Here is a 56,797-nt window from a genome sequence, read left to right as displayed (position 1 = left end):
GCGCTGCGGAGGACCGGAGCTCCGCGAGCTCCTGGGTGGCCTCCGCCTGGTCGAAGACCATGATCGACACCAGCTGGCGCATGTTCTCCGGCGACGGGTCGACGTAGGCCCGGAAGAGGACCTTCAGCCCCTCGGTCGGCCCGCCGGCGGGGCTGAAGACGTTCGTGCCCGGGACCGGAGCGCCCATGGACACGAGGTGGCTGACCCGCTCCGGGTGGCGCAGCGCCGTGGCGATGGAGGTCATGCCGCCCATCGAGTTGCCGACCAGCGCGGCCTTCTCGATGCCCAGCTCGTCCATGAAGCCGATGAGCGCCGCGACGTGGTCGTAGCCGGTCTCCTCGGTCTGGGTGTCGCTCTCCCCCCAGCCGGGCATGTCGACGGCGTAGACGTGGAAGGTCTCCGACAGCGGCGCGATGTTGGGCCGGAAGTTGCTCCAGCCCGTCGCCCCGGGGCCGCTGCCGTGCAGGAGGATCACCGGGTCCCCCTCGCCCGCCTCGTAGTAGTGGATCCGGTGGGGCTTGGTCTGCACGAAGCGGCTGGCGCTCTCCGCCGTGAGGTCGGGTGCGGTCATCGAGCTCTCCTCCTGTGACGTACGGCTCGGTGGTCCCCGCCGACGCTAGGGACGCTCCGGGCCTCGCCCCAGCCGCGGTTCCGAGGCCTGGAACCGGGCTCCGCGAACGGGACCGTGCACGTCGGGGCGACGGGCACGGCCCCTCTCCCCCCGGCATGGCGGGGCGAGAGGGGCCGTGTTCGTGGTCGCGAGGCGCGGCCCGGGTCAGGCCGGGGCGGCGGCCTGCTGGGTGGCGTCGGCCCCGGTGACCGGGTCGTCCTCGAGGGAGCGGCCACGCGTCTCGCGCAGTGCGAGCACCGACAGCGTGGCGATCACCGCGATCAGCGCGAGCATGATCGACAGGCCGGTGCTGCCGTAGGAGGCGAACAGCGGAGCCGCGACGATCGGCGGGATGCCGCCGCCCACCACGCTGCCGAGGTTGAACGACACACCTGTCCCGGTGCTGCGGTACGACGTCCGGAAGATCTCCGGGAGGAGGGCCGTCGCCGCACCGGTGGCCATGCCGACGAGGAACAGGGTCACCGACATGCCCAGGGCGACCAGGACCACGTTCGAGGTGTTCATGAGGGGGAACATGACGAACGCCCACGGGACTGCCGTGCCGTTGGCGACGAGCAGGACGTGGCGCCGCCCGACGCGGTCGGACCACCGTGCGCCGACGACGCCGCCGGCGATGCAGACCACGACGGCGATCAGGTTGATGGTCAGCATCGTGGTGCGGGGCAGGCCCAGTGCCGTCGTGCCGTAGTTGGTGAGGTACACCGCGCCGATGTAGAAGAAGGACAACCACACCAGGACCGAGCCCGACGCCAGGAAGACCTCGCGCCACTGGTTGCGGAACACCTCCACGACCGGTGCCCGGTTCTGCTTGGCGAGCTCGGCCTTGGCCATGGCCGCCTTGAAGACGGGGGTCTCCGCGATGCCCATGCGGATCCAGAGACCGACGACCACGAGAACGGCGCTGAGCAGGAAGGGCACCCGCCATCCCCACGACACGAAGGCGTCGTCCGACATCGCCAGGCCGGTGATCAGGAAGATGACGGTCGCCAGGAGCAGGCCGACCATCGTCCCGAGTGCCGGGGACAGCGCGTAGAGCCCGCGCTTGCCCTTGGGGGCGTACTCGCTGACGAAGAGGGCCGCGCTCGACCACTCACCGCCGACGGCGAGGCCCTGCAGGAAGCGCAGGGCGATCAGCGCGATGGGGGCCAGCACGCCGATCGAGTCCCCGGAGGGCAGGAGGCCGATGAGCACGGTGGCCACACCCATGATGAGCAGGGTGGCGACCAGGGTGGTCTTGCGCCCCACCCGGTCCCCGATGTGGCCGAACACGACACCGCCGATGGGACGGGCGATGAACGCCACCGCGAACGTGGCGAAGGACGCCGTCGTCGCCGCGGCCGCCCCCAGCGCCGGGAAGAAGACCGTCGGGAACACCAGGGCGGCGGCGGTTCCGTAGATGAAGAAGTCGTAGTACTCGATCGTCGTCCCCAGGAAGCCCGCGGCGATGACGCGGCGGTTGCTTCTGGGCTGGGCAGGTGACGCGTTCGCCGACGGCGCGGTCATGGCACTACCTCTCGAGAGCTCGGGGCACGGGACGTACCGGTGTGCGCGCGGACGCTATGTGTCGCGCAGGCCACACCCGGGGCCCCGGTTCTGCTCCTCGGAACGCGCCCGGTCACGGTTTGGGGAACGACACGGGCGTGGGCGGACGCACCACCCCGCCGCCCGGAGCGGTCCGCTGGACGGGACGGATCGCCGAACGCCCCTTGTGGCCCGAACCGCAGCTCACCGACCGCACCTTCGCCGGGTACCTCGCGGTCAACGCGCTGCAGGGCAGCGTGCTGTTCACCTACGTCTCGATGAGCTCGTTCGTGCTGCAGGAGGAGCACGGCCTGGGTGCGCAGGGCTTCTCGGTGGTGTTCGCGGACAACGCCGTGGGGCTGGTGCTGGGCGGCCAGGTCAACGGCGCGCTGGGCATGCGCCTGGGCCCGGCCCGGCTGCTGGTGGCGTCGGTGCTGCTCGTCGTCACCGCGTCGGCCGCGCTGCTCGCCGGCGCGCTCAGCGGGGAGCTGGTGGCGGTCGCGGAGCTGACCGCGAGCGCGGCGTAGCACCGGTCGGGGCCGGCCCACCTCCCCGGCCGGCGCACCGGCCGGGGAGGAGCCTGCCGGGTCAGGGGATGAGGATCGCCCGGCCCCGGACCTTGCCGGCGTCCAGGTCGCGGAGCGCGTCCACGGCCCGGTCGAGCGGGTACTGCTGGGTGTGCAGGGTGACCTTGCCGGCCTGCGCGAGGACCATCAGCTCGGCCAGGTCGGTGTAGGTGCCGACGATGTTGCCGACGATGTTCTTCTCGCCGGCGACGAAGTCCAGCGTCGGGATGCGGAGCTCGCCGCCGTACCCGATGACGTAGTACGAGCCGGCCGGGCCGGTCATGTGCCAGCCGTCCATCTCCGCACCCTGCTCGGCGACGAAGTCGAAGACGACCTCCGCCCCTCCGCCGGTCAGGTCCTGGACCGCCTGCACCTGGTTGCCGTCGGCGACCACGGTCTCGTCCGCGCCGATCTGCCGGGCGAGCTCCAGGGCATCGGGGTTGCGGTCGACGACGATGATCCGGGTACCCGACAGTGCGGCCAGGCACTGGACGCCGATGTGGCCGAGACCGCCGGCGCCCTGCACGACCGCCGTCGTGCCCGGGTGCAGGAGCGGCAGGGCCTTGCGCACGGCGTGGTAGGCGGTGATGCCGGCATCCGCGAGGGCGGCGACGTCGGCGGGGTTGGTCGACGGTTCGAGCTTCACGCAGGCGCGGGCGGTGGTGCGCAGGTACTCGGCCATGCCGCCGTCGTTGTTCGACAGCCCGGGGAAGAAGGCGTTCTGGCACTGCATGTCGCGGCCGGCGCGACAGGCCGTGCACAGGCCGCAGCTGGGCTGGGGGTGCAGGATCACGGTGTCACCGACGGCGACGTTGGTGACCCCCTCCCCGACCTGGTGCACCCACCCGGCGTTCTCGTGCCCGATCACGTAGGGCAGGTCCGGGTTCTGCAGCTCGGCCCACTGGCCCTCGAGGATGTGCAGGTCGGTCCGGCAGACCCCGGCGCCGCCGACCTTCACGATGACGTCGAGGGGCCCTTGGAGCCGGGGTTCGGGGATGTCGTCGATCGAGGGGTCGGCGTGGTACTCGTGCACGCGGACGGCTTTCACGGGTGGGTTCCCTTCGAGACGGTGAGCGGGAGCAGGGGGCGGTCCTCGGGGCGGGGCACCTGGTCGGCCTCCGCACCGGGATAGCGGGTGGCGAGCAGCCCGCGGCAGAAGTGCGCGTTGCCGTCGACGGAGATGCGCACCGAGCGGGCCCGGCGCAGCAGCATCGGCGCCTGTACGGGCTCCGGGGGGCTCCCGTCGTCACGGACGAGCACGCGGGCGGCGCCGTCCACCGGCAACCCGAGTGCGACCCGGCGGCGTAGCAGCGCCGTGGTGGTCGGGGTGCCGGCCGGGAGGTCGGCGAGCGTGATCCCGGCGGTGTCGGCCTCGGTCAGCGACGGGTCGGCGCGCAGCAGCGCGGTCAGCGCCCGCTCCATCGCCGCGGTGTGCGCCTTGCGGGTGAAGGTGGCCCGCAGCTCGTCGAGGGACTCCTCCGCCTCGTGCGCGAAGGTGGTGCGGTAGTCGGCGCCCGCGGCCAGGCCGCGGTTGATGAGGTCGGAGTCGTGGTGGTCGTCGAGGGCCACCACGACCCGGTCCACCCCGGGGACGGCAGCCACCGCCACCCTCGCGTCGGACGCCATCAGCCAGGCGAAGTTGGGCGCGCAGAACGAGGTCGGCAGGCGCAGGTGCACCTCGACGGTGCCACCGTCCACGGCCACCGAGCGGACGAAACCGAGATCGGTGATCGGCTCGTCCAGCTCGGGGTCGACGACCGCGCCGAGCGCGGAGCGCACTTCGGCGGCGAGGTCGGGCAGGACGGCGGTCACCGACCGCTCCCCCCGGCCACGGCCAGGTCCGCGGCCTCGGGCTGGCGCGGGCCGGTGGCGGTCTCGCCGGCCTCCGGCAGCCGCAGCTCCGCCGGCACCGGCAGGTCGTAGAGGCGCGCGGCGTTGAGGCCGAGCACCTTCTTCTTCTGCGCGGTGGTGAGCGGGGCGTACTCGGTCAGGTCCTCGGGGATCTGGAAGTCCACGAACCGCTCGACCAGCCACTTCGGCGTCCAGAGGGCGTAGTCGCTGGAGAACAGGATGCGGTCCTCGCCGATCCAGTAGAGGAGCTCACCGATGATCTGCGCGAAGTAACGCGGCCGGGTGTGGATGAACGGCATCGCGACGGCCAGCCCCGCGTACACGTTGGGCTCCTGCGTGGCGATCCAGCAGAAGTCCTCCAGCCTCGGGAGACCGCAGTGCTCCACGACGAAGGTCAGGTCGGGGAAGTCGGTGGCCGCGTGGTCGACGTCGGCCACGTCGAAGGCGTCGCGGTCCAGCGGCCGGATCGTCGGACCCTTGTGCACGTGGATGTTGGTGATCCCCAGTTCCTGGCAGACCTCGAAGTAGCGGTAGGCCATGGGGTCGTCGAGCTTCCAGCCGCGGGACTCCCCGTGCCAGTCGGCGGTGTAGAGCTTCACGCCCTTGAGGCCGAAGCGTTCGGCGTCGGCGCGCAGCTGGTCCAGGCCGTTCTCCCCGTCGCGGGAGTCCCAGTAGTGGTTGTAGGTCAGCTTGTCCGGGTGGGCCTGGGTGAGGGCCCAGGCCTCGTCGGTCTGGCCGAAGCCCCGGTGGTAGAACTCGGCCAGCCGGGCCGGCTGGAAGATGGCGTGGTCGACGATCCCGTCGACGAAGACGTCGCGCATCAGCCGCTCGCCGCCCTGGTACAGGTACTCCTCGTACCCCCAGGTCTCGGACTCCGGGCTGAGGTTGCGGTGGTAGTCGTAGAAGCAGTCGATGAACTGCTTGCCATGGACGTTGCGCTGGTTCTCCGGGCGGCCGTCCCACAGGGCGATGTGGGCGTCCACCACGTGGTACTTCTCGCCGTCCTTGGTGTACATCTGCGCCTCCGCGGGCTGCTCTGTGACGCCGGTCACGATCGTGGGGCAGACGCTAGGCAGGTCCGGACGGCGGCGTAAGCGGGTCGCTGTCTCACTTTGGAACGCCCCCAGGACGACGTCCTGCGGGGTTACATTCGTGTGGCGCGGGCCACAGCCACCGGCCCGTCCCGCCCAGGAGGTGCCCCGTGGACGTGCACCGGGCCACCCCCGAGCCGCTCGCCGCCACCCCCCTCGCCGACCCGGTGCTGGCCGCCCGGCCGGCGCCGTCGCGGCTGCGGGCGTCGTGGCGCCGCAGCCAGGACTACGGCGTCACCCCCGACGAGGTCGTCCCGGTCTTCACCGGCTCCCTGGACACCGGGTCGCTGCTGTACGAGTGCGCGCACCGGGTGCTCACCGAGCTGCAGGCCACGATCCCGAACGAGCCGGTCAGCCTCATGGTCGCCGACGCCGACGGCCTGGTGCTCGCCCGGCTGTGCAGTGACGCGGGCATCCTCCGGTCGCTCGACCGGGTCCACCTCGCGCCGGGGTTCTCCTACGCCGAGCGCAACGCCGGCACCAACGGGCTGGGGCTGTCCCTCGCCGACCGCGCCCCCTCGCTGGTCCGGGCCGCTGATCACTGGTGCGCCGAGCTGCGCGGGTTCACCTGCGCCGCGGTGCCCGTCCTGGACCCGGTCAGCGGCGACCTCGCCGGCAGCATCAACCTGACCACCTGGTCGGACTCCTCGTCCGAGCTACTGCTCGGCCTGGCCCAGGCGGCGGCGAGCGCCACGAGCGCGCTGATGCTGGTCCGCGCCGGCGGGCGGACGGTGCGCCCGGCCCCGCGGGGCGAGGTCGTCCACGTCGTCGGTGGCCACCTCACTCCGGGGATCGGCGACCCGTGCGTCTCGCTGGGGTGGCGCGGCGCGCTGTCCGACGCCGCCGCGGCAGCCGACCGCGTCACGGCGGTCGTGGGCGAGCCCGGTGCGGGCAAGGCCGCACTGGCCGCCCTCGTGCGCCGCCGGGTCGCCCCCCGCCAGCGGGTCCTGCACGCCAGGGCGCCCGAAGCCGGGGACGTCACGGCCTGGCTGGAACTGTGGACGCCGGAGCTGCGCGCCCCGGACACCCTCGTCATCGTCTCCGGCCTGCCACACCTGCCGGCCTGGGCCGCCGAGGAGCTGGCACAGACCCTGGGCGCGGTGCGCCGAACCGGCCGGCCGCAGCCGTTCGTGCTCACCGCGCCGGACTTCACCGCGGTGCCCGGTCAGCTGGCCACCCTGGTCGACACCGTCGTCGAGGTGCCCGCGCTGCGGCACCGCACCGACGACGTGCTGCCGCTCGCCTCCTGGTTCGCCGAGCAGGAACGGCACCGGGCGGTCGGGTTCACCGCCCGCGCGGCCCGCGCGCTGACCGCCTGCGCCTGGCCGGGGAACGTGCGCCAGCTGCGGCGTGTGGTCCGGGACGCGGCGGCCCGCGCCGACCTCGTCGACGTCCACCACCTGCCGCCGGAGGTGCTCGACGGCGGCGGCCATCCGCTCACCCGGCTGGAACGACTCGAGCGCGACGAGATCGTCCGCTGCCTGACCGAACCCGGGACGACGATCAGCCGCGCCGCCGAGGAGCTCGGCATCGGCCGGGCCACGCTCTACCGGAAGATGGCCCGGTACCGGATCACCGTGCCGCGCTGACCCGTCCTCCCCCACGCGGAACCCGGCTGGGCCGACCCCGCGCACGGTTGGCACGGTGTGCCCGGGGCGCGGGCCACCGCGACCCGACGTCGACCGGGAGGAACGGGCATGGGCCACGGCATGGGGCACGACCAGGCACGCGCGGCGGCGGACGCCGCCCTCGCCCACGCGGCGGGACTGGGTGTCCGGGTGAGCGTGGCGGTGGTCGACGCCGCGGGGATGGAGGTCGTCGTCTCCCGCGCGGACGGCACCCCCGGCTTCACCGCGGGCATCGCCCGGACCAAGGCGGCGACGGCGGCGGCCTTCCAGCGCCCCTCCGGTGAGCTGCGGGAGGTCGACGAGCGGCGTCCGGAGGTGTTGAGGGTGGCCGGCGAGCAGCTCGGGTTCCGGCCGACGACGCTCGGCGGCGGGCTGCCGGTGCTGCGGGACGGCGCCGTCGTCGGCGGCGTCGGCGTGAGCGGGGCCACCCCGGAGGAGGACACCGCCTGCGCCGAGGCCGCCCTCGAGGTGCTCGGCCGGGCCTGACCGGCCCCGTCAGGGAACGCTCACCACGACCTTGCCGACGCCGTCCCCGTCGAGCAGGCGGCGGATCGCGGCGGCGGTGTCGGCCAGCGGGTAGGTGCGGTCGAGGACGGGGGTGACCTGGCCGGCCTCGACGAGCCCGGCGAGGGCACGCAGGTCGGCGGCGTTCTCCGACGCGACGAAGGTGCCCAGCTGGTGGGCGACGAACGGCGAGAGCGCCTGCGCCCGCAGCTGGCGGTCGGTGCCACCGAGCCACCGGCCCCCGTTCTCGCCGCCGACGATGACCAGCCGGCCCCGCGAGGTGAGCACCCGGCGCAGGCCGGTCAGCCGGCGGTTGCCGCCGATGTCGAGGACGACGTCGTAGCGGTGGCCGCCGGCGGTCACGTCCTGCTCGGCGTGGTCGAGGACGTCGTCGGCGCCGAGGGTCCGGACCGCTGCGAGCTTGTCCGTGCGGCAGGTCGCGGTGACCTCGGCGCCGGCGGCCTTCGCGAGCTGGACGGCGAAGGTGCCGACCCCACCCGAGGCGCCGATGACGAGCACCCGCTCGCCGGCCTGCACACGCCCGTGGTCGCGGACGGCCTGCAGGGCCGTGAGCCCGGAGACGGGGGTGGCGGCGGCCTCGGCGGGCGAGAGCCGGGCCGGCGCCGGCGCGAGCTTCCCGGGCCGGGCCAGCGCGTACTCGGCGAACGTGCCCCGGCCGACGCCGAAGACCTCGTCGCCGGGGGCGAACTCGTCCACCCCGGCGCCGACGGCGACCACCGTCCCCGCGAGGTTGCGGCCCGGGTTGGGCCCCGTCGGCCGCCGCAGGCCGAAGCCGGCCAAACGGACGGGGTAGGGCAGCCCGGCCATGACGTGCCAGGTGCCGCGGTCCACGCTGGTCGCCGACACGCGGACCAGCACCTCGCCGTCCCCGGCCACCGGCCGGGGCAGCTGCGCCACCCGCAGCACCCGCTCCGGCTCGGGGCCGTAGCGCTCCTGCAGCACGGCCGTCATGGCCGCTCCCCCGGCGACCGGCGTGGCCGGCTCCTCGACTCGCTCGTCCTGCACGGCGTCCTCCGTCGTCTCGTTGGCTTACGGCGTAAGATTGGACTTACGCCGTAAGCTCGTCAAGCCCCCACCCGCCACGTCCGCCCGGAGTGCGCCGATGAGCCCGCCATCCCCCGGCTCCCACGGAGCCCGCCCTCCGCTGAGCCGGGAGCGGGTGCTCGCCGCGGCCGTTCCCCTCGCCGACGCCGGCGGGGTGGAGGGGCTGAGCATGCGGCGACTCGGCGAGGCGCTCGGGGTGGAGGCGATGTCGCTCTACCACCACGTCGCCAACAAGGACGACCTGCTCGACGGCATGATCGACGTCGTCTTCGCCGAGATCGAGCTGCCCACGGGCGACGACTGGCGGACGGCGATGCGCCGCCGGGCCGTCTCCGCCCGTGCGGCGCTGTCCCGGCACCGCTGGGCGATCGGGCTGATGGAGTCGCGGACCTCCCCCGGTCCGGCCACGCTGCGCCAGCACGACGCCGTCCTCGGATGCCTTCGGGGCGCTGGATTCTCCGTCGCGCTGGCCGGGCACGCGTTCTCCGCGATCGACAGCTACGTCTACGGGTTCGCGCTGCAGGAGCGGGGTCTGCCGTTCGACACCCCCGAGCAGACCACCGAGCTGGCGCAGGTGATGCTGGCGGCGTTCCCCGTGGACACCTACCCGCACCTGTTCGAGTTCACGACCAGCCACGTGATGCAGCCGGGCTACGACTACGGCGCGGAGTTCGAGTTGGGCCTCGACCTGCTGCTCGACGCGCTGGAGCGGGCCCGGTCGGCCCAGGCCGGCTGAGCCGCGCGGGTCAGCGGTGGGGGAACGTCTCCCGCACCGCCCCCATGTCCAGCTCCCGGACGGTGGCGATCAGCAGCTCCACGGAGTCGGCGGGCAGCGCGCCGGGCTCGGCGAACACGGGCACCCCGTCCCGGAAGACCATCAGCGTCGGGACCGCGCGGACCCCGACGGCCGCCGCGAGCCCCCGCTCGGCCTCGGCGTCGACGGTGGCGAACACCAGGTCCGGGTGCCGCTCGGCGGCCGCCTCGAAGACCGGCGCGAACCCCCGGCTCGGGCCGTACCAGGAGGCCCGGAAGTCGACGAGCACGATGCCGGCGGCCGCCACCGTGTCGGCGAAGTCCCCCGCCGAGAGACGGACGGTGCTCATGCTGCGCTCCCCTCCCACGGGGGTCCGGCACACCTGCCCAGGATGGTGCCTCACGACCGGTGCCGGGCCCACGCCGGCGCGGGCCCGGCACCCAGGCGCCAGCGCGCCGCCTCCTCCGACGGGCTGCGCGGCCCCAGCAGGAGCTGCAGCACCCGCAGCTGCGCCCGCGTCACGGGCAGCCGGACGACCCCGCGACCCCGGCCCGGCACCCCGGCCGCTGCGGCGAGGACCGGGGACACCAGCGAGCCCGCGGCGTCGGCCAGCCCGCGGTAGAACACCTGCTCGGCCGGGCCGAGCCCGGGCGGCGCGGTCAGGAAGGCACGCACGTCACCGGGGACGGGCTCGAGCACCGACCGGTAGCCGGCCAGTGCCTCGCCCAGCTCCGCCGCGCTGGCGGGCAGGTCGTCGGCCCCGAGTGCGCGGGCACTGCGTGCCCACTCCGCCACGTAGCGGTCGGGCCAGCGGCGGCCGAAGCGCGCGGGCGCCGGGCGGCCCACGGCCTGCTGCGCGGCCAGGAAGGCGTCGGTGAACGCGAGGTGCACCCAGCGCAGCAGCTGCGGGTCGCCGGCGGAGTAAGGGCGGCCGGCCGCGTCGGTGCCGCGGACCCGGGTGTGCATGCGCCGCACCCGCGCCGCCTCCCGCCCGGCCAGCTCCGCCGACCCGAACGTCGTCACCACCAGCCAGCGTGCCGTCCCGGCCAGCCGGCCCCAGGGGTCGGCCAGGTAGGTGGAGTGCCGCTGCACCCCGGCCAGCGCCAGCGGGTGCGCGGCCTGGCCGAGCAGCGCGGCGACCCCGCCGACCAGCGTGGAGAGGTCGCCGTGCACCCACCACACGACACCGTCCGGCTCGAACCAGCCCGGCCCGCTGCCCACCGTCCCGATCTCCCGCACCCAGTCCGGCGCGCCCTCCGGGTCGCCGGACACGCGGGCACGGAACCGGGACCGCACGGCCTCCGGCAGGGCGGTCACGGCGGGCACGCCCCCACGGTCCCAGCCCGGCCGCGGCCCCGCTGCGCGGAGCGGCCGCGTCAGGCTCCGGCACCGCCGGGGGGCGGGCCGGCCGGGCCACCGCCGGAGCCACCGGGCGGCTGCCCATCGGGGCCGCCGCCGGTCGGTGTCGTGGCGGTGTCGACGCCGGCGGGTAAGCAGGGTGCCGACGTCGAAGCCGAGCCCCTGGTCGACGACCTCCTCACCGGGTCGCGGCAGGAGGCGCCCCTGGTACCTCGTCGCGTGGTCGTCCTGCTGGTGCTGCACTATCCGTCCTCCGTCGCCCGGTCGGCTGTCGGGAGGACGCTGGGGACGTCGTCGGGGTGCGGACTGGGCGTGGGCTGGGACCGGCCTGTGCGCGCCGGCGGCTCAGCCCGCCGGCCCGGCTCCCGCCGCGGCCGGCAGGTCGTGCCCCATCCGCTCCCGCTTGGTACGCAGGTAGCGGACGTTGTGCGGGGTCTCGACCACCGGCAGCACCACCCGGCCGACGAGGGTGAGTCCGTGGCCGGCCAGCCCGCCGTACTTCGCCGGGTTGTTGGTGATCAGTCGGATGCGGTGGGCGCCGAGGTCGGCGAGCACCTGGGCGCCGACGCCGTAGTCGCGGGCGTCGGCGGGCAGGCCCTGGGCGGTGTTCGCGTCGACGGTGTCCAGCCCCTGGTCCTGCAGCGCGTAGGCCCGGATCTTGTGGGCGAGCCCGATCCCCCGGCCCTCCTGGCCGCGCAGGTAGACGACGGCGCCGCAGCCCTCCTCGGAGATCGCGGCGAGGGCCTGCTCCAGCTGGCCGCCGCAGTCACACCGCAGCGAGCCGAGGATGTCGCCGGTCAGGCACTCGGAGTGCACCCGTACCAGCACCCCCCGCTCGGTCTGCCCGGCCGCGGCGACGTCGCCCATCACGAGGGCCAGGTGCTCGGTGCCGTCGAGGCGGTTGCGGTAGGCCAGGGCCCGGAAGGTGCCGAACTCGCTGGGCAGCTGGGCCGCCGCCACCAGCTCGACCAGCTCCTCGGTCTGGCTGCGGTACCGGACGAGGTCCGCGATGGCCAGGACCGGCAGGGAGTGCTCGGCGGCGAAGGCGACGAGGGAGGCGCCCCGGCGCATCGACCCGTCGCTGTCGACGATCTCGCCGATCACCCCGACGCCGGAGAAGCCGGCCATGGTCGTGAGGTCGACGGCGGCCTCGGTGTGCCCCGCGCGGGTCAGCACACCCCCGGCGCGGGCCCGCAGGGGGAAGACGTGCCCGGGGCGGCGCAGGTCCTCGGCGGACAGCGCCGGGTCGGTGAGGGCGCGGACGGTCGCCGCGCGGTCGGCGGCCGAGACGCCGGTGCCGGTCGTGACGGAGTCCACCGACACCGTGAAGGCCGTGCCGCGGTCGTCGGTGTTGTCGGCGACCATCTGCGGCAGGCGCAGCCGCCCGGCCCGCTCGGCGGTCATCGGCGCGCAGATGATGCCGGTGGTGTGCCGGACCAGGAAGGCCATGTGCTCCTCGGTGACCGCCTCGGCGGCCATCACCAGGTCGCCCTCGTCCTCCCGGTCGGGGTCGTCGACGACGACGACCATCCCCCCGGCAGCCAGGGCCGCGACCGCCTGCTGCACGGCCTGCGCCGGTGTCCGGCGGGCTCCGCCGGAGGTCGGCCCCGAGGGGGCGCTCACGACGGGGCCCCCGTCGGGACCGCGGACGGGGTCCGGTCGCGCAGGTCGTCGTCACGCCACTCGGTGGCCGGCGGGGCGGCGCCCTCGGAGCGCTGGGCCTCCAGCGTGCGCAGGTCGACCCGGCGGATCTTCCCGGAGATCGTCTTGGGCAGCTCGGCGAACTCGATCCGGCGGACCCGCTGGAACGGGGCCAGCCGCTCGCGGGCGTGCGCGAGGATCGACCGCGCGGTCTCCTCGTCCGGCGACCAGCCCTCGGCCAGCACCACGAACGCCTTCGGCACCGCCAGCCGCACCGGGTCGGGTGCCGGCACCACGGCCGCCTCGGCGACCGCCGGGTGCTCGATGAGGACGCTCTCCAGCTCGAACGGGCTGATCTTGTAGTCGCTGCTCTTGAAGACGTCGTCCATGCGGCCGATGTAGGTGATGTGCCCCGCGGAGTCCCGCCGGGCGACGTCCCCGGTGTGGTAGTAGCCGCCGGCCATCGCCTCCGCGTGGCGCTGCGCGTCGTCGGTGTAGCCGGTCATCAGCCCGACCGGTCGCGCCGAGAGGTCCAGGCAGATCTCCCCCTCGTCGGCCGGCTCGCCGGTGAGGGGGTCGACGAGCACCGCGGGGACGCCGGGCAGCGGCCGGCCCATCGAGCCGGGGACGACGTCCTGCCCGGGGGTGTTGGCGATCTGGACCGAGGTCTCGGTCTGCCCGAAGCCGTCGCGGATGGTGAGGCCCCACTGCTCGCGGACCTGCTCGATCACCTCGGGGTTGAGCGGCTCGCCGGCGGCCACCACCTCCCGCAGGTCGCCCGGCCCGCCGGACAGGTCGGCCTGGATGAGCATCCGCCAGACCGTCGGCGGAGCGCAGAAGGAGGTGACCCCGCAGCGCCGGATGTGGCCCAGCAGTGCCGCGGCGTCGAAGCGGCGGTAGTTGTGGACGAAGACCGTGGCCTCGGCGATCCACGGGGCGAACACGTTGCTCCACGCGTGCTTGGCCCAGCCGGGCGAGCTGATGTTGAGGTGCACGTCGCCGGGCTGCAGCCCGATCCAGTACATCGTCGACAGGTGCCCCACCGGGTAGCTGACCTGGCTGTGCTCGACGAGCTTGGGCCGGCTGGTGGTGCCGGAGGTGAAGTACACGAGCAGCGGGTCCTCAGGAAGGGTGACCGCCGTCCGCACGGTGCCCGGCATGGACGCGACGTCGGTGTAGGGGCGCCAGCCGTCCACCGGCCCGCCGACGACGAGCTTCCCCAGCTCGGCGGTCAGCGGCGTGAACTTGGCGGTGTCGGCCGCGTTGGCGATCACGTAGCGGGCCCGCCCGCGCTCGATGCGGTCGGCCAGGTCCGCCGTCTGCAGGGCCGTGGTGGTCGGCATGATCACCGCGCCGAGCTTGGCGATGGCCAGCACGGCGTCCCACAGCTCCACCTGGTTGCCGAGCATGAGCAGCACGCGGTCCCCGCGGCCGACACCGTCGGCGGCGAGGAGGTCGGCCAGCCGGTCGGAGCGGGCCGCCATCTCGTCGAAGCTGTAGACGGCCTCGCTGCCGTCCTCCTCGACGATCCACAGCGCCGGCGCCGGGTTGCCGCGGGCACGGGCGTCGAACCAGTCGATCGCCCAGGTGAAGGGTCCGGGGAAGGCGGGCCACTCGAACTCCGCCACCGCGCGGGCGTGGTCGGTGCGGTGGCGGAGCAGGAGGTCCCGCGCACGCAGGTAGGTCTCGGTCGCAGTGGTGGGCATGACGCTCTCCTCGGGGCGCTCGGCGGGTTCGGACCGGAGGGCAGGGGCAGGCCGGCGGGCGGCGGGCGGCGGGGGTGCCGGCGCAGCAGGCCGGCACCCCCGCCCCCGCGGGAGCGGCCGTCAGACGGCGGCGGGCTCCGCCTCGTAGGCGATCGGCTCCATCGTCGGAAACTCGTGCACCGCCGGGAGCACCTCGCGGGCGAAGAGTGCGGTGCTCTTCTCGGCGACGTCCTGCGGCATGTTGCCGAAGCGCATGACGAGCATGAACTCCTCGGGGTGGAACTCGTCGGCGATCGCCCGCAGCTTCGTGATGCACTGCTCCGGCGTGCCCCAGACGTGGTTGTCCAGGTAGGTCTGCGCCATGCCGGCCGCGGCGACCTCCTTCGACGGGACGGCGTTGGCCATCTGCGCGTAGTGCTCGTAGCCCTTGGTCGTCGCGAAGTGGTTGCTGAACAGCTCGTAGTTGCGGACGGCGCTGTCGGCGTACTGGGGCACGTACTGGCGGGCACCGGCCTCCGCCTCGGCTTCGGTCTCGGCGCAGAAGACGTTCATGTGGATGCGCGGGCGCACCGGCGGCAGGCCCACCTCGGCGCGGGCGCGGCTGAACTCGGTGAGGTCGGTGTGGTAGTCCGCCCACGGCTTCTGCGGGATGATCAGCGGCTTGAGGCCGAAGCGGGCGCCGATCGGCGCCGACGCCGGCGACCCCCAGGAGAAGTGCATCGCGTCCAGCAGCTGCTGCGGGTCGCGCGGGCGGGGCCGCATCGACACGTCCTCGAACTGGTAGTGCTCGCCCTTGAAGCTGAACCGCTCCTCGGTCAGCGCCTTCTGGATGACCTGGATGCTCTCGGCGAAGCGCTCCTTGGACTCGTTCATGTCGAAGCCGAGCTGGCGGAACTCACGCCGGCCGGCGCCCCGCCCGACCCCGATGTACGGCGTCCGGCCGCGCAGGACGTACTGCAGCATCGTCATGTCCTCGGCCACCCGCAGCGGGTGGTGCCAGGGCAGGACCACGATCATCGTGCCGACGTCGATCTTGCTGGTGGCACCCGCGAAGTAGCTCAGCAGCTGGATCGGGTTGGTGATCATCGTGTACGGGCTGACGTGGTGCTCGACGGTCCACAGCGAGTCGAAGCCGAGGTCCTCCAGCTTCAGCGCCGACTCGATCTCCTGGTCGAAGCGCTTGATGTCCTCCTGCGGGTCCAGCGGGGTCGTCGACTCCCCGTTCTCGACCGCCTCGAAGCGGTCCCAGTCCTGGTAGCCCTGGATGAAGAGCGTGATGCCACAGCGCATGTCCGTGCCTCCTGGCGATCGGTGCGGAGTGAGTGACCACTGCCGACGCGGCAGTGAGGTGGGCCACAGTGGCAGGGTGACCTGGCTCACGTCAACTGACTCGACAGCGGTCCAGTGACTCGTTGACCGCCCACGCCCGGAACCCCTACCGTGACCCGCCTCACACCCGTCAGGTGGGTCGGCCGGGGTCCGGCGGACGTCGCCTCAGCACGCACCAGAGGAGAGCTCCATGACCGCAGAGGTGTCGGTGAACGGGCACGTCGCCCCCGGCTTCGAGGGCGTCCGGCAGGCGTTCGAGGACAACTTCCGGGTGCGCGGGGACGTCGGCGCCTCGGTGGCGGTCTACGTCGACGGAGCCCCCGTGGTGGACCTGTGGGGTGGGGTCGCCGACCCCACCACCGGCCGGGCCTGGGGGCCGGACACCACCACGCTCGTCTACTCGGCCACCAAGGGCGCGACGGCGATCCTGGTGCACGCGCTGGCCGAGGCCGGCGCGCTGGACCTCGACGCCCCGGTGGCCACGTACTGGCCGGAGTTCGCCGAGGGCGGCAAGGCGGCGGTGACGGTGCGCATGCTGCTCAGCCACCAGGCGGGCCTGCCGGTCCCGACCGCGGAGCTCACCCGGGAGGACCTCTTCGCCGGCTCTCCCGTCGCCGCGGCCCTGGCCGCGCAGGAGCCGCTGTGGGAGCCGGGCACCGCGCACGGCTACCACGCACTGACCTACGGCTGGCTGCTCGGCGAGCTGGTCCGGCGCGTCACCGGCCGGTCCCTGGGCGCGGAGTTCGCCGAGCGGGTCGCCGCGCCGCTGAAGCTGGACCTGTGGATCGGCGTCCCCCAGGACGCCGACGTCGACTACGCCCCCCTGCTCGACGGCGTCCCCGACCCCGCGGCCCTCGACGCGATCGAGGACCCCACGGTCAAGGCGGCGATCATGCAGATCGTCGGGGCGATGATGGACCCGACCTCGCTGTTCGCCCGCGTCCTGTCGACCAACGGCGCGCTGCCCACCCCGCACGCCGAGACCTGGAACGACCCCCGCGCGCGGCACATGGAACAGCCCGCGGCCAACGGCGTCACCAACGCCCGCTCGCTGGCCCGCATGTACGCGGCCACCGTCAACGACGTCGACGGCGTCCGGCTGCTGTCCGAGGCCACCGTCGAGGCCGCCCGCGCCGAACAGGTCTTCGGGCCCGACCGGGTCTTGATGAGCCCCAGCCGGTTCGGCAGCGGCTTCATGCTCGACCACGCCGGGATGCCGCTGCTGAGCCCGGCCTCGTTCGGCCACCAGGGCGCCGGCGGGGCGCTCGGCTTCGCCGACGTCGAGCACCGGGTGGGCTTCGGCTACGCGCAGAACCAGCTCGGCGCCTCGCTGGTGGGTGAGCCGCGCACCGCCGCCCTCATCGACGCGCTCCGGGCCAGCCTGGGGTGAGCTCCGCTCCGGGGTCCCGAGGCCACTCCACCCCGGGACCCCCGGCGGCGGAGCGGACGGCGCCGTTCCGTCCCTACACTCAGCCGGTGTCCGAGGGAGCCGCCGCAGCACGGGGGCGGGCGTCGCGTCCCAGCATCCGCGAGGCACAGAAGGCCTCGACCTTCGAGGTGCTGCTCCAGGCGGCCGCGGAGCTGTTCGTCGAGCGCGGGTACGCCGCCACCACGATCGAGCAGATCGCCTCCCGGGCCGGCGCCAGCCGCGCCACCTTCTACCTGCACTTCGACGGCAAGTGGCAGGCGGCCGCGGCGCTGGCCGAGCGCCGGCTGATGCCGGAGACGATCGAGTACTACCAGCGCCTCGACGCCCTCGGCGTCCCCACCCGCGAGCAGCTGCGCGCCTGGCTCGACGACGCCCTGGGCTTCTACGAGCGGCACCGCGACGACGTCGTCGTCAACCGCCAGGCCGTCGGGCTCGAGCCGGAGCTCGCCGCGCTCACCCCGCAGTTCCTGGGCCGGTGCGCGGACGCGATGTCCGGCTACCTGGCGCGGTGGGGCGAGGACCACCGCGAGGAGGCCCGGCTGCGGCTGAGCCTGCTGATCATCCAGCTGACCGACTTCGTCACCGACTGGGTGATCGGGTACTGGCAGACCGACCGGCAGGTCGTGCTCGACGTCCTGCTCGACCTGTGGACCGCCGGCCTGGGCCTGCACCGGGAGCCGGGGACCCCCGGCGCCTGATCCGGCGTCGCCGGCGGCTCAGGCGCCGGCGAGCTGGGCCACCAGCGTGTCCAGGGTGGCCCGGGCCCCCCGCTCGTGCAGCGACGTCAGCGCTTCGAGGTACGGGGTGGTGAACCGCTCGTCGTCCACCAGGTCCCCGAACAGCTCGCGGTCGGCGATGAAGGCCAGGGGGTCCTGCCGCTGGCGGCGGGCGGAGGCGGCGAGGGTGTCCCGCCGGCGGTCGGCGACCTCGATCGGCTGCCCGTCCTCGTCCACGCCCTCGGAGTACCGCGCCCAGCCGGCGACCACCGCGGCCGACCGGCGCACCTCCCCGCCGGCGGCGAGGTTGTCCCGGACCACGGGCAGCAGCCACTTGGGCAGCCGCTCGGAGCCGTCGAAGGCCAGCCGCGCCAGGGTGTCGCGGATGTGCGGGTTGGAGAAGCGGTCGATCAGGCTCCTGCGGTACTCGTCGAGGTCGATCCCGGGGACCGGCCGGAGGGTCGGTGTCGCCTCCTCCTCCATGTAGCCGAGCAGGAACCGACGGAACAGCGGGTCCTGCGCCGCGTCGTGGACCAGCCGGTAGCCGGCCAGGCGGCCGAGGTAGGCCAGCCCCTGGTGGCCGGCGTTGAGCAGCCGCAGCTTCATCCGCTCGTAGGGGTCGACGTCCTCGACGACCTGGACCCCGGCGTCCTCCAGGGGCGGGCGGCCGAGGCCGAACCGGTCCTCGACGACCCACTGGGTGAACGGCTCGCAGACCACCGGCCAGGCGTCCTCGACGCCGAAGCGGCGGGCGGTCTCGGCACGGTCGTCGTCGGTGGTCGCCGGGGTGATCCGGTCGACCATCGAGTTCGGGAACGGCACCTCGCGGTCCACCCACGCGCCCAGGTCCGGGTCCCGCAGGGCGGCGAAGGCGGCGAAGCTGTGGCGGGCGACGTCGCCGTTGTGCTGGATGTTGTCGCAGGACACCACGGTGAACGGGGGCAGCCCGCGCTCGCGCCGGCGGACCAGCGCCTCGACCACCAGCCCGAAGGACGTCGCGGGCGCCGCACCCAGCTGCAGGTCGTGCACGACGCCGGGGTCGCCCGCGTCGAACTCCCCCGTCACCGGGTCGGTGTTGTAACCGCCCTCGGTGACCGTCAGGGACACGATCCGCGTGGTCTCGGCCGCCATCTTCTCGACCACCGCGTCGGGGTCGTCCGGCGCCAGCAGGTACTCGACGACCGACCCCACCACCCGGGCGTCGAGGCTGCCGTCGGCGTGCTTGACGACCAGCGTGTACAGCCCGTCCTGGGCCGCCATCACCTCGGCCATGCGGCGGTCCGACGGCAGGACGCCGACACCGCAGATGGCCCACTCCTCCGCCCCGCCCCGTTCCAGGAGGCGGTCGAGGTACATGGCCTGGTGCGACCGGTGGAACGCGCCGACGCCCAGGTGCACGATGCCGGTCCGCAGCCGGGACCGGTCGTAGGTCGGCACGGAGACCGTGCCCGCGAGCGACGGCAGTGACGTGGCGTTGAGCGGCGGCATGGGGATCCCTCCGGGAGCCGGACGCGGTCAGGTGGGCAGCCGCAGGCCGGTCGACGGCGAGAACAGGTGCTCCTTGCCCGGCTGGATGCGCAGGTGCACCTGTTCCCCCTTCGCCGGGGGATGGGCGGGGTCGACCCGCGCCACGATGTTGTCGCCGAGGGGGCCCGAGGGCTCACGCAGCTCCGGCAGCGTCCCGTGCAGGAACGCGTCGGAGCCGAGTTCCTCGACCACCCCGACGTCCACGGGGAAGGCGCCGGCGTCCTGCGCCGTCACGACGTCGAGGGCCTCGGGCCGGAAGCCGACCACGACGTGGTCGGCCCCCTCCGCCGAGAGCGCGCTCAGCGCCGTGGTGGTCAGCGGCAGGCGCGCCCGCCCGAGCACCGCGTGCCCGTCCTCGATGCGGAACTCGGCGATGTTCATGCCCGGGGAGCCGATGAAGCCGGCGACGAAGACGTTGGCCGGCTCCTGGTAGAGCCGCAGCGGGGTGTCGCACTGCTCGAGGATCCCGGCACGCAGCACCGCGACCCGGTCCCCCATCGTCATGGCCTCGACCTGGTCGTGGGTGACGTAGACCGTCGTCGTCCCCAGCCGGCGCTGCAGCGCCGCGATCTGGGTGCGGGTCTGCACGCGCAGCTTGGCGTCGAGGTTCGACAGCGGCTCGTCCATGCAGAACACCTGCGGGGAGCGCACGATGGCCCGGCCCATGGCCACGCGCTGGCGCTGGCCGCCGGAGAGGGCCTTGGGCTTGCGGTCCAGGAAGTCGCCGAGGTCCAGGATCTTCGCCGCCTCGCGGACCCGCTGGGCGATCTCGTCCTTGCCGACGCCGGCGATCTTCAGGGCGAAGCCCATGTTGTCCCCGACCGTCATGTGCGGGTAGAGCGCGTAGCTCTGGAACACCATGGCGATGTCGCGGTCCTTGGACTTCAGGTTGGTGACGTCCCGGTCCCCGATGCGGATGCTCCCCCGGTCGACGTCCTCCAGCCCGGCGAGCATCCGCAGGCTGGTGGACTTGCCGCAGCCGGACGGGCCGACCAGGACGAGGAACTCGCCGTCGGCGATCTGCAGGTCGAGGGAGTCGACCGCGGGCTTCTCGGAGCCGGGGTAGATGCGGCTCGCCTTGTCGTACGTGACGGAGGCCATGGGTCCTCTCCTCGCGGGGTTCAGTGGGACGTCAGGACTGGGGGTGGACGACGACCTTCACCGACTGCGGGTCGCGTCGGCCGGCCGTCAGCGCCTCCTCCGCCCGGTCCAGGCCGTAGGTGCCGGTGACGAGGCGGTCCAGGTCGATGCGTCCGGCCGCGACCAGGGCGATCGCCGTCGGCCAGGTGCCGGCGTACCGGAAGGTGCCGGTCACCTGGAGCTCACGTTCCTGGACCACCGACAACGGCAGCGGCAGCTCGTCGCCACCCATGCCGACGAGCACGGCCCGCCCGGCCCGGTCGAGGGCCCGGATGCCCTCTCCGGTCGCCGCGGGGTGGCCCGAGCACTCCAGCAGGACCTCCGGTGGCCGGGGCAGGTCGGTGACCCGTGCCGTGCGCGCGTCGACGACGTCGGTGGCCCCGAGGTCCCGCGCCAGGGCCAGGCGCTCCGGGTTGACGTCGGACACCACCACCTCGGTCGCGCCGAAGGCCCGGGCGGCCTGCACGCTGACCAGCCCGATCGGTCCGGCGCCGGTGACCAGGACCCGGGAGCCGGCGCTGACCCCGCCCTTGCGGCACGCCCAGATGCCGACCGACAGGGGTTCGAGGAGGGCGGCGGCGTCGTCGCTGATCGACTCGGGCACCGGGTGGGCGAAGGCGGAGTGGACCACGACGTACTCGGCGAAGGCGCCGTCGATGGGCGGGGTCGCGAAGAACTGCATGTCGGGGCAGAGGTTGTACCGGCCGGCCAGGCACTGCTCGCAGGTCAGGTCCGGGACGCCGGGCTCGATCGACACCCGCTGACCGACCTGGACCGAGGTCACCCCCGGGCCGAGGGCGGTCACCTCCCCCGCCGCCTCGTGGCCGAGCACCAGCGGCGACTCGACGACGAACCGGCCGATGCGTCCGTGGTCGTAGTAGTGCGTGTCCGACCCGCAGACGCCGACCGACGCGACCCGGACGACGACCTGCCCCGGGCCCGGCTCCGGGGCGGGGCGCTCCTCGACGACGACGTCGCCCGGCCCGCGGAGGACCGCAGCCCTCACTTGACCGCGCCCAGCGACAGGCCCTGGACCAGCTTGTCCTGGGCGGCGAAGCCGGCCACGAGGACCGGGAGGGACACCACGAAGGCCGCCGCACACATCTGGGCGAGGAACAGCCCCTGGCTGGTCACGAAACCGGTCAGGTACACCGGCGAGGTGAGGGCCCTGGTCCCGGTGAGGGTCCGGGCCAGCAGCAGCTCGTTCCAGCTGAAGATGAAGCAGATCAGCGAGGTGGCCGCGATCCCGGGGAGGACGATGGGCGCCACGACCTGGCGCAGCGTCCGGAGCAGCCCCGCGCCGTCCATCGCGGCCGCCTCGAGGATCTCGACGGGGACCTCGGCGAGGAACGACCGCATCATCCAGACCGCGATCGGCAGGTTCATCGAGGTGTAGAGCACGATGAGCAGCCAGATGTTGTCGAGCAGCCCGCTCCACTGGGCGAACAGGTAGATCGGCAGGATGCCGGCCACCACGGGCAGCATGCGGGTGGACAGGAAGAAGAACATCACGTCGGTCCACTTGCGCACCGGCCGGATGGACAGCGCGTACGCCGCCGGGATCGCCAGTACGAGCACGAGGAGCGTGGACACCAGGCTGGCGGTGAGCGAGTTGAGCAGGGACGGCCAGGGGTTGGTCCCGGTGCCGACGCCGAAGAAGGTCCGGTAGCCCTCCAGGGTCAGCGGCGCGAGCAGCGACGGCGGGTTGGTGGCCGCGGCCTCCTCGCTGTGGAACGACGTGAGCACCATCCACACCACGGGGAGCACGAACAGGATCCCGATGACCCAGGCGACCAGGCCGAGGACCAGCCCACCACGTGGCTTGCGCGGACGGCGGGGCGCTCCCTCGGGCGTGCGGGTGGCGGGGACCGGGGCGACGTCGGTGACCGAGCTCATCGCGCGTTCTCCTCCTCGAACAGCGTCGACACCGTCCGCAGGGCCAGGGTGGCGATCAGGATCGTGCCGATCACGGTGATGACCCCGGCCGCCGACGCCAGGCCGTAGTCGTGGGCCGTGTAGAAGGTCTGGTAGATGGTGTACGGCAGGTTGGCGGTGCCCAGGCCGCCCGAGGTGATGACGAAGACCGCGTCGAAGGTCTGCACGATGTAGATCGCCCCGAGCAGCGCGCCCAGCTCCAGGTAACGCCGCAGGTGCGGGAAGGTCATGTAGCGGAAGATCTGCCAGGCGCTGGCCCCGTCGATCCGCGCCGCCTCGATCACGTCCAGCGGCCGGCTCTGCAGGCCCGCCAGCAGGATCAGCATCATGAACGGCGTCCACTGCCAGATGAGGGCGATCTCGATCGACGCCAGCGGCGCCATCGTGATCCAGTCCGGCTGCGGCGGGTCGTCGGAGCCGAAGAGTCCCCAGATCCAGGTCAGCCCACCGTTGAGCAGGCCGTACTCCGGGTTGAACAGCGCGTGCTTCCACAGCAGCGCGGCGGCGACCGGGACGACGAGGAACGGCGTGATCATCATCGTCCGGACCGCGCCACGTCCGAGGAACTTGCGGTCCAGCAGCAGCGCGATGAGCATGCCGAGCACCAGGCTCACCAGGACGACCACCACGGTGAGCTCGATGGTGACGATGATCGCGTCCCGCGTGGCGACGTCGGTCAGCACGTTCACGTAGTTGTCGAAGCCCGCGAAGCCGCGCTCGTCCGGGTAGTAGGCGTTCCAGTTCATGAACGAGATGACCAGCGTGATCACGAAGGGCAGCTGGGTCACGACGATCATGAAGACCAGCGCCGGGAGCAGCGGCGCCCGCCGTGCCCAGTCGGCCGACCGCCGGAGGGCCCCTCCGGCTGGGGGGCCGGGCGGCTGGACGTCCTCGCGGCTGCGTTCCAGGGTGGTGCTCATGGCCGCTCCTCCGGGTCGGGGGGATGTCCAGGCAGCGCGGGGTCCACGCCGCGCGACGAGGTGACGGTGGCGGTCATCCGGTCCCCCGCTCGCGGTAGCGCTCGCCGACGTCCTCGGCCAGCTGCTGCCCGCGGTCGAGGGCCTCCTGGACCGTCATCCGGCCGGCGATGGCCGAGCTGACGTCCTGGGACACCCGCGTGCCGAGGTCCGGGAACTCGGGGATGCCCACGAACTGGATGCCGGGCGCCGGGCGCGGCTGCACCCCGGGGTTCTCCGGATCGGCCGACCGGATCGCCTCGACGGTCGGCTCCGCGAAGGCGGCAGCCTCCGCGAGGTAGTCGGGGTTCTCGTAGGTCGACGCCCGCTTGCCGGCCGGGACGCGTGACCAGCCGAGCTCCTCGCCGACCAGCTCCTCGTACTCGCGGCTGGAGGCCCAGGAGATGAACCGCCAGGCGTTGTCCTTCTTCTGGCTGGCCTGCTGGATGCTCCAGGCCCAGGCGTACAGCCAGCCCGAGCTCCTGGTCTCCACCACCGGCGCGGCGACGTAGCCGATCTTGCCCTTCACCGGGGAGCCCTCGGCCTCGAGCGACCCCGCGGCCGAGGTCGCGTCGTACCACATCGCGACGTTGCCCTGGATCAGGTTGTTGAGGCACTCGGTGAAGCCGGCCTGCGGGGCGCCGGTCTCGCCGTGTTCCCGCACCAGGTCGACGTAGAACTCGGTCGCCTCGACGAACCCGGCGTCGTCGACCTGGGCCTCCCAGTCCTCGGTGAACCAGGTGCCGCCGAAGGTGTTGACCACGGTGGTCAGCGGCGCGAACACCTGTCCCCAGCCGGGCTGGCCGCGCAGGCAGATGCCGGCCATCCCCGGCTGGACGCCGTCGACGGCCGCGGCGATGTCGGCGACCTCCTGCCAGGTCGGGTTCTCCGGCATCGTGAGACCGGCGGCCTCGAGGACGTCCGTGCGGTACATGAGGAACGAGGACTCGCCGTAGAAGGGCTCGCCGTAGACCTGGCCGTCGTCCCCGGAGAGGGACTGGGTCATCGGGCCCAGGACGTCGGCCTGGTCGAACGCGGAGTCGGCCGCGATGTACTCGTCCAGCGGAGCCACCCACCCGCTGCGGGCGTAGATGGGGATCTCGAAGTTGCTCAGCGTGGCGACGTCGTACTGGCCGGCCTGGCTGGAGAACTCCTGGCTGATCTTGTCGCGGACGTCGTTCTCCGGCAGCACCGTGAAGTTGACCGAGATGCCGGTCTCCGCGGTGAAGTGGGCCGCGGTGAGCTGTTGCAGGTCGACCATCTGCGGGTTGTTGACCATCAGCACGTTGATGCTGTCCGGTCCCCCGCCGCCGGGCCCGCCGCCCCAGCCGGCACACCCACTGGCGCCCAGCGCCAGGGCGGTGGCCGCGGCGACGGCGAGACGGGGGCGGCGTCCGGCCCGGGAGGACCGGCGTGCTCGGCGGACGGGTTCGGACATGGTCTCTCCCCGGACAGGCACCAGGAGCGCGGCGCTCATCTGAGCACCGCATCCCTCATCTGTGTGACAGGAGTCTCGTCAGTCAACCGGGCGGCGTCAAGATGCGGTGCAATGGTGAGGACCCATCCGCTCAGACGAGCAGGAGCCCCCATGGCCCCGCAGGACACCGGCCCCGCCCAGGTGGTCCTCACCGCGTCCGTCGCGCGCCGGTACTACCTCGACGGCAGGTCCAAGGTCGAGATCGCCGACGAGTTCGGTCTCAGCCGGTTCAAGGTGGCGCGCCTGCTGGACGCGGCGCGGGCCAGCGGCCTGGTGCGCATCGAGATCCGCCACGACGGCGGGATCGACGTCGACCTGTCCGCGCGGCTGCGGGACGCGTTCGGGCTGCAGCACGCGATCGTCGTCGACACCCCGGACGACGACCTCGTGTCGCTCCGCGAGCACGTCGGCCGGGCCGCGGCGGGGCTGCTCGCCGAGATCATCACCCCGCAGGACGTGCTCGGCCTGGCGTGGGCACGCGCGGTGAGCGCGATGGCCCGGGCGCTCCGCCCGCTGCCCGGCACCCCCGTCGTCCAGCTCACCGGGGCGCTGTCCCTGCCGGACGGGCCCGACACCTCCGTGGACGTCGTGCGCGACGTGGCCGCCGCCTCCGGCGGGGTCGCCCACTGCTTCTACGCGCCGCTCACCGTCTCCGACGCCGCGACCGCGCGCGCCCTGCGGCAGCAGCCCGAGGTCGCCCGGGCCTTCGGCCAGGTCCCCTCGGTCACCCGGGCCGTCGCCGGGGTGGGGCTGTGGGAACCGGGTCAGTCGACCATCCACGACGCCGCGTCGGAGGCCGACCGCCGGGCGCTGCGCGAGCTGGGGGTGTGCGCCGACATCTCCGGCGTCTTCCTCTCCGCCGACGGCGAGCCGGTGCCGACGGAACTGGCCGAGCGCATGATCACCATCAGCGTCGAGGAGATGCGGTCCATCCCGGAGGTCGTCGTCCTGCCCTACGGCATCCGGAAGGCCCCGGCCGCGCGCGCCGCGCTCCGCAGCGGCCTCGTCGGGGGCATCGTGACCCACACGGCACTCGCGCGGGCCGTCCTCGACACCTGAGGAGCCCGGGCCGACGCACACACGAGGACCTGGAGGACCGGTGCTCGACGAGAGCGACACCGAGGTCCCGCTGGTCGGCGGCACCGCCAACCGCGGCCGCGTCGTCCGGGTGGCGGACACCGTCCGGCGCCCGCTGCGCCCCGCCAGCCCGGCCACCCACGCGCTGCTGCGCCACCTCGCCGACGCCGGGTTCGCCGGCGCACCGCGGTTCCTGGGCGTGGACGACCAGGACCGGGAGGTGCTCTCCTTCGTCCCCGGCACCGCGATCACGCCGCCCTACCCGCCGTGGGCGCTCACCGACGAGGCGCTGGACAGCCTGGCCGTCCTGCTGCGCGACTACCACCGGGCGGTGCGCACCTTCGACCCGGCGCCCTACACGTGGTCGGCATCGCCGCCCGCCCCGTTCGCCGGCGAGCTGGTCAGCCACAACGACGTCAACCTGGACAACGTCGTCTTCCGGGACGGGCGGGCGGTCGCCCTCATCGACTTCGACCTCGCCGCCCCCGGCTCCGGCGTCTGGGACGTCGCCTGCGCCGTCCGGCTGTGGGCGCCGCTGCGCCCGGACCGGTACGTCGACGACCACCGGCGCGGGCGCGGGCTGTTCCGCCTCCGGCGCTTCGTCGACGCCTACGGGCTGCCCGACGCCGACCGGACCCGGCTGGTCACGGCCGTCCGGCACAACCACGAGTGGTGCTACGACATCGTCGGGACGGCGGCCGCCAACGGCCACGCCGGCTTCTCGGAGTACCTGTCCGGCGGGGCGCTGCAGCGGGCCGAGCGGACCCGCCAGTGGTACGACGAGCAGGCCGACCGGCTGCAGGCGGTACTGCTCTGACCGGTTCCCGCGCCGGTCAACCCGTCCGTGTGGCCGGGAGCACCGCTGGCCGGATCCGCCCCGCCGCCTCGCCGAAGCCGAGACGCGCGCCGCCGGGTCCTGGAGCCGATCCGGTGATCACGACCTCGTCGCCGTCCTCGAGGAAGGTGCGCTGCTCCCCGCCCACGTCCACCGGCTCGGCCCCGCCCCAGGTGAGCTCGATGAAGGCGCCGCGGGTGTCCTTGGCCGGGCCGGAGATCGTCCCGGAGGCGAAGACGTCGCCGGTGCGCGACGGGGCACCGTTGACGGTCAGGTGCGCCAGCATCTGCGCCGGTGACCAGTACATCTCCCGGTACGGCGGGCGGCTGACCTCCACCCCGTTCCACCGGACCGAGAGGTCGACGTCCAGCCCCCACGGCTGCTCCATCGCCAGGTAGGGCAGCGGCCGCGGTTCCTGGGTCGGCGTGGGCACCCGCGCCGGCTGGAGCGCGAGCAGCGGCACCACCCACGGCGAGATCGTCGAGGCGAAGGACTTCCCGAGGTTCGGGCCGAGCGGCACGTACTCCCAGGCCTGGATGTCGCGGGCCGACCAGTCGTTGAACAGCACCACCCCGAAGATGTGCCGGTCGGCCTCCTCGACGGGGACGCTCGTCCCCATCGCCGTCCCCGTGCCGACGACGAAGCCGAGCTCGGCCTCGATGTCGAGCCGCACCGAGGGGCCGAACACCGGGGCGGGGTCGTCCTTGCCCTTGCGCTGGCCGCAGGGGCGGATGATGTCCGTCCCCGAGACGACGATCGAGGACGCCCGGCCGTGGTACCCGACCGGGAGGTGTTTCCAGTTCGGCATCAGCGGGTCGGGGTTGTCGGGCCGGAACAGCCGGCCGAGGTTCGCCGCGTGGTGCTCCGACGCGTAGAAGTCGACGTAGTCGGCGACCTCGATCGGCAGGTGCAGGGTGACGTCGCCGGCGGGGTGCACCGCCTCGTCGGGGATCTCCCCGGTCACCCGCTCGGCGAGCTCCGCCCGCACGGCCACCCAGCGGTCGTACCCCTCGGCCATGAAGGCGTTGAGCGTCGGCCGGGCGAACACCTCGTCCCCGAGCAGGACGGCGAGGTCGATGACGGTGTCACCGAGCCGGGTGGCGACCCGGGGCGGGGAGCCGTCGACGGAGAACACGCCGTAGGGCAGGTTGTCCGGGCCGAACAGCGAGCCGGCGGGCACCGTCACGGTGGTCATCGGGTCCCTCCTGAGACGTCGGTGGTCGCGCCGGCCGGACGACGGCCCCCGGACCAGGACCAGGCGTACCGGCCGTCGTCCGTGGCCAGCGCGGCCTCACCCAGGTCCAGCGGCCGGAAGGTGTCGACCATGACGGCGAGTTCGTCGAAGAACTCCGCCCCGAGGGACCGCTCGACCGCGCCCGGTTGCGGCCCGTGCGGGTGGCCGCCCGGGTGCAAGCTGATCGAGCCCTGCCCGATGCCCGAGCCCTTGCGCGCCTCGTAGTCCCCGCCGCAGTAGAACATCACCTCGTCGGAGTCGACGTTGGAGTGGTAGTAGGGCACCGGCACCGCCTGCGGGTGGTAGTCGACCTTGCGGGGCACGAAGTTGCAGATCACGAAGTTGGCCGCCTCGAACACCTGGTGGGCCGGCGGCGGCTGGTGGACCCGGCCGGTGATCGGCTCGTAGTCGGCGATGTTGAAGGCGTACGGGTAGAGGCAGCCGTCCCATCCGACGACGTCGAACGGGTGCTGCGGGAGGGTGTGCACGGTGCCCGCGATGCCGCCCGGGCCCGGGCCGCGGTGCTTGATGTACACGTCGACGTCCTCGCCGTCCACCACCCGGGGCGCCGCCGGTCCGCGCAGGTCCCGCTCGCAGTAGGGCGCGTGCTCCAGCAGCTGCCCGTACCGGGAGAGGTAGCGCTTGGGCGGGCCGATGTGCGAGTTGGCCTCGATCGCGTAGATCCGCACCGGTCCGCCCGTGGGCACGATCCGGTGGGTGGTGGCGCGGGGCACGATCACGTAGTCGCCCTCGCCGACGGAGAGGTCGCCGAACAGCGTCTCCACCTCCGCCCGGCCCGACTCGACGTAGAGGCACTCGTCGCCGATGGCGTTGCGGTAGAGCGGGCTCGGGGCGCCGGCGACCACGTAGGACAGCCGCACGTCGGCGTTGCCCAGCAGCAGCCGGCGGCCGGTCACCGCGTCCACCCCCGCGGCGTCCCCGACGCTGAGCGCGTGCGTGGCGAAGTGGCGCGGCGTCAGCGGGTGGTTCGGGGTGAGCGTCTGGTCGGGCAGGTCCCAGACGCGCACGTCGACGACGGCCGACGGGATGCCCACGTGGTAGAGCAGCGAGGAGTCGGAGGAGAAGCCCTCCTCCCCCATGAGCTCCTCGGAGTAGAGCCCGCCCTCAGGGGTGCGGTGCTGGGTGTGCCGCTTGCGGGGCACGCAGCCGGCGGACCGGTAGTACGGCATGTCGGGTCTCCTTGCGGGTCAGCGGACGGCGGCCGCGGTCGAGACGGCCGCCGCGAAGTCGTCGGTGTCGATCCGGTCGGCGAGCAGCAGGGCCAGCCGGGCCAGGAACCCCTCGCGGTCGTCGACGGGCACGGCGTCGATGCCGGCCGACAGCGCCAGCCAGGCCGCCTCTCGCCGCGCCTCCGCGGGCGCCTGGGGCACGACCGGCGCCACCGCACCGGTGGCGTGGACCGCGCCGCCACCGCCCGCGAGTAGCTGCGCCGACAGGCCGGTCAGGTCGGCGGCAGACCCGCGGGCCAGCAGCAACCCGTCGGGGCGGACGACCAGCACCTCCTCCGGCCGCACGCCCCAGGCACCGGCCAGGGCCTCGGCGGACTCCTCGGAGAGGGCGACCGACGCGGGCCGGCCGGTGTCGGGGCCGGCCAGCACCAGCGTCACGTGCTCGCGGGGCAGCGCCGCGGCCAGCTCGTCGCGCAGCCGGGCCGCCGTCGCTCCCACGCCGGGGTCGAGGCCGGTGGCGACGACGGCGAAGCCGGACCCCCGGACCTCGTCGAGGGAGGTCTGCTTGCCGTCGGCGAGCTCCACCCGACGGTCCTCGACCGGGTCGCCGGGCAGCAGTCCCCGGCTGCCGGGGGCCGCGGTCACCGTCAGCGGCGAGCGCCGGGCGTGCGTGGCGCTGCTCTGCCGGGGGTTGATGAGGTGGCTGTACTCCGGCCGCACCGTGGCCAGGGCCAGCAGCGCGTCACGGGTGGTGCGGTGCCCGGCGGTGCCCGGGGTCATGATCAGCGTCGACTTGCCGGCATTGGCCACGTTCTGCTCCCAGGCGTGGTGCCGTTCGGCCGAGTAGGCCCCCAGCAGCGCGGGGTCCGCCGTGCCGTCGACCACCGCGGCGAGCATCCAGGCCAGGGTGTCGGCGTCCTCCATGCCCGAGTTCAGCCCGCGGACGCCGAAGATCGGCACCAGGTGCGCCGCGTCGCCGGCGAACAGGACACGGTCGTGGACGAAGCTGTCCAGGGCCAGGGCGTGGGCCTTGTAGAAGCCGTGCCACTCCAGCGTCCAGGGCCGGTCGTTCTGCAGCCACGCCAGGTGGCTGGCGATCCGGGCCCGGATGCGGTCCTCACCGGTCTCCACCTCGGCGTCCTCGGCCGGGTCGAGCTGGTAGTCGATGCGCCAGATGTCACCCGGCTGGCGGTGCATGATCACCGTCGAGCCGGGGTTGCTGGGCGGGTCGAACCACACCATCCGCTCGGTCGGCAGCTCGGCCTGCCAGTGGATGTCGGCGATGACGTAGCGGCCCTCGTAGCTGGTGCCCTGCAGCCGCAGACCGGTGAGCTCGCGCATCCGGCTGCGGCCGCCGTCCGCGGCCACGACCCAGCGGGCCCGCAGCTGCCGGGGGCCGTCGGCCGTGGCCACCTCGAGCTCGACCTCGTCCCCGCGGGGAGTCGAGCCCACGACGCCCGCGCCCCAGTGCAGGGTGACCAGCGGGTGGGCGGCGAGGGCGTCGGCCATCACCTCCTCGAACTCCGACTGGGAGACGTTGACCATGGGCGGCCGGACGGCGTGCGGCTCGTTCGGCATCCGGAACCGCAGCACCTCGACGTCCCGGTAGAAGCTGCGGCCGCCCTCCCAGGCCAGGGCCAGCTGGGCGAGCTCCTCGCCGAAGCCGAGCCGGTCGGCGACCTCCAGGCTGTGCCGGGAGATGCAGATCGCGCGGCTGCCGAAGGAGACCTGCGTGGCGGCCTCCAGGACGGTCACGGGGAGGCCACGCCGGGCCAGGCCCAGCGCCACGGCCATCCCGACCGGGCCGGCGCCGACGACCACCACCGGCAGGGCCGGCTCGGTGGCGTCCATCGAGGGGAAGCGCGCGGGCTCGTGGGTGCGGGGGCGGTAGTAGGGGGAGGTCGTCATGTCAGCGCACCGCCTCGGCGAGCAGGGAGGGTCGGGGGACGGCCGTCGGCTCGGGCTCGACCGGCTCGGGCTCGGCCGGTTCGGCCTCGTGGGGCCGGCGGAGGAGGACGACGGTGCAGAGCAGGCTCACCAGGCTGACCACCACGAAGTAGGCGGAGATGGCCAGCGTGCTCCCGAACCGGGCGTACAGCCAGGTCGCCATGAACGGGGCGATGCCGCCGCCGAGGATCGCACCGACCTGGTAACCGAGGGAGGCACCGCTGTAGCGCAGGTGCGCCGGGAACAGCTCGGCGAACAGGGCCGACTGCGGGCCCACCGTGCAGCCCAGGACGAAGGCCAGGACCAGCATCGCGCCCAGCAGCACCGGCAGCGAGCCGGTGTCGACGAGGGAGAAGAAGACGGCGGAGACGACGAGCAGTGCGACGGTGGAGGTGACGTAGACCCGCCGCCGCCCGACCAGGTCGGACAGGTACGCCGACAGGCCCATGCCCAGCATCCAGACGGGGCAGGAGGCGATCAGCAGGGTGAGCATCGTGCTGCGGGAGAAGCCGAGCTCCGTCGTCCCGTAGTTCAGCACGTAGACCATGAAGACGTAGGCGATGCCGTTGGTGGCGATGAACGTCCCGCCGGCCAGCAGCACGGTCCGCCAGCTGTTCGTGACCACCTCGACGATCGGCACCCGGGCGATGCGGTCCTCGGCCGCGGCGGCCTTGAACGCCGGGCTCTCCATCACGCCGAGCCGGATCCACAGGGCCAGGAGGACGAGCGTGACGCTGAGGAGGAACGGGATCCGCCACCCCCAGGCGAGGAACTGCGCCTCGGTCATCGACTGGGTGCAGACGAGGAAGACGACGTTGGCCAGGACCACACCGGCGGGCACGCCCATCTGGGGCGCCGAGCCGTAGAGGCCGGCCTTGCCCCGGGGCGCGTGCTCGGTGGCCATCAGGACGGCGCCACCCCACTCACCGCCCACCCCGATGCCCTGCACGAACCGCAGCACGACGAGGAGGACCGGCGCCCAGACGCCGATCGTCGCGTAGGTCGGCAGCAGGCCGATGCCGACCGTCGCGGCGCCCATGAGCAGCATGGAGACGACGAGCATCGACTTGCGGCCGGACCGGTCGCCGAAGTGCCCCATGACCACGCCGCCGAACGGCCGGGCCACGAAGCCGACGGCCAGGGTCGCGAAGGCCGCCAGCGTGCCGGCGAGGTCGGACCCGCTGGGGAAGAACTGCGGGCCGAGGACGAGCGCGGCCGCCGTGCCGTAGATGAAGAAGTCGTACCACTCGATCGCCGTGCCGATGAAGCTGCCGGCGACCGCCCGTCGCACGCTCCGTTGGTCCGGGGAGACCACTGTCGCCATCGGGTGACCTTCCGCTCGGGGGGTGCGGCGACCTCGCCGCGCGCTCCAGGGTGGGGCCGATCACCTCCGCCGAAAAGCAGAGGATCCAGACGTGGAACCTCAGGTTCTCCGAGGTAGCCCGAGGCTGCCGTCCCGCGCCATGGCGAGCGCGTGGGTGATGAAGGTGCGCGAGGCCCGGCTGAGCAGGGAGTCCGGGGACCACACCACGACGACCGCGACGTCGGGCAGCACCGGTGTGCCGACGTCCTTGACCACCACGGGCCGTCCCTCGTAGGTGACGTTGGCGCTCGGGCGCTGCAGGAGCAGGGTCCAGCCCAGCCCGCGTCCGACGAAGGCGCGGGCGGTCTCGTACGTGCGGGCCCGGTAGACGACGTCCGGGGTGAAACCGGCGAGCGCGCAGCAGGCGACGGCGTGCCGCGCGCTGGGCGGGGCGTCCAGGAGGACCATGGGGTCCTCGCGCAGCCGGCCGAGGTCGACCGGCTCGGTGCCCCCGGCCAGCCGGTGCCCGGCGGGGAGGACGACCCGCGGCGACAGGTGCGCCAGTACCGCCGACCGCCACGCGGGGTCCAGGTCGAGGTCGTAGACGATGGCGAGGTCCAGTTCGCCGCTGTCGAGCCCCCCGCTCAGCCGGTCCTGGGTGTTCTCGTGGACCTCGAGCCGCGCGTCGGGGTGGGCGGTCGTGAAGCCGCTGATCAGCGCCGGCAGCGCCGTGGGGGCCAGCGACGGGTAGCAGCCGATCCGGACCAGCCCGGAGACGCCTCGTTCCTCACCGCGGGCGTCGGCCTCCAGCTCGGAGGCCTGGTGCAGCAGCAGCCGGGCGCGCGGGAGGACCGCCTCTCCGGTCGGGGTGAGACTGACGCCCTTGGCCTTGCGCCGTCGCAGCAGCTCGGTCTGCAGGGCGCGCTCCAGCTCGGTGACCGCCGCCGACAGGGCGGACGGGGACACGTGCAGCTTCTCGGCGGCCGCGGTGATGGTGCCCGCCTCCGCGACGGCGACGAACGCGGCCAGCTGGTTCATCGTGAAGGCGGGGGCGCCGTCGGCCTTGGCCACCCCGGAACGCTACTGCCGCGAGCGGTGGCCGACCGTCGCTCGCCCGCCGTCCACGGGCCGGCGGTGCCGCCCCGGGCCGGTGCCCGGGGCGGCTCGCCCCGATCCGGGATGCGGCCGATCAGAAGTACTGCATGCCGGCGTCGATCGACAGGTGCTCGGCGGTGATGAACCGGGCGTCGTCGGAGAGCAGGAACGCCACCGCGCTGGCGATCTCGTCGGCCTCCATCCAGCCCTGGGGGAGGAAGGCGGTGCCCATCTGGGCCAGCGGCGGGTTGCTCGCGTTGGTGCGCTCGATCGCGGCCACCATGTCGCCACCGCCCATGGGGGTGGCGATGGCGCCGGGGTGCACGGAGTTGACCCGGATGGAGTGCTTGCCCAGCTCTGCGGCGAAGGCACGCGTCATGCCGGTCACCGCGTGCTTGCTGGTCGTGTAGTGGATCATGAACGGCTGCATCTTCTTGCCCGCGTAGGAGCTCGTCAGCACGATCGACCCGCCACCACCGGCGACCAGGTGCGGCGCGGCCGCCATGACGGTGTTCCACACGCCGGTGACGTTGATGTCCAGCGTGTCCTTGAAGATCTCCGGGGTGGTCTCCTCCCAGGTCGCCGGGATGCAGATGCCGGCGTTGGCGACCACGCCGTCGAGCCGGCCGAACTCGGCCATGCCCTTGGCGAGGAAGCCCTTCATGTCCTCGAGGTCCCGGACGTCGCCTCGGTGCGTGAGGACTCGCCGGCCCAGCGCCTCCACCTGCCGGGCGGTCTCGGCGAGGTCGTCGGGGGTGGCCGACTCGTAGGGGACGCCGGGCAGCGGCCCGGCCAGGTCGAGGGCCAGGACGTCGGCGCCCTCGGCGGCCAGCCGGAGTGCGTGCGCCCGGCCCTGGCCACGGGCGGCGCCGGTGATGAAGACGACCTTGCCCTGCTGACGCTGCGGAACGGTGCTCATGCGGTTGCTCCTCGTTCGGTGGGTGGGGATCGGCAGCCCCGCCGGGTGGCCGGGCGCCGGGATCAGTGGGGTGCGGCGTGCAGCCCGTCGAGCAGCAGCGCGACGAACCGCCGCGACGCCTCGACGGCGCGGTCACCGGCCTGCCGGACCACGCCGGCGTTCGCGGTCAGCATCAGCGCGACGTCCTCGAGGGTGAGGTCGCGGCGCAGCACGCCGGCCGCCCGGGCGCGGTCGAGCAGTCGCTGTAGGGAGGCGACGGCGAGCGCGCGGTTGTCGTCGACATACTCCGTCGAGGTGACCAGGTCCGCCAGCGCCCGGTGCTCCGCCTGCAGCGCGCAGATGTCGGTCAGGTAGCCGCACACGGCCGCCCACGGGTCGTCGACCTGGAGCGCCCGCTCCCCCGCGGAGGCGTACCGGCTCATCCCGTCGGCGAAGACCGCCTGCACCAGCTCCCGGCGCGAGGGGAAGCGCCGGTAGAGGGTCGCGTTGCCGACGCCGGCGGCCTGGGCGATCTCGTCGAGGGGCGCGTCCAGCCCGCGCCGGCCCATGACCTCGCGCGCCGCGGCGACGATCGCGTCCCGGTTGCGCTGCGCGTCGGCGCGCAGGGGGCGAGGGTGGACGGGCATGTCTCGAACGGTACACCTTTAGTGGGGATGGATCCCCGTTTCTGCGTGGACCGGGACGAGGCGCTGGCCTGCACCCCGGCGACGGCGCGCGGGGCGGGCGGCAACGAGGACGAGGAGAGTGCGGAGATGGCGAACGCCTGGTTCGAGTCGGTGGCCGAGGCCCAGCGGCGGGCGAAGCGCAGGTTGCCTAAAGGCGTGTACGGAGCACTGGTGGCCGGGTCCGACCGGGGGCTGACGGTGGACGACAACACGGCGGCCTTCGGCGAGCTCGGGTTCGCGCCGCACGTGGCCGGCCTGAGCAACGACCGGCAGCTGGCGACGACGATCATGGGCCAGCCGACGTCGATGCCGGTGATGATCAGCCCGACCGGCGTGCAGGCCGTGCACCCCGACGGCGAGGTCGCCGTCGCCCGGGCCGCGGCGGCCCGCGGCGTGCCGATGGGCCTGTCGTCGTTCGCCAGCAAGCCGATCGAGGACGTCGTCGAGGCCAACCCGCAGACGTTCTTCCAGATGTACTGGGTCGGCGACCGCGACGCGATGGCCGCCCGCATGGAGCGGGCCCGCCGGGCCGGGGCGGTCGGCCTCATCGCCACCCTGGACTGGTCCTTCGCCTACGGCCGCGACTGGGGCAGCCCGTTCATCCCGGAGAAGATCGACGTCGAGGCGGCCCGCCGCTACGCGCCGCAGGTGCTGGCCAAGCCCCGCTGGCTGCTGGACTTCGCGAGGACCGGGAAGATCCCCGACCTCACCGTGCCCAACATGGTGGCGACCCCGGGCGAGCCGGCGCCGACGTTCTTCGGCGCCTACGGCATGTGGACCGCCTCGCCGATGCCGTCGTGGGACGACGTGACGTGGCTGCGCGAGCAGTGGGGCGGCCAGTTCATGCTCAAGGGCGTCATGCGGGTCGACGACGCCAAGCGCGCCGTCGACGCCGGTGTCACCGCGATCTCGGTGTCCAACCACGGCGGCAACAACCTCGACGGCACCCCGGCGGCGATCCGGGCCCTGCCGGCGATCGCCGAGGCCGTCGGTGACCAGGTCGAGGTCCTCATGGACGGCGGCATCCGCCGCGGCAGCGACGTCGCCAAGGCCCTCGCGCTCGGCGCCCGGGCGGTGATGATCGGCCGCGCCTACCTGTGGGGCCTGGCCGCCAACGGGCAGGCCGGCGTCGAGAACGTCCTGGACCTGCTGCGCGACGGGCTCGGCTCGGCGCTGATCGGCCTCGGCCACACCTCGATCGCCGACCTCGGCCCCGGCGACCTGGTCATCCCCCCGTTCTTCGAGCGGCACCTCGGGACCCCCGGCGCCGACGCCCCGGCCGGCGCCCGCGCCTCCGGCAAGGGCGACGGGGCGTGACCTCCCGCGGTCGCCGGCCGGGCGGGCACCCGCCCGGCCGGCGACCGCGGAGCACGGCCTTGCGGTGGGACCCGGGAGGACGACAGGCTGGCGCGACGCTTTCACGTGAAAGGGAGTCGCCGTGCCCGCACCCACCGACCACGAGCTGTTCGACCTCGGGGACCTGCCGCTGCAGAGCGGCGCGACGCTGCGGAACGCCACGCTGGCCTACAAGACGTACGGGACGCTGAACGAGGACCGGTCCAACGTCATCGTCCACCCCACCTGGTTCAGCGCCTGGCACGACGCCAACGAGTGGTCGCTGGGCCCCAGCACCGCGTGCGACCCCGCGCAGTACTTCATCGTGATGCCGAACCAGCTGAACAACGGCCTGTCCAGCTCTCCCAGCAACACCCCGCCGCCCTTCGACGGGCCGCACTTCCCGGCGATCACCTTCCACGACCAGATCGAGGCCCAGCACCGCCTGCTCACGCGGAAGTGGGGCATCGAGTCGATCGAGCTGGTGGTGGGCTCCTCGATGGGTGCCGGGCAGACCTACCAGTGGGCGGTCAGCCACCCGGAGATGGTCAGGCGCGCGGCGCCCATCGTCGGCTCCAGCCGCACCAGCGAGCACAACCAGGTCTTCCTCAAGAGCCTCCGCGCGGCGCTCACGCTCGACCCCGCGTTCAAGGGCGGGCACTACTCCCCCGACGCCCTGCCCACCGCCGGGCTGCGCGCCTTCGCCCGCATCTACGCCGGCTGGGGGCTGTCCCAGGCGTTCTACTGGCAGCGCACCTACCGCGAGATGGGCTACTCCTCGCTGGAGGACTTCCTGGTCGGCTTCTGGGAGGGCTTCTGGCTCGACGACCGCGACCCCAACAACCTGCTGGCGATGCTGTGGACCTGGGAGAACGGCGACGTGGGGAAGACGCCGGGCTTCGACGGCGACACCGAGGCGGCGCTGCGGTCGATCCGGTGCCCGCTGATCGCGATGCCGGCCCGGACCGACCTGTACTTCCCGCCCGAGGACGAGCAGTGGGCCTCGCAGTTCATCGAGCACGGTGAGGTGCGGGTCATCGACACCATCTGGGGGCACTTCGGCGGCCTGGGCCTCAACGCCGCCGACAACGAGTTCGTCGACGCCACCCTGCGGGAGCTGCTCGCCCGCCCGGCGTGACCGCCCGCAGCGGAGTCGTCCGGGCGCGGTCCCCGCACCCGAGCGACTCCGCTGGGACCTCCGGTCCCCGAGGCGTCAGCCGTGCTCCTCGTCGTGACAGGTGCACCCGCACTCGCTGGTGCAGAACGTGTGGTTGCCGTGGTCGCAGGGGGTCGGCTGCACTGCCCACTCCTCTCATCGGCCCGCCGGGTCGTCCGGCGGGTGGTCCTGGTGCCGGTCGGCCGGCTCACCAGCAGGGCCCGCGCCAGGTGCTCAGCGGTCGGCCCGGCCGCCGGGTACGTGGGGGCGCCGCCGGCGTGCCGGTCATCGGCGTGCGAGAGCCGACAGGCCGTCGGCGACGAGGTCGGGCACGGCCTCGGCCGCGCGGCGGGCGTCCCGGCCGGCGTCGGCGCCCGCGTGCGCCCGGTGGGCGATGCCCGCGGCGATGACGGCGAGCTTCAGGTGGGCCAGCCCCAGGTAGAACGGCCAGTCGCCGAGGTCGCGGTCGGACTCGCGGGTGTAGGCCTCGGCGAGGGCGTCGGGTGCGGGCAGCCGGGGGCTGGTCCACGCCGCGGGGATGCCGAGGACCACGTCGAGGGCCGGGTGCCGGTAGACGCACATCAGCGCGACGTCGGTCAGCGGGTCACCGAGAGTGGACAGCTCCCAGTCGACGACGGCACGGACCGTCCCCGGGTCGGTCCGGTCGAGGATGGCGTTGTCGATGCGGTAGTCCCCGTGCACGACGGCGACCTCCCCCGCGGCCGGCACCCGGTCGACGAGCAGGGCGTGCAGCCGTTCGAGGTCGGCGGACTCCCGCGTGCGGACGGAGTCCCACTGCCGCCGCCACAGCGCCACCTGCCGGGTGAGGAAGCCCTCCGGCCGGCCGAAGCCGCGCAGCCCCACGGCGTCGACGTCGACCGCGTGCAGCGCCACGAGCACCTCGACCAGCCCGGCGGTGGTGCGCCGCACCGCGTCGTCGGAGAGGGCGGCCAGCTCGTCCTGGTCGCGGACGACCACGCCGTCCACCCACTCCACGACGGTGAAGGGCGCGCCCAGCACCGTGTCGTCCTCGCACAGGCTGATCGGCCGGGCGACGGGCACCTCGGTCCCCTGCAGCGCACTGGTGACCCGGTGCTCCCGGGCCATGTCGTGTGCCGAGGCGGTGAGGCCGGCCAGCGGCGGACGGCGCACCACCCACCGGGACGACCCGTCGGTCACCGCGAAGGTCAGGTTGGACCGGCCGCCGGCGATCAGCTCCCCGCGTAGGGGGCCGGCGAGGTCGACCCCGCGGGCGGCCAGGTGCGCGTGCAGCGCGTCCAGGTCCAGACCCGGCAGGCCGGTCACGACGCCGTCCGCGACCGGGCGGCCCGGACCGCCCGCTTGGCGATGGCGAACCGGTGCACCTCCGAGGGCCCGTCGTAGACCCGGAACGGGCGCACCTCGCGGGCGATGCGGGCGATCGGCAGGTCCGCCGACACCCCCAGCCCCCCGCACAGCTGCATCGCCCGGTCCACGACCCGGCCGATCGCCTCGCCGCCGAAGGTCTTGGCGATCGAGGTCTCCTGGCCGGCCGACGACCCGGCGTCCAGCGCCGCGCACGCCACGTCGAGCAGGGCCCGGGTCGCGGCGAGGTCGATCTCGTTGTCCGCGATCAACTGCTGCGCCAACCCCAGGTCGGCGATCGCGCTGCCGAAGCCACGGCGCGCCGTCGCGTGCTCCACCGCGACCTCGTGCGCCCGCACGGCGGCGCCCAGCCAGCGCATGACGTGGGTCATCCGCGCCGGCCCCAGCCGCACCTGGGCGTTGGCGAAGCCCTGGTCGACCTCTCCCAGCACCGCGTCGTCGGGGACGACGAGCCCGTCGAAGACCACCTCGCAGTGCCCGCCGACCATCGAGCGGTCCATCGTCGGCACGTGCCGGCCCACCTCGATGCCGGGTGCACCGGCCGGGGCGAGGAACATCGTGCCGCCGCCGCGCGCGCCCGGCTCCCCGCTGGTGCGGGCCATCACGATGAAGAAGCCCGCCCCGTCGGCGCCGGTGATGAACGTCTTGCGCCCGTCGATCCGCCACCCCCCGGGCACCCGGGACGCCGTCGTCGCCAGTGCCGACGGGTCCGACCCCGCCCCGGGCGCCGGCTCGGTCATCGCGAACGCCGAGCGCACCTCCCCCGCCACCAGCGGGGCCAGGTACTCCTGCTGCTGTGCCGGGGTGGCGACGTGCGCCAGCAGGTGCACGTTGCCCTCGTCCGGCGCCGCGACGTTGATCGCCAGCCCGCCGAACACCGAGTAGCCGGCCGCCTCGAACACCCGGGCCCGCTGCGTCATCGACAGCCCGAGCCCGCCGAACTCGACCGGTGCGTGCGGTGCCAGCAGGCCCCGCTCGCGCGCGGCCGCCTGCAGCTCCCGGCGCAGGCCGTCCCCGCCTGCGGCGGTCACGTCCCCGTCGAACCGGTCGTCCACCGGCAGGACGACCTCCCGGACGAACTCCCGTGTCCGCGCGACGAGGTCGGGCACGTCGGGCGCACCGGGCCGGTCGCCGGCGCCGGTGGTGGCCTGGAGGGTGCTCACCGCGTCGTTCTCCTCACGTCGGGGTCGGTCGGGGTGGGGGCGACGGCGCCCGGATCCCTCCGCCGGCCGCCCCGGGACGCTGCGGGGCGGCCGGCGGGTGGGGTCAGTCGATGCGGCGGAAGAGGGCGGCCAGTGCCTGGCCGCCGCCGATGCACATCGACACGACGCCGAGCTCCAGGTCGCGCCGGATCAGGTCCTGCACCACGCGCAGGGTCAGGATCGCGCCGGTCGCGCCGACGGGGTGCCCCAGCGCGATCGCCCCGCCGTAGGGGTTGGTGCGCTCCGGGTCCAGGCCGGCGTCGCGGACGCAGGCCACGGCCTGCGCGGCGAAGGCCTCGTTCAGCTCGACGGTGCCGATGTCGGCCGGCGTGGTCCCGGTCTGCTCGAACAGCGCCCGCAGCGCCAGCACCGGGGCGTAGCCCATGAGTTCGGGCTCCAGCGCCGCGGTGGTCACCGCCTCCAGCGCGACCAGCCCGGTGGCGCCGCGGTCGCGGGCGGCCTCCTCGGTGGTGAGCACCAGCGCGGCCCCGCCGTCGTTGATCCCCGAGGCGTTGCCCGCCGTGACCGTGCCGCCGGCGGCGAACGCAGGCCGGAGCGCGGCCAGCGCCTCCGCCGTGGTGCCGGGCTTGGGGTGCTCGTCAACGGCGACCGTGGTCGGCCGGCGCCCACCGGTGGACACCGGCGTGATCTCCTCGTCGAAGACCGCCTTCGCCTCGGGCGTGGCGGCGCGGCGCTGGGACTCCAGCGCGAACTCGTCCTGCGCCTCGCGGCTGATGTCGTACTTCTCGGCGACCCGCTCGGCGGTCACGCCCATGTGGATGTCGTGGAAGGGGTCGGTGAGCATCATGACCGTGCCGTCGACCAGCGTGCGGTCGCCCAGCCGGTAGCCGTTGCGCGCCCCGAAGTCGTAGAACGGCATCCGCGACATCGACTCGTCGCCACCGGCGAGCGCGACCCGGGCCGCCCCCCAGCGGATCTGCATCGCCGCCGACCACACCGCCTGCAGCCCGGAGCCGCACAGCCGGTTGACCGTGTGCGCCGGGGTCCGGGCGGGCAGCCCCGCGGCCAGGGCCACCCGCCGGGCGTTGTAGGCATCCGGGCCGACCTGGCCGATGCAGCCCATGACGACCTCGTCGACGTCCTCCGGCGCGACCGAGGTGCGCTCCAGCGCGGCCCGGGCGGCCGTGGCGCCGAGCTCGTGCGCCGGCACGTCCTTCAGGGCGCCGCCGAAGCTGCCCACCGGGGTCCGGGCGCCGCCCAGCACGACGATCCGACTGTTCTGCGACATGCTCTCTTCTCTCTTCCTCACTGCGGGTACACGCGGCGTCCACGGGACCGCCCCGACCCGGTCCGTACCGGGTCCGGCCGCCCCGTGCCGGCCGGACACGGGGTGCCCGGTGGCGCCGGCGGCCGGCGGCGCGGACCGCCTTGCCGGACACCGAGCCGTGGTGTCGCTCACCCGGAAGGACACCACGCGCGCGGCGTCCTCGGGCCGAACGACCCGCCGCGGGACGCCCGGAGCCGGCCCCAGTGGGCCGGACGGCGCGGCGCCGTCCGGCCCCGGACGCGGGACTACCGGGGCAGCCCGCTGCCGAACTTCGCGGCCACCCGCTCCTGGGAGACCTTCGGCGTCCAGCGGTCCTCCTGGTCCGACCACAGGTCACGCAGCTGGGGCATGACCTCGGTGCCGAACAGCCGGTTGTTCTCCGCCGCGACCTCCTCGGGGAGGTTGCCGACGTGCATGCAGGTGATCAGCTGGCCGATCCGCAGGTCGGTCGCCAGCTCCCGCACGCGCTGCGCCACCCGCTCCGGGGTGCCGGCGATGATGTAGCCCAGCTCGTCGTACTCCCAGAAGCTGAGCTCGCCGCGGGCGGCCTTGAGCCGCTCCTCGTTGCTGATCACCTTGGCCCGGTCGAGGGTGCTCCGGATCGACGCGGGGGTGTTGTACCCCGGCGGGGTCGCGAACTCGATGGCCGTGGGGTTCTGCCGGTAGAAGTACTTGACCGCATCGGCGTACTGCCGCTCGGCCTCCTCGTCGGTGTCGGCGCAGCAGATCACCTGGGTGAAGGCCATGCGGTTGGGGTTCATGTTGCCGCCCTGGCTCTCGGTGTAGTCCCAGAACCCCTTCACGATGGGCTCGGCGCTCTGCTTCCCCGAGAAGGAGAGATAGCCGTAGCAGTAGTCCAGCGCGTTGACGACGTCCCAGGTCTCCGGGCTCCCGCTGCCGGGGATCCAGACCGGGAGCTCCTCCTGGATGGGCCGCGGCCACGGGTTGACGTAGCGCAGCTGCGTGTACTTGCCGTTGAAGGCGAAGGGCTCCTCGGCCTTCCAGGCGCGGGTGATCAGGTCCCGGGCCTCGTGGAAGCGCTCGCGCAGCTCGATCGGCGGGACCCCGTAGGAGAACGCGGTGTCCATGGGGGTCCCGAACACGATGCCGGCGATGATGCGGCCGCCGGAGAGGCAGTCCAGCATCGCGATCTCCTCGGCCACCCGGATCGGCGGCTTGTACAGCGCCAGGGAGTTGCCGCACAGCGCGATCGCCGCGTTCTCCGTCGTCGCCGCGAGGATGCTGGCGATCAGGTTCGGCGACGGCGTCATCGCCAGCGACGTCTGGTGGTGCTCGTTGAGCAGCAACGAGTCCCAGCCCAGCCCGTCGGCCTGCTGCATCAGCCGGATGTACATGTGGTAGTCCTCGCCCACCTGGGCGGGGTCGGTGACGTTGATGGGCGCCGTCACCCACGAGCTGCGGTTCACGTCGCCGTAGTCCGGGGGCAGCTTGGTGTAGTACTGCTGGGCGAACCAGTGGAACTTCATCGAAGAGGTCCTCTTCCCGGCCGGGTCAGGCGACGATGCCGACGAGGTGGGTGGCCGAGGTCGTGCCGGGGAAGTTGGCGACGTCGGCGCCGAGCGCCTTGCCCTCCTCCGAGGCCAGACCGGCCTGCATGGTCGCCGGGTCGTCGAACGTCAGCTCGGCCATGAGGTGGTACTTCGGCAGCGAGCCGTCGGGACCCGGCTGGAACAGCGTGACCTCGATGTCGTTGAGGCCCGGCACCTTGCGGGCCAGCGGAACGTGGTTGGCCATGTAGTAGGCCTCGAACGCCTCGACGTCGGAGGGGCGGTCGTACAGGACGGTCAGCTTGATCACGGGAGCCCTCCAGGGCAGGTGGTGTGGGTGGAACGGGAAGGGGTCGGCCCGGCCGGTCGCCGGGCCGGAGGCGGCGGCAGCTCAGCGGCCGCTGGAGCCGGCCTCCATCGCGCCGCCGTCGACGCGGTAGGTCTCGCCGTTGACGAAGGCCGACTCGTCCGAGGCGAGGAACAGCACCATGTTTGCGATGTCGCTGGGCAGCCCCACCCGCGGTGAGGCGACCGTGGCCAGGGCCGCGGTCGGCAGGTCGGGCACGGCGTCGAGCAGCTGCTGGGTCTGGATGACCCCGGGGGCGATCGCGTTGCAGCGCACCCCCTGCTTGCCGTGCTGGGCGGCGATGTACCGGGTCAGCCCGATGACGGCGGCCTTCGTCGTCCCGTAGGCGGTCAGCGCCGTGCTGCCCCGCAGGCCGCCGACGGAGGCCATGTTGATGATCGACCCGCCGCCGTTCTCGACCATGTGCGGCAGCGCGTACTTGCACATCAGGAAGATGCTGCGCACGTTGGTCGCGAACGCGCGGTCCCACATCTCGATCGACGTGTCGACCACCGTGGAGTCGGTGAACCAGGCGTCGGGCCCGACCAGCGCGGCGTTGTTGTGGATGACGTCCACCCGGCCGTGCTCGGCCAGGACCGCCTCGACCAGCTCCTGGATCGACTGCTGCTCCGTCGCGTTGAAGTACACCGGGGTCGCGGCGTCCCCGATCATCGCGGCGGTCTCCTTGGCGCCGTCCAGGTTCAGGTCCGCGATGACCACCCTCGCGCCCTCTCGTGCCAGGGTGACCGCCGTCTCCCGGCCGATACCCGCCGCGCCACCGGTGACCAGCGCGACCTTGCCCTCGACCCTGCCCATGTCGTCTCCTCCTCCGTCGATCCGGTCAGGCGTCCAGGAACTTGCCGACCACCGACACGAACTCGTCCTCCTGCTCGACCATCGGGTAGTGGCCCGCGGCGTCGATGAGGGCCAGCTCGGCGTTCGGGACCAGCCGGACGAACTCGTCGGCGTAGGACACCGGGAGCAGCCCGTCGGAGGTGCCGTGGACGACGAGCGTCGGGGCGTCGATCAGCGGCAGCCGCCGCCGCAGGCCGCGGTCGGCGATCGGCCACATGAACTTGGTGGCCGTGCCGAGGTTCTGCGCGCTGAACAGGATGGCCCCGTGGGGGTCGTCCGGGTCGGGCACGAAGTTCGTCGGCTCCTGCTTGGGCGCCTCGCCGTGCCACTTGGCCGCCTTGACCTCGGCCGCCGCGCCGAAGGGGTCCAGCGCCGGCTCGTCGTCCAGCCAGACGCCGAAGGCGTTGACCAGCACGAGCCGGCGGACCAGCTGGGGGGCGATGGCCGCCAGCTCGGCGGCGAACATCCCGCCGAGGGAGTGGCCGACGACGTCGACCTGCCCGACCCCCAGGGACTCCACCAGCTCGCGGTGGTAGAGGGCGACGTCGATGACGTCGGTGAAGTTCTGGAAGCCGGTGGACCGCCCGTAGCCCGGCAGCTCCGGGGCGAGCACGCGGCGGCTCTCCGCCAGCCGCTTGAGGAAGCCGGCGGCGCCGGGGTGGCGCTCGTAGCCGTGCAGGTACAGCAGCGGTGCCCCGCTGCCCTCCTCCCACAGCTCGACGTCGAACGTCCCGATGTTCGGGATCTCCAGCGTGGTCATCGCGTGCTCTCCTGACGGGTCGGAACGGGGATCCGGGGCGCGTTGGCCGCGACCCGGTGCTGACTGACCACGGGGGTCCAGTGGTCGGCCGACGGATCTCGCAGGTGCGGCGTCACCCGGACGCCGCACGGCTCGGTGGTCATGGCAGCGACTGCCTCCCTGGATGTCCTGTGTTCAGAAGTCCGGGCCCAGGCCGCCGATCGGCGGCATCCCGGAGTGCGCCCACAGCCCGCCGTCGGCGACCAGGTGGGTGCCGGTGACGAAGCTGGACTCGTCGGAGGCGAGGAAGAGGACCGCGTTGGCGATCTCCTCGGCGCGCCCGTAGCGGCCCATCGGGATCGCCTCGCGGATGGCCTCCCACGTCGCCGGGGCGGCGTCGTGCAGCCGGTCGATCGGCGGGGTGCCGATGGGGCCGGGGCAGACGGCATTGCACCGCACGCCCTTGCGGGCGTACTCGATGCCGGTGACCCGCGAGAGGTTGACGACGCCGGCCTTGAGCATGTTGTAGGCACCCAGCCCGAAGTCACCGGCCAGGCCGGAGACCGAGGCGGTGTTCACGATCGAGCCGCGCCCCTGGGCCAGCATCGGCTCCAGGGCCAGCTTGATCGCGTACCAGTACGAGACCAGCCCGACGTCCAGTGAGCGGCGGAGCCCGTCCCAGGTGAGGTCGCCGATCCGCCCCGCCTCGAAGGAGACGTGGTTGTTGTGGAGGACGTCGAGCCGGCCGTGGGTGCTGGTCGCGAACCCGATGACCCGCTCGAGGTCGGCCTGCCGGGAGGCGTCGGCCTCGAGGAAGTCGATCGTGGCCCCGGCCGCCCGCAGCTCCTTGGCCACGGACTCCCCCGCGGCGCCGTCGATGTCGGCGATCACCACGCGGGCGCCCTCGCGGGTGAACGCCTCCGCCGTGGCGGCGCCGATGCCGGAACCGCCGCCGGTGATGACCGCGACCTTGCCGTCGAGACGCATGCGCTGGCTTCCTCTCGGTACGGCGGCGCAGCGGTGCGCCACCGGGCTGGGATGGGGCGGAGGTGCGGCCGGGCCCCTCGGGTCCAGCGGTCGTGCACCGGGCGCGGGCGGGTCGCGTTCCCCGCCGCCCGCGCCCGGAGGTCAGGCGGTGACGCCGACGCCGCGGAAGGTGGGCGCGTAGGCCGGCTGGTAGCCCTCGGGGAACACGGCGCGGTCGGTCCAGGCGCTGGGCGGGAAGTGCGCGTGCAGCGGGAAGGAGATCATGGTCCGCTTCTCCTCCTCGACCATCCGGTGGATGGCCGGGGCGCGCTCCTCCTGCGTCGTGCCGCGCAGCGCGTCCAGCCAGGCCTGCTCGAACTCCGGGCTGGAGACGTTCCACGGGTTGCGGAAGGCCCCGGGCAGGTAGTTCTGGTACTGCACCGTCGGGTCGGCGAACGGCGCGCCCATGCCGTTGTAGACGTTGCCCTCCTGGCGGCCGTAGAAGGTGACCGGGGTCGTGGGTGACTCGATGACCCGCGTGTTGGCGGTCATCCCGGCCTCGGCGAGCATCGGGACCAGTGCCTCGGCCACCGCGCGGTGGTCGTCCAGGCTCGGCACCAGCCACTCGAACTCGACGCCGTCGGGGTAGCCGGCCTCGGCCAGCAGCTCCCGGGCCCGCTCCGGGTCGTAGCCGTGGTCGCCCTCGGGGGTGACGTCGGGGTTGTACGCCCAGTGCTCCGGCGGCATGTACTGCGCCACCGGCTCACCCAGGCCGAAGAACACGCCGTCGACGATCGCCTGCCGGTCGATCGCGTGCTCCAGCGCCTGGCGCACCCGGATGTCGTCGAACGGCGGCTTCCCGACGTTCATGTTGATCGACATGATCGACAGGCTCTTCGAGGGCGCGGAGTTCAGCCCCGCGGTCGCGGCCTGCTCGGCCTGCGAGGGGTCGAGGTAGGTCAGCTCGGCCTGGCCGGTCTGCAGCATGTTGAACCGGGTGGTCGCCGAGGTCTGCACCAGGATCTCGTAGTGCGCCGCCTTGGCCGCCTCCGGGTCCCAGTACTCCTCGTTGCGGTCGTACCGCGACACCTGACCCGGCACGTACTCCACCAGCGTGGCCATGCCGGAGCCGACCGGGTTCTGGTCCAGGTCCGGGTTGTCGAACGCCGCCGGGCTGATCATGCTGCCGAGCCGGTCGGTGAACAGGTTGGGCAGGTCACCGCCGGGCCCGTTCAGGTTCAGCCGCACGGTGAACTCGTCGACGACGTCGATGGACTCCACCCGGGCCAGCTGCCCCTTCAGCGCGCTGGTCTCCAGCGTCTTGGCCCGCTCCAGGTTGGCCTTGACCGCCTCGGCGTTGAACGGCGTCCCGTCGATGAAGGTGACGTCGTCGCGCAGCTCCAGCACCAGCGCGGTGTCGCCGTCGACGAACTCCCACGAGGTGGCCAGCTGCGGCGCCAGCTCGTCGTTCTCGTCCAGCATGATCAGCTGGTCGTAGACCAGCCGGAAGAAGATCATGTCCCAGGCGTTGCCCGAGCGGTGCGGGTCGAACGTCGAGGGGTTCTGCACGAACACGTAGCGGAACGTGCCCTCCGGGTCGATCTCCCCCTGGGCGGTGCCGGCGCCGGCCGACGACCCGCCGCCGCACGCGCTCAGCAGCAGCACCAACACTGACAGCAGGCCGGTCCACCACCGCAGGGGTCGGGCCGGCCTGCGGGCGGACGTGGTCGTACGACTCACTGCGAACCTCCAGAGGGGTGACCGGGACGGTCAGTCGGTGAACTGGCCGCCGGCCGGGTGCAGGATCTGGCCGGTGACGGACGAGGACGCGTCACTGGCGAGGACGAGGCAGGCCGCGGCGGACCGGACGTCGGTGGCCGTGCCGATGCCGCTCGCGCCACCGGTGATGACCGCGACACGGTCCTGCAATGCGTGCCCCATGCCGTCCTCCTCGCGCCCCGGTCACCGTCGACCGCCTCGCTTCCGTGCCCCTGAATCTGCTGGCTGCGGAGGGCCCGGACAACGGGACGATGACCACCTTCGGAGGCCGTTTCATGGTCCACGTCACACTGCCGGCGACCGGGTCCGCAGCGGTCCGCGAGAGCCGTTCCGGGGGCTTGAGCAGCGCACTCGTCCTGCCGGGAGCAGGCACGACGACGGCCGGGCGAGGAGTGCTCCCCGCCCGGCCGTCCGGTGCGACCGTCAGGTGGACGCGGGCCCGCTGGAGCCCGCCTCCACCCGCGTCAGGCGGTCACGCCCACCCCGCGGAAGGTCGGCGCGTAGGCCGGCTGGTAGCCCTCGGGGAACACGGCGCGGTCGGTCCAGGCGCTGGGCGGGAAGTGCGCGTGCAGCGGGAAACTCTTCCGGACGCCCTTCTCCGCCTCGACCATCCGGTGGAGCGCCTCGACCCGGTCCTCCCGCGTGGCGCCGCTGAGGGAGTCCGTCCACGCCTGCTGGAACTCGTCGGTGGTGGTGTTCCACGGGTTGGCGAACTGGCCGGGCAGGCTCCCCTGGTAGGGGATCGTCGGGTCGGCGAACGGCGCCCCCATGCCCGGGAACGCGTTGCCCTCCTGCCGGCTGTAGAAGGTCACCGGCGTCGTCGGGGACTCGATGACCCGGGTGGTCGCGCGCAGGCCCACCTCGGCGAGCATCGGCACCAGCGCCTCGGCCACCGCGCGGTGGTCGTCCAGGCTCGGCACCAGGAACTCGAAGTCCACGCCGTCGGGGTAGCCGGCCTCGGCCAGCAGCTCCCGGGCCCGCTCCGGGTCGTAGCCGTACTCGCCCTCGGGGGTGACGTCGGGGTTGTACGCCCAGTGGTCCGGCGGCATGTACTGCGCCACCGGCTCACCCAGGCCGAAGAACACCCCGTCGACGATGACCTGCCGGTCCACCGCGTGCTGCACCGCCTGGCGCACCCGGATGTCGTCGAACGGGGCCTTCCCGGTGTTCATGTACATCGACATGATCGACATGCTCTTCGACGGCGCGGAGTTCAACCCCGCGGCCTCCGCCTGCTCGGCCTGCGAGGGGTCGAGGTAGGTCAGCTCGGCCTGGCCGGTCTGCAGCATGTTGAACCGGGTGGTCGCCGAGGTCTGCACCAGGATCTCGTAGTGCGCGGCCTTCGCGGCGTCGGGGTCCCAGTACTCCTCGTTGCGGTCGTAGCGGGTCAGCTGACCCGGCACGTACTCCACCAGCGTCGCCATTCCGGAGCCGACCGGGTTCTGGTCCAGGTCGGCGTTGTCGAACGCCGCCGGGCTGATCATGCTGCCGGCGGTCGAGGAGAACAGCGCCGGCAGGTCGCCGCCGGGGCCGTTCAGGTTGATCCGCACGGTGAACTCCCCCGTCGGCTCCACCGACTCGATCCGGGCCAGCTGGCCCTTGAGCGCGCTGGTCTCCAGCGTCTTGGCCCGCTCCAGGTTCGCCTTCACCGCCTCGGCGTCGAAGGGCGTCCCGTCGATGAAGGTGACGTCGTCGCGCAGCTCCAGCACCAGCGCCGTCTCGTCGTCGACGAACTCCCACGAGGTGGCCAGCTGCGGCGCCAGCTCGTCGTTCTCGTCCAGCATGATCAGCTGGTCGTAGACCAGCCGGAAGAAGACCATGTCCCACGGGTTCGCCGACCGGTGCGGGTCGAACGTCGAGGGGTTCTGCACGAACACGTAGCGGAACGTCCCCTCCGGGTCGATCTCCCCCTGCGCCGAGGTCCCCGCCGTCGCGCCACCCCCGCAGGCGGACACCACCAGGACCAGCCCCGACAGGAGCCCGAGCCACCATCGGCGTGGTCGTGCTGTCCTGCGGGCGGACGTCGTCGTACCGCGCACGTGAGCCTCCAAGAGAGAAAGTCGGGCCGCAGCCGGTTCGTTGGCAAGGAACCTGTCGGCCCGGGGCGACCGCGACAACGGGAGGGAGACCACCCCGGGGGGCCGCGACGTGGTGCGCGTCACATGGCCCGACGCGGCGCCGACCAGGCCGGACGACGACGCGCCGGGCGGGAGCCCTCGGCTCCCGCCCGGCGCTTCCGGGTGCGTGCTGGTGCGGTCGGTCAGCCGGTGAACTGCCCCCCGGCGGGGTGCAGCATCTGGCCGGTCACGAAGGAGGACTCCGACGACGCCAGGAACAGGCAGGCCGACGCGATCTCCGCGGGGGTGCCCAGCCGGTTCATCGGGGTGATGCTCATGGCCAGGTCGTAGGCGGCCTGGTTCTGCTCGATGCCGCCGATCATCGGCGTGGCGGTGTAGCCCGGGCCGACGGCGTTCACCCGGATGCCGGTGGTCGCCAGTTCCAGCGCCATGACCTTGGTGAGCATCCACGCGCCGGCCTTGGACACGCAGTAGGGCGAGGCGCCGGCGAGCGGGATCTTCGCCGCGCTGGAGGCGATGTTGACGATCGAGCCGCCGGTGCCCTGGGCCAGCATCTGCCGGGCCAGCGCCCGGCCGGTCATCATCAGGCCGGTGACGTTGACGTCCAGGACCCGCTGGAACGCCGCGACGTCGAGGTTCACCACGTGCGTGGCGTCCTTGCCCGCCGCTCGGGTCTGCACGTTGCTGGGACCGGCGGCGGTCGCGATGCCCGCCGACGCGACGCCGACGTCGACCCGGCCGAACTCGGCGACCGCGGCGGCGACCAGGCCGTCGCAGTCGGCCTCCACCGTGGTGTCGGTGCGCACGTACAGCGCCCGCCGGCCGGCCTTCTCCACCAGGCGGAGGGTGTCGTCCGCCGGGCCGATGTCGCCGACGACGACGTCGGCGCCCTCCTCGGCGAACCGCTCGGCGGTGGCCTGCCCGATGCCGCTGGCCCCGCCGGTGATGACCGCGACCTTGCCTGCCAGTGCTGTGCCCATCTGGACTCCTCTCCCGTGGTGCGGGTGTGGCCGCCGCCCAGGCACGGGGTCCCGTGCCGGGCGTGCGGGTGCGCGGTCACCGGAGGGTCCGGCGACCGGTGGTGCGGCGTGGTGTGCTCAGCCGGCGACGACGACGACCTTGACCGAGCCGTCCACGGCGTGCTGGGCCTCGAAGGCCTCGTCCACCCGGCTCAGCGGCACCCGGTGGGACACCAGCGGCGCCACCTGCACCTCGCCCTCGGCGAGCAGCCGGAAGGCCTCGGCCGAGTCCGGCGGGGTGTAGGCGAAACTGCCCAGCAGCCGCAGCTCCTTCTGGGCGACCGTGTTGAGGTCCAACCGCGGCGTCTCGCTGGTCAGGCCGGCGATCGAGATGGTGCCGGCCGGGGCGGTGAGCTCGGGGAGCACGTCGAGCACCGAGAGCGCGCCCGAGCACTCGAACACGGTGCCGACGTTGCCGCCGCGCTGGTACGGGGAGACCGTGGTCCCCCAGCGGTCGAGGACGTGCTGGCGCAGGTCCTCGGAGCGGGCGTCGAGCACCGCGGCACCCGTGGCGGCGGCGACGGCCAGCCGGGGCGGCGAGACGTCCACCCCCAGGACGTCGGTTGCGCCGTACGCCTGCAGCACCCGCAGGACGCACTGGCCGATCGAGCCCAACCCCGTGACGAGGATCGGCCCCTGCAGGTCCGGCGCGGCCGAGCGGATCGCCCGGGTGGCCACCGACAGCGGCTCCAGGAACGCCCCCTCCTCGAAGGCGAGGGAGTCCGGCATCCGGTACAGCTGCCGGCCGAGCGCCGCCCGTGGCACCAATACCCGGTCGCTGAGCCCACCCCGGGCGCTGTTGCTCAGGTCGGCGCAGAGGTTGACGTGCCCGACGGAGCACTGCGGGCACGTCCCGCACGGCCCCATCGGGATGACCGCCACCCGGTCGCCGACCGCTATGCCGGCCACCTCGGCGCCGACCTCGCTCGCCGTCCCGGCGAACTCGTGGCCCATCGGGGCGCCCTCGGTGATCCACGCGCCCTCGGCGTAGGCGTGCACGTCGGACCCGCAGATCCCGCAGGCCTGCACATCGAGGACGACGTCGGCGGGGCCGGGGCGGGGGTCGTCGACCTCGTCGAGGGAGATCGTGCGGATGCCCTTCCAGCGAGCTGATCGCATGTCCGCCCCCTCTCAGCCCGCGACCACGGCGTGCGGCGTGGCGAGCTCCCGCACCGACCGCCCGGCCAGCTGCGGACCGCTGGTGTGCAGGTGACAGGCGACCTCGCCGGAGCCCACGGTCGGCGTGGGCAGCGGGACGACGGTCCGGCAGACGTCCATCACGTACTTGCACCGGGTGTGGAAGCGGCAGCCCGGCGGCACCCGGGAGGGGTCCGGAGGGTCGCCGGCGAGCACGATCCGCTCCCGGCTGCGCTGCAGCTTCGGCGAGGGCAGCGGGACCGCCGACAGCAGCGCCTCGGTGTACGGGTGCGCCGGGGCGTCGAAGACCCGGTCCACGTCGCCGTGCTCGACGATCTGCCCCAGGTACATGACCGCGACCCGGTCGGAGATGTGGCGCACCACCGACAGGTCGTGGGCGATGAACAGGTAGGTCAGGTCGGCGTCCCGGGACAGGTCCTCGAGCAGGCCGATGACCTGGTTCTGGGTGGAGACGTCCAGGGCGCTGACCGCCTCGTCGAGGACGAGGATCCTGGGGTCCGCGGCGATGGCCCGGGCGATGGTGATGCGCTGCCGCTGCCCGCCGGAGAACTCGTGCGGGTAGCGGTACATGTACTCCGGCGGCAGGCCCACCCGCTGCAGCAGCTCCCCGACCCGCTCCACCGTCTGCGCCCGGTCCAGGTCCAGGTGCACGTCGATCGGCTCGGCGATCGAGTCGAGTACCAGCATGGACGGGTCCAGGGACGAGTACGGGTCCTGGAACACCATCTGGATGTCCTTGCGCGCCTTGCGCATCTTGCCCGCCGGCAGGCCCAGCAGCTCCTGCCCGCCCAGCGTCACCGAGCCACCGCTGGGTTCCACCAGGCGCATGAGCCCGCGCGCCGTGGTCGACTTGCCGCAGCCGGACTCGCCGACCAGGCCCACCGTCTCTCCCGGGAACAACTGGAAGCTCACGCCGTCCACGGCCCGCAGCTCCACCCGCTCGCGGAACATCTTCCTCCGCGGCGAGAAGGTGACCTGCAGGTCCTTGACGTCCAACAGCGGCTCGACCCCGGTCACGTCCGCGCCTCCCCTGCGCTCGTGGCCCACCGTGTCCGGCACGGTGGTGTCCCCGCTCGTCCTCAACAGCTCCGTCACGTCGTCCCCCGCAGGGTCAGCTCGAGGTGCCGGAGGCACCGGGTCGTGTGCGTGGGGCCGGCCTGTTCCAGCGGCGGCGCGGCCCCGTCGGTGCACTGCGGCCGCACGTACGCGCACCGCGGGTGGAAGCGGCAGCCCGCCGGGAACGCGCCCACCTGCGGCGGGTGCCCGGGGATGCTGACCAGCGCGTCGGTGCGCTGGTCCATGCGGGGCATCGCCGCGAGCAGGCCCTCCATGTACGGGTGCTGCGGGTCCTCGAAGAGCTCGTCCAGCGGCGCGCCCTCGACGATCTGCCCGGCGTACATGACCAGCACCCGGTCGCAGACGTCGGCGACCACCCCGAGGTCGTGGGTGATGAAGATGACCGACATCCCGTGCTCGCGCTGGATCTCCCGCAGCAGCTCGAGGATCTGCGCCTGCACGGTCACGTCGAGGGCCGTGGTGGGCTCGTCGGCGATGATGATGTCCGGGGTGCACGCCAGCGCGATGGCGATCATGACCCGCTGGCGCATCCCGCCGGAGAACTCGAACGGGTACTGGCCGAACCGCCGCGCCGGGTTGGGCACCCCCACCCGGTCCAGCAGCTCGATCGCCCGGGCCTTGGACTCCTTCCGCGACAGCCCCTCGTGCCGGCGCAGGACCTCGGCGATCTGGTCGCCGACGGTGAACGCCGGGTTCAGGCTGCTCATCGGCTCCTGGAAGATCATCGCGATCTTCGGGCCCCGGATGTCGGACATCTGGCGCTGGTCCAGCGCGGTGAGGTCCTGGCCCAGCAGCCGCAGCGTGCCGGCGCGGACGCGGGTCTGACGCGGGGGCATCAGGCCGGCGATCGACAGGCAGGTGACGCTCTTGCCCGAGCCGGACTCCCCCACGATGCCGAGCGTCTCGCCCCTGCCGAGGCTGAAGGAGACGCCGTCGACGACCGTGGCCCAGCCGTCCTCGGTGAGGACCTCGACCACGAGGTCCTCCACCTCGAGCGTCGTGGTGGCCGCGGTCCTGGCCACCGGCAGTGTTCGGGTCATGTGCCCAGTCCTTCCTGTGCTCCGGTGATCAGGACTCGGTGCGCTCTTCACGGCCCAGGGCGTCGCGGAGGCCGTCGCCGAGGGTCACGAACGTGAAGACCGTCAGGGCGATGAGCACGCCCGGGAAGATGCCGAGCCAGGGGGCGCGGCCGAAGTAGAGGAAGCCCTCGCGGATCATCGAGCCCCAGCTGGCGTCGGGGGGCTGGACACCGAGGCCGAGGAAGCTCAGACCGGCCTCGGAGAGCATCGCGTAGCCGGCCGTCACCGCGATCGCCACGGTCAGCGGCGACAGCGTGTTGGGCAGGATGTGCCGCACGATGATCGTCCGGGTGCGGGTCCCGATGCTGCGGGAGGCCTCGACGAAGGTCTCCTCCTTCAGCCCGATGACCACCCCGCGGACCAGCCGGAGGAACCGGGGGGCCAGCAGGATGCCGACGGCGATCATGGCGTTGCGCAGGCTGGGGCCGAGCACCCCGACCAGCGCGATCGCCAGCAGCAGCGGCGGGAAGCTCATCGCGGCGTCGTTGAGGCGCATGACGATCATGTCGAAGCGGCCACCGAGGAAGCCGGAGAGGAACCCGGCGGGGACGCCGATCACCATGGCGACGGCCAGGGCCAGCACGATCGCCAGCAGCGACACCCGCGTGCCCATGATCAGCCGGCTCAGGATGTCGCGGCCCAGCTGGTCGCTGCCCAGCGGGTAGCCGTCGCTGAAGGGCGGCAGCAGCACGCTGCGCAGGTCCTGCTGGTTGGGGTCCGCGGGGGTGATCCACGGGGCGACGACGGCGATGAGCACGAGCACGCCCAGGACGCCGAGCGCGATGACCGCGCCGGTGTTCTTGGCCACCCGCCGTCGGAAGTTGGACCAGGCGCCGCCGCGGTGGCGGACCGGTGGGTGGGAGACCGCAGCCACGTCGGTGCCGGCGGGGAGGCCGGCGGCGGCCGGGGCGCCGGGGGCCACGGACAGCTCGGAGGTCGTCGGGCCGGTCTGGGTCGTCGGGTCGGTCTGGGACTGGGTCATCGAGGCCGCACCTTCGGGTTGAGGTAGCCGTACACGAGGTCGACGAGCAGGTTGCAGACCACGGCCACCAGGACGGCGATCAGCACGATGCCCTGGATGACCGGGATGTCGCGGGTGGTCACCGCCGCGATGGCGACCTGACCGAGGCCGGGGACGCCGAAGACCTGCTCGACCAGGACCGCCCCGCCGAGCAGTGCGGTGATCTGCAGGCCGAGGACGGTGACCAGCGGGACGCTCGCGTTCTTCATCACGTGCTTGCCCACGACCATCCGGCCGCGCAGGCCCTTGGCCCGGGCGGTGCGCACGTAGTCCTGCTGCAGGACGCCGATGATCGAGCCGCGCAGCTGCCGCGTGCTCTCCGCGGCGCCGGCGATGCCGAGGGTCAGCGCGGGCAGGACGAGATGGGTCAGCCACGCCACCGGGTCCTGCGCGAACGGGACGTACCCGGTCGCCGGGAGCCAGCCCAGGGTGAGGCTGAAGATGAGCACGAAGACCAGTCCCAGCCAGAACGACGGCAACGCGATGCCGAGGGAGGACCCCAGCGTGGCGACCCGGTCGACCCAGGTGCCGCGGCGCAGCGCGGAGACGATCGCCATCGGCACCGCGATCACCAGGGAGATGAGCAGCGCCGCGCCGGCGAGCGCCATCGAGACGGGCAGGGCGTCACCGATCGAGGTGGCCACCGCCCGGCTGGTGTACAGGGAGGTGCCCAGGTCACCGGCCATGGCACTGGTGACCCAGTCCCAGTACTGGACCAGCAACGGCCGGTCCAGGCCGAGCCGTTCGCGGATGGCCGCGACCTGCTCCACCGTGGCGTCCGGGCCGGCGATCGTGACCGCCGGGTCGCCCGGGATGAGCAGTACCAGGCCGAACACCACGAAGGTCACCAGCACCAGGACCGGAATGGTGGTCAACACCCGTAGCAGCAGGAATCTCAGCACAGATCCACCACCCCTTGATCGGAAGTAACGGGCGGCTGATCGCCTCGCGAGGCCTCGGACGGCACACGTCACCGACCGGGTCCGCGGGATCGGACCTGCCCCGGCGTCTCAGCCAGGAAGTGCCGTCACGACCCGGCGGGTGTGACGACGGCCACGGACGTTAAGGGCTGTGTGACGGGGGTCGCAACGGTCAGTTCCGTGTCGGCCGGAGATCCGGCCGAGAACGCCGGAAACCGCCCTGCGGAGTGGACCGATGCCCACCGGCGACCCGGCTGGATGTGGACGGCTCCCCATTGATCACCCCGCGCGCCCGCTCGACAGTGGGACCACCGACGCCTCGGGCGGTCAGCGCGGGATCGCTGCCGACCGGGGCGGGGGGAACCCCTCGGACGGCCCGACCGCCCGCTGCTGCACGCCGGCGGCCTGCGGCGCCCGTGCCCCGACCACACCTCGACAACCGGGCCCTCCGGGGCCCCGTGAAGGGAGCCGACCTCGATGCCGACCACGCAGGTCAACGGGATCTCGATGCACTACGAGGTCGGCGGCGACGGCCCTCCCCTCCTGCTCATCTCCGGCCTGGGCTCCAGCTCGATCGCCTGGGCCGTCGCGGCGCCCCGGCTGCGCGAGCACTTCACCGTCATCACGGTCGACAACCGGGGCACCGGGCAGACCGAGGTGCCTGCGGGCCCGTACGCGATCGACGACCTCGGCGACGACACCGCCGCGCTGGTGGAGTCCCTCGGCCTCGGGCCGGTGTCGGCGGTCGGCTGGTCCCTCGGCGGCTCGGTGCTGCAGTCGATGCTCATCCGCCACGGCGACGTGCTGTCGAAGGC

General features: G+C 73.3%; 52 protein-coding genes (2 of these 52 running past the window's edge). 11 read left to right on the top strand and 41 right to left on the bottom strand.

The annotated features are described in order from the left end of the window. Positions 1 to 571, bottom strand: partial view of an alpha/beta fold hydrolase gene (locus CRP39_RS02715; RefSeq protein ID WP_097204128.1) — the 5' portion only. 284 nt of this gene lie to the left of the window's left edge; the window shows 571 of its 855 coding nt (coding positions 1–571); its start codon is at positions 569 to 571; its stop codon lies off the left edge, out of view. Between the two features lie 204 nt (positions 572 to 775). Further along, positions 776 to 2,134 (bottom strand): MFS transporter, encoded by a 1,359-nt coding sequence (locus CRP39_RS02710; protein ID WP_097204126.1) that lies wholly within the window; start codon positions 2,132 to 2,134, stop codon positions 776 to 778. A 137-nt stretch (positions 2,135 to 2,271) separates the two neighbouring features. Here CRP39_RS02710 and CRP39_RS02705 point away from each other — a divergent pair, with 137 nt between their 5' ends. Then, positions 2,272 to 2,679: a hypothetical protein gene (locus tag CRP39_RS02705; RefSeq protein ID WP_097204125.1), complete on the top strand. Its 408-nt coding sequence runs from the start codon at positions 2,272 to 2,274 to the stop codon at positions 2,677 to 2,679. A 61-nt stretch (positions 2,680 to 2,740) separates the two neighbouring features. On the opposite strand, the gene CRP39_RS02700 is transcribed toward CRP39_RS02705, so the two are convergent. From CRP39_RS02700 to CRP39_RS02690, 3 genes are read right to left on the bottom strand one after another with little or no spacing between them, the layout of a single operon-like run. Further along, positions 2,741 to 3,766 (bottom strand): NAD(P)-dependent alcohol dehydrogenase, encoded by a 1,026-nt coding sequence (locus CRP39_RS02700; RefSeq protein ID WP_097204122.1) that lies wholly within the window; start codon positions 3,764 to 3,766, stop codon positions 2,741 to 2,743. Beyond that, a complete protein-coding gene (locus tag CRP39_RS02695) occupies positions 3,763 to 4,530 on the bottom strand; it encodes an iron-sulfur cluster assembly protein (protein ID WP_097204120.1) in 768 nt (255 codons plus the stop codon). Before CRP39_RS02695 ends, CRP39_RS02700 begins: the two co-directional genes overlap by 4 nt. Beyond that, positions 4,527 to 5,621, bottom strand: coding sequence for an amidohydrolase family protein (locus tag CRP39_RS02690; RefSeq protein ID WP_245853522.1), 1,095 nt, complete (start codon positions 5,619 to 5,621; stop codon positions 4,527 to 4,529). The genes CRP39_RS02695 and CRP39_RS02690 overlap by 4 nt, the downstream gene beginning before the upstream one ends. 149 nt (positions 5,622 to 5,770) lie before the next feature. On the opposite strand from CRP39_RS02690, the gene CRP39_RS02685 reads away from it, so the two are divergent. Together CRP39_RS02685 and CRP39_RS02680 are read left to right on the top strand one after the other, a co-directional pair. Further along, entirely contained in the window at positions 5,771 to 7,249 is a 1,479-nt protein-coding gene (locus tag CRP39_RS02685; protein ID WP_245853520.1) for an AAA-type ATPase lid domain-containing protein, read from the top strand. A 108-nt stretch (positions 7,250 to 7,357) separates the two neighbouring features. Then, complete coding sequence (locus CRP39_RS02680) at positions 7,358 to 7,774, top strand: heme-binding protein (RefSeq protein WP_097204116.1); 417 nt, start codon at positions 7,358 to 7,360, stop codon at positions 7,772 to 7,774. 9 nt (positions 7,775 to 7,783) lie between these two features. Here the strand turns inward: CRP39_RS02680 and CRP39_RS02675 are convergent, their stop codons facing one another. Then, a complete protein-coding gene (locus CRP39_RS02675) occupies positions 7,784 to 8,818 on the bottom strand; it encodes an NAD(P)-dependent alcohol dehydrogenase (RefSeq protein ID WP_311712012.1) in 1,035 nt (344 codons plus the stop codon). Positions 8,819 to 8,915: 97 nt separating this feature from the next. Here CRP39_RS02675 and CRP39_RS02670 point away from each other — a divergent pair, with 97 nt between their 5' ends. Continuing rightward, the gene (locus CRP39_RS02670; RefSeq protein WP_097204114.1) at positions 8,916 to 9,593 is read left to right on the top strand and encodes a TetR/AcrR family transcriptional regulator; all 678 of its coding nucleotides are present in this window, start codon (positions 8,916 to 8,918) and stop codon (positions 9,591 to 9,593) included. 10 nt (positions 9,594 to 9,603) lie between these two features. On the opposite strand, the gene CRP39_RS02665 is transcribed toward CRP39_RS02670, so the two are convergent. From CRP39_RS02665 to CRP39_RS02645, 5 genes are all read right to left on the bottom strand, one after another. Then, the gene (locus tag CRP39_RS02665; protein ID WP_097204112.1) at positions 9,604 to 9,960 is read right to left on the bottom strand and encodes a thioredoxin family protein; all 357 of its coding nucleotides are present in this window, start codon (positions 9,958 to 9,960) and stop codon (positions 9,604 to 9,606) included. A gap of 50 nt (positions 9,961 to 10,010) precedes the next feature. Further along, positions 10,011 to 10,937 (bottom strand): oxygenase MpaB family protein, encoded by a 927-nt coding sequence (locus CRP39_RS02660; RefSeq protein WP_097205089.1) that lies wholly within the window; start codon positions 10,935 to 10,937, stop codon positions 10,011 to 10,013. Positions 10,938 to 11,315: 378 nt separating this feature from the next. Then, positions 11,316 to 12,593 carry a bifunctional 3,4-dihydroxy-2-butanone-4-phosphate synthase/GTP cyclohydrolase II gene (locus tag CRP39_RS02655; protein ID WP_245853518.1) on the bottom strand — a complete coding sequence of 426 codons (1,278 nt, stop codon included), beginning with the start codon at positions 12,591 to 12,593 and terminating at the stop codon, positions 11,316 to 11,318. Continuing rightward, on the bottom strand, positions 12,590 to 14,317 hold the full coding sequence (locus CRP39_RS02650) for an AMP-binding protein (RefSeq protein WP_097204110.1): 1,728 nt from the start codon (positions 14,315 to 14,317) through the stop codon (positions 12,590 to 12,592). Before CRP39_RS02650 ends, CRP39_RS02655 begins: the two co-directional genes overlap by 4 nt. A gap of 120 nt (positions 14,318 to 14,437) precedes the next feature. Next, positions 14,438 to 15,607: an LLM class flavin-dependent oxidoreductase gene (locus CRP39_RS02645; RefSeq protein ID WP_097204108.1), complete on the bottom strand. Its 1,170-nt coding sequence runs from the start codon at positions 15,605 to 15,607 to the stop codon at positions 14,438 to 14,440. 229 nt (positions 15,608 to 15,836) lie between these two features. On the opposite strand from CRP39_RS02645, the gene CRP39_RS02640 reads away from it, so the two are divergent. Then, positions 15,837 to 17,036 (top strand): serine hydrolase domain-containing protein, encoded by a 1,200-nt coding sequence (locus CRP39_RS02640; RefSeq protein ID WP_097204106.1) that lies wholly within the window; start codon positions 15,837 to 15,839, stop codon positions 17,034 to 17,036. Positions 17,037 to 17,122: 86 nt separating this feature from the next. Beyond that, the gene (locus CRP39_RS02635; RefSeq protein ID WP_172442262.1) at positions 17,123 to 17,773 is read left to right on the top strand and encodes a TetR/AcrR family transcriptional regulator; all 651 of its coding nucleotides are present in this window, start codon (positions 17,123 to 17,125) and stop codon (positions 17,771 to 17,773) included. An 18-nt stretch (positions 17,774 to 17,791) separates the two neighbouring features. On the opposite strand, the gene CRP39_RS02630 is transcribed toward CRP39_RS02635, so the two are convergent. From CRP39_RS02630 to CRP39_RS02605, 6 genes are all read right to left on the bottom strand, one after another. Beyond that, on the bottom strand, positions 17,792 to 19,279 hold the full coding sequence (locus CRP39_RS02630) for a mannitol dehydrogenase family protein (RefSeq protein ID WP_097204102.1): 1,488 nt from the start codon (positions 19,277 to 19,279) through the stop codon (positions 17,792 to 17,794). Positions 19,280 to 19,306: 27 nt separating this feature from the next. Next, on the bottom strand, positions 19,307 to 20,419 hold the full coding sequence (locus CRP39_RS02625; RefSeq protein WP_097204100.1) for an ABC transporter ATP-binding protein: 1,113 nt from the start codon (positions 20,417 to 20,419) through the stop codon (positions 19,307 to 19,309). A 31-nt stretch (positions 20,420 to 20,450) separates the two neighbouring features. Continuing rightward, positions 20,451 to 21,464 carry an NAD(P)-dependent alcohol dehydrogenase gene (locus tag CRP39_RS02620; protein ID WP_097204098.1) on the bottom strand — a complete coding sequence of 338 codons (1,014 nt, stop codon included), beginning with the start codon at positions 21,462 to 21,464 and terminating at the stop codon, positions 20,451 to 20,453. Beyond that, complete coding sequence (locus CRP39_RS02615) at positions 21,461 to 22,354, bottom strand: carbohydrate ABC transporter permease (protein ID WP_097204097.1); 894 nt, start codon at positions 22,352 to 22,354, stop codon at positions 21,461 to 21,463. Before CRP39_RS02615 ends, CRP39_RS02620 begins: the two co-directional genes overlap by 4 nt. Then, positions 22,351 to 23,313, bottom strand: a complete 963-nt coding sequence (locus CRP39_RS02610; protein ID WP_101811043.1) for a carbohydrate ABC transporter permease — start codon at positions 23,311 to 23,313, stop codon at positions 22,351 to 22,353. The genes CRP39_RS02615 and CRP39_RS02610 overlap by 4 nt, the downstream gene beginning before the upstream one ends. A 73-nt stretch (positions 23,314 to 23,386) precedes the next feature. Next, on the bottom strand, positions 23,387 to 24,787 hold the full coding sequence (locus CRP39_RS02605) for an ABC transporter substrate-binding protein (RefSeq protein WP_097205085.1): 1,401 nt from the start codon (positions 24,785 to 24,787) through the stop codon (positions 23,387 to 23,389). 150 nt (positions 24,788 to 24,937) lie between these two features. Here CRP39_RS02605 and CRP39_RS02600 point away from each other — a divergent pair, with 150 nt between their 5' ends. Continuing rightward, the gene (locus CRP39_RS02600; RefSeq protein ID WP_097204095.1) at positions 24,938 to 25,885 is read left to right on the top strand and encodes a sugar-binding transcriptional regulator; all 948 of its coding nucleotides are present in this window, start codon (positions 24,938 to 24,940) and stop codon (positions 25,883 to 25,885) included. Positions 25,886 to 25,925: 40 nt separating this feature from the next. Next, positions 25,926 to 26,720: a phosphotransferase gene (locus CRP39_RS02595; RefSeq protein ID WP_097204093.1), complete on the top strand. Its 795-nt coding sequence runs from the start codon at positions 25,926 to 25,928 to the stop codon at positions 26,718 to 26,720. Between the two features lie 16 nt (positions 26,721 to 26,736). On the opposite strand, the gene fahA is transcribed toward CRP39_RS02595, so the two are convergent. The 7 genes from fahA to CRP39_RS02560 form a co-directional block, all read right to left on the bottom strand. Next, entirely contained in the window at positions 26,737 to 27,933 is a 1,197-nt protein-coding gene (gene fahA / locus CRP39_RS02590) for a fumarylacetoacetase (protein WP_097204091.1), read from the bottom strand. Then, the gene (locus CRP39_RS02585) at positions 27,930 to 29,162 is read right to left on the bottom strand and encodes a homogentisate 1,2-dioxygenase (protein WP_097204089.1); all 1,233 of its coding nucleotides are present in this window, start codon (positions 29,160 to 29,162) and stop codon (positions 27,930 to 27,932) included. Before CRP39_RS02585 ends, fahA begins: the two co-directional genes overlap by 4 nt. 18 nt (positions 29,163 to 29,180) lie before the next feature. Continuing rightward, positions 29,181 to 31,070 carry an FAD-dependent monooxygenase gene (locus CRP39_RS02580; protein ID WP_097204087.1) on the bottom strand — a complete coding sequence of 630 codons (1,890 nt, stop codon included), beginning with the start codon at positions 31,068 to 31,070 and terminating at the stop codon, positions 29,181 to 29,183. 1 nt (position 31,071) lies between these two features. Then, positions 31,072 to 32,433, bottom strand: coding sequence for an MFS transporter (locus tag CRP39_RS02575; RefSeq protein ID WP_097204085.1), 1,362 nt, complete (start codon positions 32,431 to 32,433; stop codon positions 31,072 to 31,074). A 99-nt stretch (positions 32,434 to 32,532) separates the two neighbouring features. Then, positions 32,533 to 33,483 (bottom strand): LysR family transcriptional regulator, encoded by a 951-nt coding sequence (locus tag CRP39_RS02570; RefSeq protein ID WP_097204083.1) that lies wholly within the window; start codon positions 33,481 to 33,483, stop codon positions 32,533 to 32,535. 118 nt (positions 33,484 to 33,601) lie between these two features. Beyond that, entirely contained in the window at positions 33,602 to 34,426 is an 825-nt protein-coding gene (locus CRP39_RS02565; RefSeq protein ID WP_097204074.1) for a mycofactocin-coupled SDR family oxidoreductase, read from the bottom strand. 62 nt (positions 34,427 to 34,488) lie between these two features. Beyond that, positions 34,489 to 35,052 (bottom strand): TetR/AcrR family transcriptional regulator, encoded by a 564-nt coding sequence (locus CRP39_RS02560; RefSeq protein WP_097204072.1) that lies wholly within the window; start codon positions 35,050 to 35,052, stop codon positions 34,489 to 34,491. Between the two features lie 45 nt (positions 35,053 to 35,097). Between CRP39_RS02560 and mftD the strand changes: the two genes are divergently transcribed. Then, positions 35,098 to 36,408 carry a pre-mycofactocin synthase MftD gene (mftD, locus tag CRP39_RS02555; protein WP_245853516.1) on the top strand — a complete coding sequence of 437 codons (1,311 nt, stop codon included), beginning with the start codon at positions 35,098 to 35,100 and terminating at the stop codon, positions 36,406 to 36,408. Positions 36,409 to 36,529: 121 nt separating this feature from the next. After that, entirely contained in the window at positions 36,530 to 37,564 is a 1,035-nt protein-coding gene (locus CRP39_RS02550; protein WP_097204070.1) for an alpha/beta fold hydrolase, read from the top strand. A 303-nt stretch (positions 37,565 to 37,867) separates the two neighbouring features. Here the strand turns inward: CRP39_RS02550 and CRP39_RS02545 are convergent, their stop codons facing one another. The 17 genes from CRP39_RS02545 to CRP39_RS02470 all read right to left on the bottom strand — a co-directional run bounded on the left by CRP39_RS02545 (position 37,868) and on the right by CRP39_RS02470 (position 55,964). Further along, positions 37,868 to 38,887 carry a phosphotransferase family protein gene (locus CRP39_RS02545; protein ID WP_097204068.1) on the bottom strand — a complete coding sequence of 340 codons (1,020 nt, stop codon included), beginning with the start codon at positions 38,885 to 38,887 and terminating at the stop codon, positions 37,868 to 37,870. Further along, the gene (locus tag CRP39_RS02540; RefSeq protein WP_097204066.1) at positions 38,884 to 40,110 is read right to left on the bottom strand and encodes an acyl-CoA dehydrogenase family protein; all 1,227 of its coding nucleotides are present in this window, start codon (positions 40,108 to 40,110) and stop codon (positions 38,884 to 38,886) included. The genes CRP39_RS02545 and CRP39_RS02540 overlap by 4 nt, the downstream gene beginning before the upstream one ends. A gap of 103 nt (positions 40,111 to 40,213) precedes the next feature. Then, complete coding sequence (locus tag CRP39_RS02535; protein WP_097204065.1) at positions 40,214 to 41,398, bottom strand: thiolase family protein; 1,185 nt, start codon at positions 41,396 to 41,398, stop codon at positions 40,214 to 40,216. 284 nt (positions 41,399 to 41,682) lie between these two features. Further along, positions 41,683 to 42,924: an LLM class flavin-dependent oxidoreductase gene (locus tag CRP39_RS02530; protein WP_097204062.1), complete on the bottom strand. Its 1,242-nt coding sequence runs from the start codon at positions 42,922 to 42,924 to the stop codon at positions 41,683 to 41,685. Positions 42,925 to 42,949: 25 nt separating this feature from the next. Continuing rightward, positions 42,950 to 43,255, bottom strand: coding sequence for an EthD family reductase (locus CRP39_RS02525; protein ID WP_097204060.1), 306 nt, complete (start codon positions 43,253 to 43,255; stop codon positions 42,950 to 42,952). 81 nt (positions 43,256 to 43,336) lie between these two features. Next, positions 43,337 to 44,107, bottom strand: a complete 771-nt coding sequence (locus tag CRP39_RS02520) for an SDR family NAD(P)-dependent oxidoreductase (protein WP_097204058.1) — start codon at positions 44,105 to 44,107, stop codon at positions 43,337 to 43,339. A gap of 25 nt (positions 44,108 to 44,132) precedes the next feature. After that, positions 44,133 to 44,906: an alpha/beta fold hydrolase gene (locus tag CRP39_RS02515; RefSeq protein WP_097204056.1), complete on the bottom strand. Its 774-nt coding sequence runs from the start codon at positions 44,904 to 44,906 to the stop codon at positions 44,133 to 44,135. Between the two features lie 174 nt (positions 44,907 to 45,080). Beyond that, on the bottom strand, positions 45,081 to 45,872 hold the full coding sequence (locus CRP39_RS02510) for an SDR family NAD(P)-dependent oxidoreductase (protein WP_097204054.1): 792 nt from the start codon (positions 45,870 to 45,872) through the stop codon (positions 45,081 to 45,083). A gap of 141 nt (positions 45,873 to 46,013) precedes the next feature. After that, positions 46,014 to 47,516, bottom strand: a complete 1,503-nt coding sequence (locus tag CRP39_RS02505) for an ABC transporter substrate-binding protein (RefSeq protein WP_143426535.1) — start codon at positions 47,514 to 47,516, stop codon at positions 46,014 to 46,016. 105 nt (positions 47,517 to 47,621) lie between these two features. Continuing rightward, complete coding sequence (locus CRP39_RS27140) at positions 47,622 to 47,792, bottom strand: hypothetical protein (RefSeq protein ID WP_216359582.1); 171 nt, start codon at positions 47,790 to 47,792, stop codon at positions 47,622 to 47,624. 302 nt (positions 47,793 to 48,094) lie between these two features. Continuing rightward, positions 48,095 to 49,585, bottom strand: coding sequence for an ABC transporter substrate-binding protein (locus CRP39_RS02500; protein ID WP_143426533.1), 1,491 nt, complete (start codon positions 49,583 to 49,585; stop codon positions 48,095 to 48,097). A gap of 305 nt (positions 49,586 to 49,890) precedes the next feature. Beyond that, the gene (locus tag CRP39_RS02495; RefSeq protein ID WP_097204048.1) at positions 49,891 to 50,688 is read right to left on the bottom strand and encodes an SDR family NAD(P)-dependent oxidoreductase; all 798 of its coding nucleotides are present in this window, start codon (positions 50,686 to 50,688) and stop codon (positions 49,891 to 49,893) included. A 117-nt stretch (positions 50,689 to 50,805) separates the two neighbouring features. Next, positions 50,806 to 51,846 (bottom strand): zinc-dependent alcohol dehydrogenase, encoded by a 1,041-nt coding sequence (locus CRP39_RS02490; protein WP_097204046.1) that lies wholly within the window; start codon positions 51,844 to 51,846, stop codon positions 50,806 to 50,808. Between the two features lie 12 nt (positions 51,847 to 51,858). Further along, positions 51,859 to 52,902 (bottom strand): ABC transporter ATP-binding protein, encoded by a 1,044-nt coding sequence (locus tag CRP39_RS02485; RefSeq protein ID WP_245853514.1) that lies wholly within the window; start codon positions 52,900 to 52,902, stop codon positions 51,859 to 51,861. Between the two features lie 74 nt (positions 52,903 to 52,976). After that, complete coding sequence (locus CRP39_RS02480; RefSeq protein ID WP_097204044.1) at positions 52,977 to 54,002, bottom strand: ABC transporter ATP-binding protein; 1,026 nt, start codon at positions 54,000 to 54,002, stop codon at positions 52,977 to 52,979. Between the two features lie 28 nt (positions 54,003 to 54,030). Further along, a complete protein-coding gene (locus CRP39_RS02475; protein WP_097204043.1) occupies positions 54,031 to 55,023 on the bottom strand; it encodes an ABC transporter permease in 993 nt (330 codons plus the stop codon). Next, positions 55,020 to 55,964, bottom strand: coding sequence for an ABC transporter permease (locus tag CRP39_RS02470; RefSeq protein ID WP_097204041.1), 945 nt, complete (start codon positions 55,962 to 55,964; stop codon positions 55,020 to 55,022). The genes CRP39_RS02475 and CRP39_RS02470 overlap by 4 nt, the downstream gene beginning before the upstream one ends. Positions 55,965 to 56,459: 495 nt before the next feature. Here CRP39_RS02470 and CRP39_RS02465 point away from each other — a divergent pair, with 495 nt between their 5' ends. Continuing rightward, positions 56,460 to 56,797, top strand: partial view of an alpha/beta fold hydrolase gene (locus CRP39_RS02465; RefSeq protein WP_097204039.1) — the 5' end (the start) only. It continues 466 nt past the right edge of the window; the window shows 338 of its 804 coding nt (coding positions 1–338); its start codon is at positions 56,460 to 56,462; its stop codon lies beyond the right edge, outside the window.

The sequence above is a fragment of the Geodermatophilus sabuli genome (genome assembly GCF_900215145.1).
GTDB lineage: Bacteria > Actinomycetota > Actinomycetes > Mycobacteriales > Geodermatophilaceae > Geodermatophilus > Geodermatophilus sabuli.
This window is presented reverse-complemented; position numbering and strand designations above follow the sequence as displayed.

Coding starts and splice junctions, on each gene's coding strand:
- CRP39_RS02560 (WP_097204072.1), bottom strand. CDS start 35,052: ATGCCCGTCCACCCTCGCCCCCTGCGCGCCGACGCGCAGCGCAACCGG.
- CRP39_RS02670 (WP_097204114.1), top strand. CDS start 8,916: ATGAGCCCGCCATCCCCCGGCTCCCACGGAGCCCGCCCTCCGCTGAGC.
- CRP39_RS02625 (WP_097204100.1), bottom strand. CDS start 20,419: ATGGCCTCCGTCACGTACGACAAGGCGAGCCGCATCTACCCCGGCTCC.
- CRP39_RS02610 (WP_101811043.1), bottom strand. CDS start 23,313: ATGAGCACCACCCTGGAACGCAGCCGCGAGGACGTCCAGCCGCCCGGC.
- CRP39_RS02495 (WP_097204048.1), bottom strand. CDS start 50,688: ATGGGCACAGCACTGGCAGGCAAGGTCGCGGTCATCACCGGCGGGGCC.
- CRP39_RS02615 (WP_097204097.1), bottom strand. CDS start 22,354: ATGAGCTCGGTCACCGACGTCGCCCCGGTCCCCGCCACCCGCACGCCC.
- CRP39_RS02510 (WP_097204054.1), bottom strand. CDS start 45,872: ATGCGTCTCGACGGCAAGGTCGCGGTCATCACCGGCGGCGGTTCCGGC.
- CRP39_RS02640 (WP_097204106.1), top strand. CDS start 15,837: ATGACCGCAGAGGTGTCGGTGAACGGGCACGTCGCCCCCGGCTTCGAG.
- CRP39_RS02565 (WP_097204074.1), bottom strand. CDS start 34,426: ATGAGCACCGTTCCGCAGCGTCAGCAGGGCAAGGTCGTCTTCATCACC.
- CRP39_RS02585 (WP_097204089.1), bottom strand. CDS start 29,162: ATGCCGTACTACCGGTCCGCCGGCTGCGTGCCCCGCAAGCGGCACACC.
- CRP39_RS27140 (WP_216359582.1), bottom strand. CDS start 47,792: ATGGGGCACGCATTGCAGGACCGTGTCGCGGTCATCACCGGTGGCGCG.
- fahA (WP_097204091.1), bottom strand. CDS start 27,933: ATGACCACCGTGACGGTGCCCGCCGGCTCGCTGTTCGGCCCGGACAAC.
- CRP39_RS02575 (WP_097204085.1), bottom strand. CDS start 32,433: ATGGCGACAGTGGTCTCCCCGGACCAACGGAGCGTGCGACGGGCGGTC.
- CRP39_RS02480 (WP_097204044.1), bottom strand. CDS start 54,002: ATGACCCGAACACTGCCGGTGGCCAGGACCGCGGCCACCACGACGCTC.
- CRP39_RS02580 (WP_097204087.1), bottom strand. CDS start 31,070: ATGACGACCTCCCCCTACTACCGCCCCCGCACCCACGAGCCCGCGCGC.
- CRP39_RS02630 (WP_097204102.1), bottom strand. CDS start 19,279: ATGCCGCCGCTCAACGCCACGTCACTGCCGTCGCTCGCGGGCACGGTC.
- CRP39_RS02680 (WP_097204116.1), top strand. CDS start 7,358: ATGGGCCACGGCATGGGGCACGACCAGGCACGCGCGGCGGCGGACGCC.
- CRP39_RS02515 (WP_097204056.1), bottom strand. CDS start 44,906: ATGACCACGCTGGAGATCCCGAACATCGGGACGTTCGACGTCGAGCTG.
- CRP39_RS02710 (WP_097204126.1), bottom strand. CDS start 2,134: ATGACCGCGCCGTCGGCGAACGCGTCACCTGCCCAGCCCAGAAGCAAC.
- CRP39_RS02665 (WP_097204112.1), bottom strand. CDS start 9,960: ATGAGCACCGTCCGTCTCTCGGCGGGGGACTTCGCCGACACGGTGGCG.
- CRP39_RS02490 (WP_097204046.1), bottom strand. CDS start 51,846: ATGCGATCAGCTCGCTGGAAGGGCATCCGCACGATCTCCCTCGACGAG.
- CRP39_RS02520 (WP_097204058.1), bottom strand. CDS start 44,107: ATGGGCAGGGTCGAGGGCAAGGTCGCGCTGGTCACCGGTGGCGCGGCG.
- CRP39_RS02530 (WP_097204062.1), bottom strand. CDS start 42,924: ATGAAGTTCCACTGGTTCGCCCAGCAGTACTACACCAAGCTGCCCCCG.
- CRP39_RS02605 (WP_097205085.1), bottom strand. CDS start 24,787: ATGTCCGAACCCGTCCGCCGAGCACGCCGGTCCTCCCGGGCCGGACGC.
- CRP39_RS02535 (WP_097204065.1), bottom strand. CDS start 41,398: ATGTCGCAGAACAGTCGGATCGTCGTGCTGGGCGGCGCCCGGACCCCG.
- CRP39_RS02645 (WP_097204108.1), bottom strand. CDS start 15,607: ATGCGCTGTGGCATCACGCTCTTCATCCAGGGCTACCAGGACTGGGAC.
- CRP39_RS02650 (WP_097204110.1), bottom strand. CDS start 14,317: ATGCCCACCACTGCGACCGAGACCTACCTGCGTGCGCGGGACCTCCTG.
- CRP39_RS02600 (WP_097204095.1), top strand. CDS start 24,938: ATGGCCCCGCAGGACACCGGCCCCGCCCAGGTGGTCCTCACCGCGTCC.
- CRP39_RS02475 (WP_097204043.1), bottom strand. CDS start 55,023: ATGACCCAGTCCCAGACCGACCCGACGACCCAGACCGGCCCGACGACC.